This window comes from Streptomyces sp. MNU89 (assembly GCF_020982505.1).
Lineage (GTDB): Bacteria > Actinomycetota > Actinomycetes > Streptomycetales > Streptomycetaceae > Streptomyces > Streptomyces xinghaiensis.
The window spans coordinates 1-57,671 of record NZ_JAJKLL010000001.1 but is presented as its reverse complement, the minus strand read 5'-3'; the positions used below and the strand labels follow the sequence as shown (position 1 = coordinate 57,671).

General features: G+C 71.9%; 40 protein-coding genes and 3 pseudogenes (1 of these 43 running past the window's edge). 29 read left to right on the top strand and 14 right to left on the bottom strand.

Annotated elements, in window-relative coordinates:
• The 3 genes from E4N63_RS00215 to E4N63_RS00205 all read left to right on the top strand — a co-directional run.
• On the top strand, positions 1 to 1,072 hold the final stretch of the coding sequence (locus tag E4N63_RS00215; RefSeq protein WP_230239601.1) for a nitric-oxide reductase large subunit. Its footprint begins 1,445 nt before the window's first position; only the last 1,072 of its 2,517 coding nucleotides appear in the window; its start codon lies off the left edge, out of view; its stop codon occupies positions 1,070 to 1,072.
• Positions 1,069 to 1,443 (top strand): hypothetical protein, encoded by a 375-nt coding sequence (locus tag E4N63_RS00210; protein WP_125625576.1) that lies wholly within the window; start codon positions 1,069 to 1,071, stop codon positions 1,441 to 1,443. The genes E4N63_RS00215 and E4N63_RS00210 overlap by 4 nt, the downstream gene beginning before the upstream one ends.
• Before the next feature lie 146 nt (positions 1,444 to 1,589).
• Positions 1,590 to 2,297 (top strand): metalloregulator ArsR/SmtB family transcription factor, encoded by a 708-nt coding sequence (locus E4N63_RS00205; RefSeq protein ID WP_125625577.1) that lies wholly within the window; start codon positions 1,590 to 1,592, stop codon positions 2,295 to 2,297.
• A gap of 95 nt (positions 2,298 to 2,392) precedes the next feature.
• Here the strand turns inward: E4N63_RS00205 and E4N63_RS00200 are convergent, their stop codons facing one another.
• From E4N63_RS00200 to E4N63_RS00190, 3 genes are all read right to left on the bottom strand, one after another.
• Positions 2,393 to 3,853: an aldehyde dehydrogenase family protein gene (locus E4N63_RS00200; protein ID WP_230239600.1), complete on the bottom strand. Its 1,461-nt coding sequence runs from the start codon at positions 3,851 to 3,853 to the stop codon at positions 2,393 to 2,395.
• Positions 3,854 to 3,991: 138 nt separating this feature from the next.
• On the bottom strand, positions 3,992 to 4,510 hold the full coding sequence (locus E4N63_RS00195; RefSeq protein WP_230239599.1) for an IclR family transcriptional regulator C-terminal domain-containing protein: 519 nt from the start codon (positions 4,508 to 4,510) through the stop codon (positions 3,992 to 3,994).
• A gap of 133 nt (positions 4,511 to 4,643) precedes the next feature.
• On the bottom strand, positions 4,644 to 5,714 hold the full coding sequence (locus E4N63_RS00190; protein ID WP_230239598.1) for a glycosyltransferase family 2 protein: 1,071 nt from the start codon (positions 5,712 to 5,714) through the stop codon (positions 4,644 to 4,646).
• A gap of 92 nt (positions 5,715 to 5,806) precedes the next feature.
• On the opposite strand from E4N63_RS00190, the gene E4N63_RS00185 reads away from it, so the two are divergent.
• Together E4N63_RS00185 and E4N63_RS00180 are read left to right on the top strand one after the other, a co-directional pair.
• Entirely contained in the window at positions 5,807 to 6,283 is a 477-nt protein-coding gene (locus E4N63_RS00185; RefSeq protein WP_230239597.1) for a GtrA family protein, read from the top strand.
• Between the two features lie 56 nt (positions 6,284 to 6,339).
• Positions 6,340 to 7,755 (top strand): hypothetical protein, encoded by a 1,416-nt coding sequence (locus E4N63_RS00180; RefSeq protein WP_230239596.1) that lies wholly within the window; start codon positions 6,340 to 6,342, stop codon positions 7,753 to 7,755.
• A 24-nt stretch (positions 7,756 to 7,779) separates the two neighbouring features.
• Here the strand turns inward: E4N63_RS00180 and E4N63_RS00175 are convergent, their stop codons facing one another.
• The 3 genes from E4N63_RS00175 to E4N63_RS00165 all read right to left on the bottom strand — a co-directional run bounded on the left by E4N63_RS00175 (position 7,780) and on the right by E4N63_RS00165 (position 16,074).
• Positions 7,780 to 10,275, bottom strand: a complete 2,496-nt coding sequence (locus E4N63_RS00175) for a SpoIIE family protein phosphatase (protein WP_374112649.1) — start codon at positions 10,273 to 10,275, stop codon at positions 7,780 to 7,782.
• 80 nt (positions 10,276 to 10,355) lie between these two features.
• Positions 10,356 to 14,663 (bottom strand): HAMP domain-containing protein, encoded by a 4,308-nt coding sequence (locus tag E4N63_RS00170; RefSeq protein WP_125625991.1) that lies wholly within the window; start codon positions 14,661 to 14,663, stop codon positions 10,356 to 10,358.
• A 271-nt stretch (positions 14,664 to 14,934) separates the two neighbouring features.
• Entirely contained in the window at positions 14,935 to 16,074 is a 1,140-nt protein-coding gene (locus E4N63_RS00165; protein WP_125625992.1) for a helix-turn-helix domain-containing protein, read from the bottom strand.
• Positions 16,075 to 16,352: 278 nt separating this feature from the next.
• Between E4N63_RS00165 and E4N63_RS00160 the strand changes: the two genes are divergently transcribed.
• The 5 genes and pseudogenes from E4N63_RS00160 (at position 16,353) to E4N63_RS00145 (ending at position 20,480) form a co-directional block, all read left to right on the top strand.
• Positions 16,353 to 17,753, top strand: a complete 1,401-nt coding sequence (locus tag E4N63_RS00160) for an NAD(P)/FAD-dependent oxidoreductase (protein WP_230239595.1) — start codon at positions 16,353 to 16,355, stop codon at positions 17,751 to 17,753.
• Positions 17,750 to 18,022: pseudogene (locus E4N63_RS30360) on the top strand (NAD-dependent epimerase/dehydratase family protein); the annotation flags it as partial. The gene E4N63_RS00160 and the pseudogene E4N63_RS30360, both read left to right, overlap by 4 nt.
• Before the next feature lie 124 nt (positions 18,023 to 18,146).
• Complete coding sequence (locus E4N63_RS30355) at positions 18,147 to 18,647, top strand: SDR family NAD(P)-dependent oxidoreductase (RefSeq protein WP_308188767.1); 501 nt, start codon at positions 18,147 to 18,149, stop codon at positions 18,645 to 18,647.
• Positions 18,644 to 20,014 (top strand): MFS transporter, encoded by a 1,371-nt coding sequence (locus tag E4N63_RS00150; protein ID WP_230239594.1) that lies wholly within the window; start codon positions 18,644 to 18,646, stop codon positions 20,012 to 20,014. The genes E4N63_RS30355 and E4N63_RS00150 overlap by 4 nt, the downstream gene beginning before the upstream one ends.
• 238 nt (positions 20,015 to 20,252) lie before the next feature.
• Positions 20,253 to 20,480: a hypothetical protein gene (locus E4N63_RS00145; RefSeq protein WP_125626717.1), complete on the top strand. Its 228-nt coding sequence runs from the start codon at positions 20,253 to 20,255 to the stop codon at positions 20,478 to 20,480.
• A 55-nt stretch (positions 20,481 to 20,535) separates the two neighbouring features.
• Here the strand turns inward: E4N63_RS00145 and E4N63_RS00140 are convergent, their stop codons facing one another.
• A complete protein-coding gene (locus tag E4N63_RS00140; RefSeq protein ID WP_230239593.1) occupies positions 20,536 to 22,449 on the bottom strand; it encodes a propionyl-CoA synthetase in 1,914 nt (637 codons plus the stop codon).
• Between the two features lie 398 nt (positions 22,450 to 22,847).
• Here E4N63_RS00140 and E4N63_RS00135 point away from each other — a divergent pair, with 398 nt between their 5' ends.
• The 3 genes from E4N63_RS00135 to E4N63_RS00125 all read left to right on the top strand — a co-directional run bounded on the left by E4N63_RS00135 (position 22,848) and on the right by E4N63_RS00125 (position 24,680).
• Entirely contained in the window at positions 22,848 to 23,054 is a 207-nt protein-coding gene (locus tag E4N63_RS00135) for a hypothetical protein (RefSeq protein WP_125626715.1), read from the top strand.
• 359 nt (positions 23,055 to 23,413) lie between these two features.
• Positions 23,414 to 23,776 (top strand): MmcQ/YjbR family DNA-binding protein, encoded by a 363-nt coding sequence (locus tag E4N63_RS00130; RefSeq protein WP_125626718.1) that lies wholly within the window; start codon positions 23,414 to 23,416, stop codon positions 23,774 to 23,776.
• A gap of 337 nt (positions 23,777 to 24,113) precedes the next feature.
• Positions 24,114 to 24,680, top strand: coding sequence for a snapalysin family zinc-dependent metalloprotease (locus E4N63_RS00125; protein ID WP_230239592.1), 567 nt, complete (start codon positions 24,114 to 24,116; stop codon positions 24,678 to 24,680).
• Between the two features lie 700 nt (positions 24,681 to 25,380).
• Here E4N63_RS00125 and E4N63_RS00120 read toward each other — a convergent pair.
• Together E4N63_RS00120 and E4N63_RS00115 are read right to left on the bottom strand one after the other, a co-directional pair.
• On the bottom strand, positions 25,381 to 25,623 hold the full coding sequence (locus E4N63_RS00120) for a helix-turn-helix transcriptional regulator (protein WP_230239591.1): 243 nt from the start codon (positions 25,621 to 25,623) through the stop codon (positions 25,381 to 25,383).
• Positions 25,623 to 25,949, bottom strand: a complete 327-nt coding sequence (locus E4N63_RS00115; RefSeq protein WP_230239590.1) for a DUF2975 domain-containing protein — start codon at positions 25,947 to 25,949, stop codon at positions 25,623 to 25,625. Before E4N63_RS00115 ends, E4N63_RS00120 begins: the two co-directional genes overlap by 1 nt.
• Positions 25,950 to 27,436: 1,487 nt before the next feature.
• On the opposite strand from E4N63_RS00115, the gene E4N63_RS00110 reads away from it, so the two are divergent.
• The 6 genes and pseudogenes from E4N63_RS00110 to E4N63_RS00085 all read left to right on the top strand — a co-directional run bounded on the left by E4N63_RS00110 (position 27,437) and on the right by E4N63_RS00085 (position 35,019).
• On the top strand, positions 27,437 to 28,858 hold the full coding sequence (locus E4N63_RS00110) for a PHP domain-containing protein (RefSeq protein ID WP_230242278.1): 1,422 nt from the start codon (positions 27,437 to 27,439) through the stop codon (positions 28,856 to 28,858).
• Positions 28,855 to 29,390: pseudogene (locus E4N63_RS00105) on the top strand (hypothetical protein). The gene E4N63_RS00110 and the pseudogene E4N63_RS00105 overlap by 4 nt, the downstream one beginning before the upstream one ends.
• A gap of 863 nt (positions 29,391 to 30,253) precedes the next feature.
• Positions 30,254 to 31,450, top strand: a complete 1,197-nt coding sequence (locus E4N63_RS00100; protein ID WP_230239589.1) for an ATP-binding protein — start codon at positions 30,254 to 30,256, stop codon at positions 31,448 to 31,450.
• Between the two features lie 111 nt (positions 31,451 to 31,561).
• Positions 31,562 to 33,061 (top strand): annotated as a pseudogene (locus tag E4N63_RS31335) (Mu transposase C-terminal domain-containing protein); the annotation flags it as partial.
• Between the two features lie 85 nt (positions 33,062 to 33,146).
• Positions 33,147 to 33,890, top strand: a complete 744-nt coding sequence (locus E4N63_RS00090; protein WP_230239587.1) for an ATP-binding protein — start codon at positions 33,147 to 33,149, stop codon at positions 33,888 to 33,890.
• A gap of 646 nt (positions 33,891 to 34,536) precedes the next feature.
• Positions 34,537 to 35,019, top strand: coding sequence for a hypothetical protein (locus E4N63_RS00085; RefSeq protein WP_230239586.1), 483 nt, complete (start codon positions 34,537 to 34,539; stop codon positions 35,017 to 35,019).
• A 32-nt stretch (positions 35,020 to 35,051) separates the two neighbouring features.
• Here E4N63_RS00085 and E4N63_RS30350 read toward each other — a convergent pair whose 3' ends face one another.
• A complete protein-coding gene (locus tag E4N63_RS30350; protein ID WP_268270946.1) occupies positions 35,052 to 36,032 on the bottom strand; it encodes a helix-turn-helix domain-containing protein in 981 nt (326 codons plus the stop codon).
• Between the two features lie 17 nt (positions 36,033 to 36,049).
• On the opposite strand from E4N63_RS30350, the gene E4N63_RS00070 reads away from it, so the two are divergent.
• The 4 genes from E4N63_RS00070 (at position 36,050) to E4N63_RS00055 (ending at position 40,543) form a co-directional block, all read left to right on the top strand.
• Positions 36,050 to 36,727: a hypothetical protein gene (locus tag E4N63_RS00070; protein ID WP_230239585.1), complete on the top strand. Its 678-nt coding sequence runs from the start codon at positions 36,050 to 36,052 to the stop codon at positions 36,725 to 36,727.
• Between the two features lie 479 nt (positions 36,728 to 37,206).
• Entirely contained in the window at positions 37,207 to 38,226 is a 1,020-nt protein-coding gene (locus E4N63_RS00065) for an ABC-three component system protein (RefSeq protein ID WP_230239584.1), read from the top strand.
• Positions 38,223 to 38,705 carry an ABC-three component system middle component 2 gene (locus E4N63_RS00060; protein WP_230239583.1) on the top strand — a complete coding sequence of 161 codons (483 nt, stop codon included), beginning with the start codon at positions 38,223 to 38,225 and terminating at the stop codon, positions 38,703 to 38,705. Before E4N63_RS00065 ends, E4N63_RS00060 begins: the two co-directional genes overlap by 4 nt.
• Positions 38,702 to 40,543: a hypothetical protein gene (locus tag E4N63_RS00055; RefSeq protein ID WP_230239582.1), complete on the top strand. Its 1,842-nt coding sequence runs from the start codon at positions 38,702 to 38,704 to the stop codon at positions 40,541 to 40,543. The genes E4N63_RS00060 and E4N63_RS00055 overlap by 4 nt, the downstream gene beginning before the upstream one ends.
• Before the next feature lie 39 nt (positions 40,544 to 40,582).
• On the opposite strand, the gene E4N63_RS00050 is transcribed toward E4N63_RS00055, so the two are convergent.
• Positions 40,583 to 42,706: a helicase associated domain-containing protein gene (locus E4N63_RS00050; RefSeq protein WP_230239581.1), complete on the bottom strand. Its 2,124-nt coding sequence runs from the start codon at positions 42,704 to 42,706 to the stop codon at positions 40,583 to 40,585.
• A 59-nt stretch (positions 42,707 to 42,765) separates the two neighbouring features.
• A complete protein-coding gene (locus E4N63_RS00045) occupies positions 42,766 to 42,903 on the bottom strand; it encodes a hypothetical protein (RefSeq protein WP_230239580.1) in 138 nt (45 codons plus the stop codon).
• A 214-nt stretch (positions 42,904 to 43,117) separates the two neighbouring features.
• Here E4N63_RS00045 and E4N63_RS00040 point away from each other — a divergent pair, with 214 nt between their 5' ends.
• From E4N63_RS00040 to E4N63_RS00015, 6 genes are all read left to right on the top strand, one after another.
• Positions 43,118 to 44,437 carry a hypothetical protein gene (locus E4N63_RS00040; RefSeq protein ID WP_230239579.1) on the top strand — a complete coding sequence of 440 codons (1,320 nt, stop codon included), beginning with the start codon at positions 43,118 to 43,120 and terminating at the stop codon, positions 44,435 to 44,437.
• The gene (locus E4N63_RS00035) at positions 44,434 to 48,072 is read left to right on the top strand and encodes a ThiF family adenylyltransferase (RefSeq protein ID WP_230239578.1); all 3,639 of its coding nucleotides are present in this window, start codon (positions 44,434 to 44,436) and stop codon (positions 48,070 to 48,072) included. The genes E4N63_RS00040 and E4N63_RS00035 overlap by 4 nt, the downstream gene beginning before the upstream one ends.
• A gap of 336 nt (positions 48,073 to 48,408) precedes the next feature.
• Positions 48,409 to 49,104, top strand: a complete 696-nt coding sequence (locus tag E4N63_RS00030) for a DUF6308 family protein (RefSeq protein ID WP_230239576.1) — start codon at positions 48,409 to 48,411, stop codon at positions 49,102 to 49,104.
• A 181-nt stretch (positions 49,105 to 49,285) separates the two neighbouring features.
• Positions 49,286 to 50,461, top strand: coding sequence for a tyrosine-type recombinase/integrase (locus E4N63_RS00025; protein ID WP_230239574.1), 1,176 nt, complete (start codon positions 49,286 to 49,288; stop codon positions 50,459 to 50,461).
• Entirely contained in the window at positions 50,443 to 53,052 is a 2,610-nt protein-coding gene (locus E4N63_RS00020) for a site-specific integrase (RefSeq protein ID WP_230239571.1), read from the top strand. Before E4N63_RS00025 ends, E4N63_RS00020 begins: the two co-directional genes overlap by 19 nt.
• Entirely contained in the window at positions 53,049 to 53,624 is a 576-nt protein-coding gene (locus E4N63_RS00015; RefSeq protein ID WP_230239569.1) for a DUF6262 family protein, read from the top strand. Before E4N63_RS00020 ends, E4N63_RS00015 begins: the two co-directional genes overlap by 4 nt.
• Positions 53,625 to 53,671: 47 nt before the next feature.
• Here E4N63_RS00015 and E4N63_RS00010 read toward each other — a convergent pair whose 3' ends face one another.
• A complete protein-coding gene (locus E4N63_RS00010; protein ID WP_230239567.1) occupies positions 53,672 to 56,335 on the bottom strand; it encodes a DEAD/DEAH box helicase in 2,664 nt (887 codons plus the stop codon).
• Positions 56,332 to 57,264, bottom strand: coding sequence for a hypothetical protein (locus E4N63_RS00005; protein ID WP_230239564.1), 933 nt, complete (start codon positions 57,262 to 57,264; stop codon positions 56,332 to 56,334). The genes E4N63_RS00010 and E4N63_RS00005 overlap by 4 nt, the downstream gene beginning before the upstream one ends.
• Positions 57,265 to 57,671: the final 407 nt, after the last annotated feature.

The window sequence follows — 57,671 nt, the reverse complement described above, 5'->3', positions numbered from 1 at the left end:
CAGCGACTTCGTCGGCGCCGACTTCTGGCGCTTCATCGTGGTGCACCTGTGGGTCGAGGACTTCATGGAACTCTTCACCACCGCCACGGTGGCCTACCTCTTCGTCCTGCTCGGCGTGGTGCGCGAGCGGGTCGCGCTCGCCGTCATCTTCCTGGACATCGTGCTCTACGGCGCGGGCGGTGTCATCGGCACCATGCACCACCTGTACTTCTCGGGTGAGCCGGCCGAACACCTCGCGCTCGGCGCGACGTTCTCCGCCCTGGAGGTCGTCCCGCTGCTCTTCCTCACCGTCGAGGCCTGGAGCTTCCTGAAGCTCGGGGCGCAGCGGCAGAGCAAGTCCGGGACGCCGTTCCCGCACCGCTGGGCTGTCATGTTCCTGGCCGCCGTGGGCTTCTGGAACTTCCTCGGCGCCGGGGTCTTCGGCTTCCTGATCAACCTGCCGATCGTCTCCTACTACGAGATGGGCACCGGCCTGACGGCGAACCACGCGCACGCCGCCATGATGGGCGTCTACGGCATGCTGGCCGTCGGCTTCGCCGTCTTCGCGCTGCGCTACCTCATCCCGGAGAAGCACTGGTCGGATCGCTGGCCGCGGATGGCGTTCTGGTCCCTCAATCTCGGCCTGGCCTGGATGTCCTTCGCCACTCTGCTGCCCGCCGGCGCTCTGCAGCTCTACGAGGTCGTGGAGAGCGGCTACGCCGACGCGCGCAGCCTCGGCTACCTGCAGGGTGACACCAACGTGTTCCTGGAGTGGCTGCGGCTCCCGGGCGACGTGGTGTTCATGGCCGGCGGCGTCCTGCCGGTGCTCTGGATGACCTGGCTCGGTGTACGGCACCGCGCCGGCCGCACCCGGCACCCGGACGCACCGGAGACCGCGCTGCTGTTCACCGAGGTGCTGCCGGACCCGGCGGACACGGCGGGCACCACGGAGCGGCCGCACCCGGCGCGGGTCCCGGCGCAGGCGGGCGCGCCCGGACCGGAGTCGGTGGAGCGCGCGGACGCCGCGGAGGGACCGCGGGACGCGGCCGGGGAGACCGGCGGCCGTCCGGCACCGGGACCGGTGGCCTCGTGAGCGGGGAGGTGCTGCTCGCCGCCGGGTACGTCCTGGTCCTCCTGGCGGTCGCCGCGGGACTGGAGGTCTACGGACGCCAGACGACCAGCGCCTGGGCGTCCCGGGTGTTCGCCGGCTACCGCCGCGCGGTGCCGGACGCGCCCGAGCCCGCGGCCCCGGACGACTGGCCGCACTCGGAGGTGGGGCGCTTCCACCGGGTGGTGACCCTGTTCATCTCGGTGGTGGCCGTCGTCCTGGCCGCCGCGGAGCTGGTCCGCCACCACCGGCCGTCCGAGGCGGCGCTCCTCGCCGCGGTGTCGCTCCCGCACGTGCTGCTGGGGGTCTCGCTCGCGCGGAAGCTGCGGCGCGCGCCGTTCTCCCCGCCGGAGTGACACCCGGGCGACGACGCGGGAGCACCGGCCGGGGCGCCGGCCGGTGCTCCCGCCGGACTCCGCACCGCTCCACCTCGCGGCCCGGGCCCGGAAACGGTAGAAACGACAGGACTTGTTTCTACGTGCGCCACTTGTAACATCGTCGTATGCCGCGACAACAGCTCACCGATCCCGGAACCGGAACCCCGGCTCCAGCCCAGCGAGGCCGCCGGGCCGCCGTCCTCCGGTGCCTGCGCTCCTCCGGGCAGCCGCTCGGCGCGGCCGAGGTCGCCGAGCGGCTGGGCGTGCACCTCAACACCGCCCGTTTCCACCTGGACGCCCTGGTCGCCGAGGAGCTGGCCATGCGCGGCACGGCTCCCCGCACCGAGCCCGGCCGCCCGAGGATCGTCTACTCGGCGGCGGACGCCGGCGACGACGGCTCCCGCAGCTTCCGGCTCCTCGCCGACATCCTGGTCGGAGCGGTCTCCTCCGCCGCCGGCGACCCGGCCGCCGCCGCCACCGACGCCGGCCGCGCCTGGGGCGGCTACCTGACCGAGGCCCCGGCCCCCACCGAGGCGGTCGGTGCCGGGGAGGGGCAGCGGCGGCTGGTGGAGAACCTGGAGAGCATGGGCTTCGTCACGGAGGCCGCCGAGGAGGACGGGGAACCCCGGATCCGGCTCCACCACTGCCCGTTCATCGAGGTGGCCCGGCGCCGCCAGGACATCGTGTGCGGCATCCACCTCGGGCTGATGCAGGGGACGCTCGAGACCCTGCGGGCCCCGCTCGCCGTCGAGAGCCTGGAGCCGTTCGTCGCCGCGAACCTGTGCGTCGCCCGGCTGCGGCACACCGGCCCGCCCCCCGGCGCCGGCCGCTGAGGCGCGTGCCGGCGGGGCCGCACCCGGCACCTCCCGCGCCCGGTGCGGCCCCGGCCCGCCGGCCTCCCGCCCCGGCCGGGGCCCGCCCGGCCGGACTAGAACGGGTAGTGGGCGTGCCGGGTGGCGAGCGTGACCCAGCGGGTGTTGCTGAACGCCTCGATGCCCCAGCGGCCGCCGAACCGGCCGTACCCGGAGGCCTTGAAGCCGCCGAAGGGCGCCTGCGGCTCGTCGGCGACGGACTGGTCGCCGACGTGGACGATGCCGGTGCGGATCCGGCGGGCGACCGTCAGCCCGTGGGTGCCGTTCTCGGTGATGATGCCGCAGGTGAGGCCGTTGTCGGTGTCGTTGGCGAGAGCGACGGCCTCGTCGTCGTCGGCGAAGGCGGTGACCACGCAGACCGGGCCGAAGGCCTCGCCGTGGTACAGCTCGGCCTCCCGGGGCACGTCGGTGAGGACGGTCGCCGGGTACACCGAGCCCTCGGGCTCGCCGCCGCCCGTCAGGACGGTGGCGCCCTTGGCCACGGCGTCCTCCACCAGGGCCGCCACGCGCCGTGCCGCGGTGGGGGTCACCAGCGGTCCGACGACGGTGTGCGGCTCCTCGGGGCTGCCGCTGGGGAGCGCGGCGACCTTGGCGGTGAACTTCCGGGTGAACTCCTCGGCCAGCGAGGCGTGGACGAGGATCCGGTCGCCGGACATGCAGATCTGGCCGGAGTTCATGAAGACGCCGAACGCGGCCGCGTCCACCGCGTAGTCGAGGTCGGCGTCCTCCAGCACGATGATGGCGTTCTTGCCGCCCAGCTCCAGGACGGCGGGCTTGAGATGCGTGGCGGCGTGGATGCCGATGATCCGGCCGACCTCGGTGGACCCGGTGAAGTTGACCGAGCGGACCCGCGGATCGGCGATGAGCGCCTCGGCCACCTCGGCCGCGTCGGCGGGGTCGTTGGTGACGACGTTGAGGACGCCGTCGGGCAGCCCGGCCTCCCGCAGGATGTCGGCGATGAACAGGCCGCAGGAGACCGGCGCGTCCTCGCTGGGCTTGAGCACCACGGTGTTGCCCGCGGCGAGCGGGGCGGCGACGGCGCGCACGCCCAGGATGACGGGGGCGTTCCAGGGGGAGAAGGCCGCGACCACACCGACCGGTTCGCGTACGGCCAGGCCCAGCGCGCCCGGCTCCTGGGCGGTCAGCACCTCACCGCGCGGAGCGGTGACGGCGGAGGCGGCCTCGCGGAACATCTGGGCGGCCAGCGCCACGTTGAAGCCGGCCCACGGCCGGGTACCGCCGGCCTCGCCGGCCATGTGGGCGGCGGCCTGCTCGCTCCGCGACTCCAGCAGATCGGCCGCGTCCAGCAGGATCTTGCGGCGGGCGAAGGGGCTGACGGCCGCCCACTCCTCGAACGCCGCGTCCGCCGCCTCCACGGCCCGGGCGACGTCCCCGGCCCCGGCGGCGGCGACGGTGGCGTACACCTCGCCGGTGTACGGGTTGACGTCCTGGGCCGTCCGGCCCGACGCGGCCGGTACGTCCTTGCCGCCGATCAGCAGTTCACGGTGGAGGGTCATTGCGGGATGTCCTTCGGGGCTGGAAGAGAAGGGGTGGTGAGGCGTGGAGGCCGGCCCGGACGGGGGCCGGGTCCAGGGCGCAGCCTCGGGCAGCCACGGCGGATGCGGGCAGACTGCGTTCGCCATGCGAACAAAGGTTCATTCATCGCCAGGAGTCTCTCCGGGCCCGCCGGTGATGTCAATGCAACGCGGAACGACTGTTCCGATCATCGGAACCCGTTGCGGTAGCTGAACGGTGCCACCGGTCGGCCCCGCGGCTGCCGGTGGCCCGGCCGGGAGGAGATCGCCGCGGCCGTGCGCCGCAGCGGCCCCTCCAGGCGGCGCCAGGGCCTCCACCGACGTACCGGATACGGTCGGCGGGGCCGCGATGTTCACGGCGGCCACCACACCGCCGGAGCGGTCGCGCACCGGCGCGGCCGGCGAGCGCAGCCCGGCCGCGAGCTCCTCGCCGTTGACGGCGATCCCGGTGCCCCGCACCCGGGCCGGCACGCCCATCGGCTGCTCCCGCTCCGTGATGGTCTTCGGCCCGCGCCGCGCCAGGCCGGTGCGGTCGGGCAACTTCCGCAGCGCGCCCGGCTCCTGGCGGGCGAGGAGCGCCTTGCCCGTCGAGGCGCAGCAGGCCGGGAGCCGCGAGCCGACGTGCAGGCGGAGGCCCATCGCGAAGGAGCGCGCCGGATCTACGTCGAGCGGGCCGTCGCGGCGGGATTCACCGAACTCCAGCGCGGATCAGTATGCGCGACGAGCCCCGCGCCCTCCCTTCTGAGCCGCCCGTCCCCGCCCGGCCCGCCCGTCAGGCGGTGCCGGACGGGCGAGGCCGTCCGGTGACGGACCCCGGGGCCCCGGCCGCCGGGCCGGACCCCTCGCCGGCGGCGCGCGACACCGGCACCGGAACCGGGAGGGGCGGGGGTGCCGGGGCCGGCCGGCGGCGCGCGGAGGCGGCGGGCGCCGGATAGGCCAGGTGGACCAGGCGGGAGTGTTCCTGCCGCAGGTGCATCACCGACGCGAGGATGTACCCCACCAGCAGGACGAGCGTGGCGATGATCATGAGTGCGGCCGCGAGGATCGCCGTGGGGAAGCGCGGCACGGTCCCCGTCCGGAGGAACTCCACGATCACCGGCACCCCCAGGACGACCGCGGCCATCGCCAGCAGGCCGGCGACCAGGGCGTGCACCAGCGAGGGCCGCTCCCGGCGGGCGAGGTTGAGGATGACGCCGAGGATGCGCCGGCCGTCCCGGTAGGTCCGCAGCTTGCTCTCGCTCCCGGCGGGCCGGCCCCGGTAGTCGACGGAGACCTCCGTGGTGGGGAGACGCAGGTTGAGCGCGTGGACCGTCATCTCCGTCTCGATCTCGAACTCCCGGGAAAGGGCGGGGAAGGACTTGACGAAACGCCGGGACAGGACCCGGTACCCGCTCAGCATGTCGGTCACGTCGTTGCCGAAGAGGACCCGCACCGCGCCGGTGAGCAGCCGGTTGCCGAAGGAGTGCCCCGCGCGATAGGCGCTGCCCGTGGTCCCGCGGCGGGCCCCGAGGACCTGGTCGTAGGGGCCGCGGAAGAGCAGGTCGACCATCTCGCGGGCGCGCGAGGCGTCATAGGTGTCGTCACCGTCGATGATGAGCAGCGCGTCGGCGTCGACGTCGGCGAAGGCCCGGCGGATCACATTGCCCTTCCCCTTGCGGGGCTCTTCCCGGATGATCGCCCCCGCCTCCCGGGCGACCTCCGCCGTGCGGTCGGTGGAGTTGTTGTCGTAGACGTAGACGTCGGCCTCGGGGAGCGCCGCCCGCAGATCGCGGACCACCTTGCCGACGGCGGCTTCCTCGTTGTGACACGGCACGACGCAGGCGATGGTCGGGCTCGGGCTCACGGCTCCTCCTCGGCTGGACGGACCCCGGACCATGGTGCGACACGGGGGAGCCCGGCCCGGGAAGGCACACCGCGACCGATATCTTCTGGTTTGTGTCGGTTGCCTCGGTCCTCACCTCGCTGACGGTGCGTCTGCGCGATATCGTCCGGGGCGTCTGGCGCGAGGCCGCCAAGTTCGGGACCGTCGGCGCCCTGGCCTTCGTGCTCGACCACGGCGGCTACACCCTCCTCGTCTTCGGGCTCCCCGGCGGGGGCGGCGGCCCGATGCGGGACCTCCCCGTCCGCGCCTCCGTCCTCGCGACCGGCGCCGCCACCCTCTTCAGCTGGGCCGGGAACCGCTACTGGACCTACCGGAGCCGCCGCCGCGACAACATGGCCCACGAGCTGCTGCTCTTCACCGTGGTGAACGTCATCGGCATCGCCATCACCGCCGCGACCGTCCTCCTCTCCCGCCAGCTGCTCGGCCTCGACTCGGTGCTCAGTGACAACACCGCCCGTGTCTGCGGATGGGGTGTCGCCACCCTGTTCCGCTTCTTCGCCTACCGCAGCTACGTCTTCACCGCCTCCTGACGCACGGCCCCGGCCGTACCCGGGCCGCCCACGCCCCGCTGCTAGCATCCCGCCCCATGGGACAAATCCGGCTATTCCTCCGCGAACGCCGCTGGATCTGGAGCCTGGGCCTCCTCGCCGCCGCCGGCTGCGCGGCCACCGCCCTCGTCTTCGCCCCCGGGTTCATGAGCCCCGACAGCCTCTCCCAGTACCAGCAGGCCACCGGCCGGACCCCGCTGGCGGACTGGCACCCGCCGGTGCTGAGCCTGCTGTGGCGCGCGCTCATCGCCGTCACCGGGACCTTCGCCTCCCTGGCCGTTCTCCAGGCGGCCGTCCTGTGGGGGTCCCTCTGGGTGACCGCCTGCTGCGTCCGGGAACTGACCGGCAGCCGCCCCGGCTCCCTGGCCGTCCTCGCCACCGGCGCGGCCCCGCACGTCCTCACCTTCGCCGGAGTGGTGTGGAAGGACGTCCACATGGCGTACGCGCTGCTCGCCACCTGCGCGATCGCCCTCACCGGCCTCTGCCTGCGCAAGGTCCGGCCCGGCACGCCGTGGGCGGCCGGCGCCCGGTGGACGCTGCTCGCGCTCGGGGTGCTCTTCCTGAGCTACGCCGTGCTGGTCCGCAAGAACGCGGTCCTCGCCGCCGTGCCCGTCTTCGTGCTCCTCGTCCTCGCCCTGTGGCCGCGCCCCTCGCGCCGGGTCTGGCTGGTCGCCGTCGCCGCGCTCGCAGCCGGCCTCGCCGTGCCCACCGCCGCCATCTCACTGGCGGCCCGGCCCGTGGAGACGAGCCAGGTCTCCCAGGTCTTCCTCGACGATCTGCTGCACGTCCTGAGCGCGGAGGAGCTCCGGGCCGCGTCCGTCTCCCCGGACCTCCGCGAGCGGCTGGTCACCTCGGCGGAGGAATGCCGCCGGGCGGGCGCCCTCTCGGACGCCTACTGGGCCTGCTACCGGCGCTCCCCGCAGGGGCTCGCTCCCGACGCGGAGCAACTCCGTTCCCTGTGGGCCGAAGAGATGCCCCGTCACCTCCCCGGCTATCTCGCCTACCGCACCCAGGTCTTCGCCAAGCTGCTGTTCGAGCCGACGTACCAGTACCACGCCGGTATCAGCGCCAACGACCTCGGCCTGAAACCGTCCAACACCCGCCTGGCGGCCACGCTCGAGACCTACGTGAACGGCGCGGTGCGGGACCTGCCGCTGCTCTTCGCCGGCTGGTTCTGGCTCACCGTCGCCCTGGTCCTGGCCGTCCGCCCCGGCCGGGGCCTCTTCGCCCTGCCCGTCCGCGCGCTGGGCATCAGCTCGGCGGCCTACATCCTCGGCTACTTCCCCATCGTGCCGGTGTCGGACTACCGCTACGTCTACTGGCCCGCCATCGCCGGCACCCTCGCCCTCCTCCTGCGGTGGCTGGAACACGCCGCGCCCCCGGCGGCGGCCCCGGCCCGGCCCGCCCGGGCCGCGCGGAGCGAGCCCGGCGGCGCCGTCCCCGACCCGGCCTGACGCGACCGCCGGCGGGCCGCCGCCTCAGCTCAGCTGGATGCCGATGACGCAGGTGTCGTCGTCCGTGTCGGAGCGGCTGTGGGTCAGCAGCCGGTCCAGATACGTCTCCAGATCACCGGCCGGGGAACCCACCGTGGTGATGAGCTGGTCGAGCGAGTTCTCCGTCGAGCGGTCGCGCCGCTCGATCAGGCCGTCGGTGTACATCAGCAGCCGGTCGTCGGGCTCCAGCTCCGTCCGGTGCTCCTCGTAGCGCGTCTCGGCGACGGCGCCCAGCAGGATTCCCCGGGGCAGCGGCAGCGGGCCCGCCTCCGTGGAACGCACCAGGACGGGCGGCAGATGCCCGGCACGGGCCCAGCGCAGCGAACGGTCCCGCGGGTCGTACAGGGCGCAGATCGCCGTGGCCGTGACCTGGCTGGTGAGGTGGTACGTCACGCTGTTCAGCCAGGTCAGCAGCTGGCCGGGGCCGGCGCCGGTGACGGCCAGGCCGCGCAGCGCGTTGCGCAGGACGACCATGCTGGTCGCCGCCGAGATGCCGTGCCCCGCGACGTCCCCGACGCAGAGCAGGATCTGCTGGGAGGGCAGCACGGCCACGTCGTACCAGTCGCCGCCGACCAGGCTGTCGGTCTCCGCGGGCCGGTAGCGGACGACCACCCGCAGCCCCTCGACGTCCAGCGGGCCGCGCGTCGGCGGCATGATCGCGTGCTGCAACTGCAGGGCGAGACGGCTGCGTTCCGCCGACTCCTGCTCGGTGTGCGCGAGCTGGTCGCGGGTGGCGGCCAGCGCGACCTCCGTCCAGTGCTGCGCGGAGATGTCCTGGAAGGCGCCGCGGACGGAGACCAGCTGCCGGCGCTGGTCGAGGACGGGCTCGGCGACCACCCGGATGTGCCGGGTGACCCCGTCGGGCCGCTGCATCCTGAAAGCCGTGGACGCGGGACGCCGGTGGTGGAAGAGAGTCCGCAGAAACCGGCCGATCGTGATGGCGTCGTCCGGATGGGCGTAATCCGGGAGCCGCTCCAGCGGGACGGGGCGCGAGGTGGGCGGGAGCCCGAACAGGGCGTACATCTGGCTGTTCCAGCTGATGCCCTCCGCTCCCGCGTGCTCCTCGAACCCGCCGAGCCGGCCCAGCCGCTGGGCGTGCTGCAGAAGGCTCGCCAGCCGGGCCGCCTCGTCCTGCACCCGCCAGATGAGCAGCAGGTTCTCCCCGTGGCGGCTGATGCTGACACTCGCGGCCGAGCTGATCGGAACGTCGTCCACCAGCGTGGTCAGCCGCATGTGGTCGCCGCGGAAGGGCTCGCCCGTGGCGTAGACGTGCTCCAGCTTCTCGAACAGGCCGCTCGCCTCGGCGGCCAGCGGATACGCCTCCAGCACCAGGGCGCCGAGGATCGCGCTGCGCGGCCGCCCGCCGATGTCGATGAACACCGGGTTGACGTGGTGGATGCGGAAGTCGCCGAGCATGCCCTCCGGGTCCAGATGCGGACGGAGCACCAGCGCGGGGTCCCGCAGCCCGTCGGCCAGGTCCACGAGCTCCGGCCAGTGGCGGTCGGGGTCCTCGGCGGGGCCGGCGGCCACCCCCGTCGCCTGGTGCGCCTCCAGGGTGTGCGCGCACAGCTCCGCCAGGGCCTCGATCTGCCGCCGCACCTGCGGCGGTTGCGGCCCCGCCAGCGGCTGGGGCCAGCAGATCTCCAGCACCGCCTGGATCCGCCCGCCGGTACCGGCCGGCACGGCCACCCGGCCGCCGTCCGGGTTCTCATGACGCCCGATGGACGGCAGGCCGGACACCGACAGCCGGTCGAACCACACGGTGCGCAGTTCGGTGAGCGCACGCCGGGCCGGGGTGGCTACGCCGGGCGGGACGTAGCGCCAGCGCCGGGCCTCCTCACCGGTGAAACCGGCCGAGCCGGCCAGCGTCAGGGAGGCGTCCGGGCCCGCCGACCAGATGGCCACACCGGTGGCGTCGAGCGGCGTCAGCGCGTGCTCCAGGATCGACTGCGCCGCCGCCTGGGTGTCGCTAGCCGCCAGCGCCCCGCTCTCCGCGCTGCGCAGGGAGACGGCGGGCGTCGGGCGCCGGCCGGGCTCGCGCCCGGCCTCGGAGACGAACCGGACCGCCGCCTCGGCCACCCGGTCGCGGGCCGCCTGGTTGATGACCTCCGCCGCGAGTTCCAGCTGGTCCGCCCCGGCCTGCTCGGCAAGGGTGGCGAGTTCCCGCGCCGCCTGGGCCGGGCTGCACCGCAGCCGTTCCACGAAGATGCCCTTGGCCAGCTCGATCAGGGCCCGGCCGTCGGCCGCCGCGTGCGCCTCGCGCACCTCGCGGCGGAGCCGCTCGACGGTGGCCGCGAGCCGGCTGACGCCCGGATCGGCCGCCGCGCCGGCCCCGCCGGGGTCCGGACCGTACGGGGCCGGGGAAGAGGGCAGTCCGGAGGGACCGGGCTCCGCCGCGGCTTCCGGTTCCGCCGCGGGAGAACGCGGGGGCGGCGGGGCGCTCGGCCGGCCCGGCTCCCCGGGACGCTGGGAGGGGTGCACGGGTCTCGCCGCTCCTGGAGTGGGATCGTGGTCGCCCGGGCCGACGGGGCCGGGCTCCGCGGGGTGCGGGATGTGCGGCCTCACACCCGCAGCCACCGTCCGACGCAGGCGATCAGCTCATGGGCGTCCACCGGCTTGGTGATGTAGTCGCTGGCCCCCGAGGCGAGGCTCTTCTCCCGGTCGCCCTGCATCGCCTTGGCCGTCACCGCGATGACCGGCAGCCCGGCGTGGGCCGGGATCTCGCGGATGGCGGCGGTCGCGGCGTAACCGTCCATCTCCGGCATCATGACGTCCATCAGCACGACGTCGACCGAGGGGTGCGAGGCCAGCATCTCCAGGCCCCGGCGGCCGTTCTCCGCGTGCAGCACGCGCATGCCGTGGAGTTCGAGGATGCCGGTCAGCGCGTAGACGTTCCGGGCGTCGTCGTCGACCACCAGGGCGGTACGGCCCGACAGCGAGGTGTCGATCTCCGCGGCGGCCGGCGGACCGGACTCCCCGGGACGCACCAGCGGCAGCACGTCGCCCGGCTCCTCCGCGGACAGGTGCAGCGTGACGCGCTCGCGCAGCTCGTCCAGACTGGAGAGCAGTTCCAGCGGCCGGCTGCCGGCGCGCTCCTCCAGGATCCGCTCCTGCTCCGCCTCCAGCCGGCGGCTGTTGTGGGCCAGCACGGGGACGCCGCCCAGCGCCGAGTCGCCGTCCATCGCCTCCAGGATCCGCAGCGCCTCACCACCCGGCATGTCCAGTTCGAGGACGACGCAGTGGCACGGGTGCGTGGCCAGCGCGCTCGCCGCCTCCTGGGCCCCCGCGACGGTGACCACGTCGACGGGGCCGTGCGGACCGGTCAGGCCGTGGTCGCCGGAGAGGCCGGCCACGGCGTTCTCGGCGACCAGGGACAGCAGGCCGCGGGGCTGCTTCTCGATCACCAGCAGCCGCTTGCGCCGGCGGACGCCGTCCGCCGCGGGGCGGGAGGCCGGACCGGGCCTGCCCGCGACGGCCGCCGCGTCCGGGGCCCGCTCCGGGGCCGGGGAGGGAGCGCCGGAGCGGGCGAGCCCGGCGCTGAAGTCCGGGTGGGCCACCGGCAGATAGAGCGTGAAGACGCTGCCGGAGCCGGGGGAGCTCTCGGCGGTGATGCCGCCGCCGAGCAGATGGGCGATCTCCCGGCTGATGGACAGGCCCAGCCCGGTGCCGCCGTACTTGCGGCTGGTGGTGCCGTCCGCCTGCTGGAAGGCGCCGAAGATCGTCTCCAGCTGCTCCGCGGAGATGCCGATGCCGGTGTCCCTGACGCGGAAGGCGACGGCGGGGGAGCCGCGGTGGACCGATCCGGGCAGTTCGTCCTCCCGGGCCGGCTCGATCCACAGCTCCACACCGCCCTGCTCGGTGAACTTCACCGCGTTCGACAGGAGATTGCGCAGCACCTGCCGGAGCCGGGAGTCGTCGGTGACCAGGTCCACCGGCACGCCGGGCGCCGTGCCGACGTGGAAGTCCAGGCTCTTCTGCGAGGTGAGCGGGCGGAAGGTCGCCTCGACGTAGTCGAGCAGCCGGCGCAGCGGCAGCCGCTCGGGGGCGATGTCCATCTTCCCGGCCTCGACCTTCGACAGGTCCAGGATGTCGTTGATCAGCTGCAGCAGGTCGGAGCCGGCGGAGTGGATGATGCCGGCGTACTCGACCTGCTTGGGCGTGAGGTTGCGGGTCGGGTTCTGGGCCAGCAGCTGCGCCAGGATCAGCAGGCTGTTGAGCGGGGTGCGCAGCTCGTGGCTCATGTTGGCCAGGAACTCCGACTTGTAGGTGGAGGCCAGGGAGAGCTGCTGGGCGCGGTCCTCCAGCTCCTGCCGGGCCTGCTCGATCTCCAGGTTCTTGGTCTCGATGTCGCGGTTCTGCGAGACCAGCAGCGCGGCCTTCTCCTCCAGTTCCGCGTTGGAATGCTGCAACTCCTCCTGCTGCACCTGGAGTTGCTCGGAGCGGGCCTGCAGTTCACCGGCCAGCCGCTGGGACTCGCCGAGCAGCTCGTCGGTCCGGGCGTTGGCGATGATGGAGCCGATGTTGACGCCGATGGTCTCCATCAGCTGGTCCAGGAACGCCCGGTGGACCGGGGTGAAGTCGGTGACGGACGCCAGCTCGATCGCGCCGAGCACCTGGTCCTCCACGACGATGGGCAGGATCATCAGGCTCCTGGGCCGGGCGGAGCCCAGGCTGGAGGAGATGGTGACGTACCCGTCGGGCAGTTCGCCGACGGCGATCGTGCGCCGGCTGCGGGCGGCCTGGCCGATCAGGGAACGGCCCAGCGCGAACCGGGCCGGCCGCCCGGATTCCGCCGGGTAGCCGTAGGAGCCGATCAGGGACAGCTCGGTGCCGCCGGGGCCGTCCTCGGCGAGATAGAAGGTGCCGTACTGGGCGCCGACCAGCGGGGTCAGCTCGTCCATCACCAGCTCGGCGACGACGTCCAGCTCCCGGTGGCCCTGCATCAGCCCGGATATCCGGGCGAGGTTGGTCTTGAGCCAGTCCTGTTCCTGGTTGGCGCGGGTGGTCTCGCGCAGGGACTCCACCATGGAGTTGATGTTGTCCTTGAGCTCGGAGACCTCGCCCGAGGCGTCGACGTTGATCGACCGGGTCAGGTCGCCCTCGGCGACGGCGCTGGCCACCTCGGCGATGGCCCGCACCTGGCGGGTGAGGTTGCCCGCGAGCTCGTTGACGTTCTCCGTCAGCCGCTTCCAGGTGCCGGAGACCCCCTCGACCTCGGCCTGGCCGCCGAGCCGGCCCTCGCTGCCGACCTCGCGGGCGACGCGGGTCACCTCGGCGGCGAAGGACGACAGCTGGTCCACCATGGTGTTGATGGTGGTCTTGAGCTCCAGGATCTCGCCGCGGGCGTCGACGTCGATCTTCTTGGACAGGTCGCCGTTGGCGACGGCCGTGGTGACCAGGGCGATGTTCCGCACCTGACCGGTCAGGTTGTTGGCCATCGAGTTGACGTTGTCGGTGAGGTCCTTCCAGGTACCGGCCACGTTCGGGACCCGCGCCTGGCCGCCGAGGCGCCCTTCCGTGCCGACCTCGCGGGCGACGCGGGTCACCTCGTCGGCGAAGGCCGAGAGCGTGTCGACCATCGTGTTGATGACACCGGCGAGCGCGGCCACCTCGCCCTTCGCCTCGACGGTGATCTTCTGCGAGAGGTCGCCCCTGGCCACGGCGGTGGCCACCTGCGCGATGGACCGCACCTGGCCGGTCAGGTTGGACGCCATCACATTGACGTTGTCGGTCAGGTCCTTCCAGGTGCCCGAGACCCCGCGCACGGTCGCCTGGCCGCCGAGGTTCCCCTCGGTGCCGACCTCGCGGGCGACGCGGGTCACCTCGTCGGCGAAGGCCGAGAGCTGGTCGACCATCGTGTTGATGGTCTCCTTGAGCTCCAGGATCTCGCCGCGCGCGTCCACCCGGATCTTCTGCGACAGATCGCCCTGGGCGACGGCCGTCGTGACCTGGGCGATGGACCGCACCTGCGCGGTGAGATTGTCGCCCATGACGTTGACGGACTCGGTGAGGTCCTTCCAGGTGCCGGAGACGCCCTTGACGTCGGCCTGGCCGCCGAGCCGGCCCTCGGTTCCGACCTCGCGGGCGACGCGGGTCACCTCGTCGGCGAAGGCCGAGAGCTGGTCGACCATCGTGTTGATGGTGTTCTTCAGCTCCGATATCTCGCCCTTGGCCGAGACATTGATCTTCTGGGAGAGGTCGCCCTTGGCCACGGCGGTGGCCACCTGGGCGATGGACCGCACCTGCGCGGTGAGGTTGCCCGCCATGAAGTTGACGGAGTCGGTCAGGTCCCGCCAGGTGCCGGAGACGCCCTTGACGTCGGCCTGGCCGCCCAGACGTCCCTCGGTGCCCACTTCGCGGGCGACGCGGGTCACCTCGTCGGCGAAGGACGACAGTTGGTCGACCATGGTGTTGATGGTGTTCTTCAGCTCCAGGATCTCGCCGCGGGCGTCGACGGTGATCTTCTGGGAGAGGTCGCCCTTGGCGACGGCGGTCGTCACCTGGGCGACACTGCGGACCTGGTCCGTCAGATTGCCCGCCATGAAGTTGACGGAGTCGGTCAGATCCCGCCAGACACCGCCGACTCCGGGAACCCGGGCCTGGCCGCCGAGCCTGCCCTCGCTGCCGACCTCGCGGGCGACCCGGGTCACCTCCGAGGTGAACAGCGAGAGTTGGTCGACCATGCCGTTGAAGACCGTGGCGATCTCCCCGAGCAGACCGTCCGCCTCGTCCGGAAGCCGGGTGCCGAAGTCCCCGTCGCGCACGGCGGTCAGCCCGGCGAGCAACTGCCGCAGCTCGGGTTCACCCACCGGTCCCGCACCCTGTGCGGCCCTGCCCCGCGCCCCCGGACGTGGTCCGTCACCCGCCATAGCCGCCCTGCTCCCTCTCACTCGCCCGTCCGCAGCGATCGGACAGGCGCCGGTCGAGAGCCTGCCGGTGATGCGGGGATCACGGGGAAGTCCACCGCGGTGGACGGAACCCTTGTCGAAACGGCCACTCCGCGCACCGTGCACGGCAAACCACGAAAAAGGTTATCTCACCTTTTGACGCTCATCGGCACCGCGAACCCGGCCGGAAAACGCCGGGAACGGGAGACGGGAACGGGAGAGCCGCAGCCCGCCGGGTACGCCCCGGCGGCGGTCAGGACCGCGCGAGCCAGGCCCGGCACAGCCACCAGGCGTCGACGGCCCCGAAGGTCCCCGCCGGGTCGATCCCGGTGACGGCGGAGAAGCGCTGGATCCGGTTGCGCACCGTATTGGGGTGCACGAACAGCCGCTCCGCCGCCGCCGGCACATCCCGGTCGGTCTCCAGCCAGGCGCGGACGGCGAGAGCCACCGGCCCGGCGTTCGCGCCCAGCCCGGTCAGTGCCGCCTCGTGGCGGTCGAGCAGCACCGCCGCCAGATCGGCCCGGTCCACCACCGCGGCGAGGGCCGCCACCTCGGCGATGTGCACCACCCCGGAGCGCCCGGCCGCCTCGGCGGCCGCGAGGGCGGCCACCGCCAGACGCCGTACGAAGGCCAGGCCCTCCGGGTCACCGGGCCCGGCGAGCCCGGCCGCCGCCCCCGCCCGGACCGCGCGGGCGGTACGGGCCGGGGGCCGCCGGGCGTGCACGGCGACCAGCAGGCCGTCCACCAGCGCCGACAGCGCCGGGGCGCCGGGGTCGCGCGGCGCCCGCTCCGGCGCGGCCGCGGCGTCCTCGGGCCGGGCCACCAGGACCCACAGCCCGCCGGCCGCCGGCAGACCCGCCTCGGCGGCCGCCAGCGCGGCCGCCGAACCGCCGGCGAACAGCCGCCGCAGCAGCGCCGCGTCCCGCCCGCCGCTCGGAGGTTCCCGGTCGGCCCCGGTGGCGCGGTGCGCGGTGATCAGCCGGCCCCGTACGGCCTCGGCCCAGTCGTCGTACAACTCCCTGGCGTCCAGCAGCCGTTCGGGGGCCACCCCGGCACCGGCGGCCAGCTCCCGGGCCCGGGACCAGATGGCCCGCTCGGCCACGTGGACGGCCGCCAGGACGGACTCGATGGACACCCCCTGGCGGGCACGCGTCACCGCCAGCTCCTCCACGAAGGACAGCTCCGCCTCCGTCGGCCCCCGGCGGGCCGCCAGGGCCCGGGTGGCCGCGGCCAGCAGCGCGCGGGTGTGCCCGGCGATGTCGGCGGAGGGAAGGGCCGCGATCTCCTGCACCATCGTGCGGACGGTGGCCACCACGGAGGGCAGCAGGTCGTCCTCACCGACGACCCGCTCGATGAGATCGACCACCGGGGGCCAGTCGTCGCGCGCGTGCATCCGGTCATCCTGCCCGCCCTTGTGACCGGGAACAATCCAGCCCCCGAATCGGGTGACGCACGCCATGTCCCGGCCCGTGGGCCGCGCCTACGGTTGGGTCCCACCACAGACGGACCGCGGCCCGCCCTCCGCGGCCCGCCGTGCCCGTGCCCCGGCAAGGCCGCCCCGCCGGGGCCGGCGGCGGGGAAGGAGCGACCCCGTCCCCGCCCCTTGCCCCGCCGCCTTCCCTTCCCCGGTTCCCCTGGAGACGCCCCCATGCCCCCTCCCGCCGTGCCGCCGTGATCGGCGCCGGAGCGGCCGGACTCGCCGCCACCAAGGCCCTCCTCGACGCCGGAGCCGACGTCGTCACCTACGAGAAGGGCGACCGGCCCGGCGGGCTGTGGGCCCGCGGCAACAGCAGCGGTCTCTCCCCGGCCTACGCCTCGCTCCACCTCAACACCAGCAAGGGACGCACCCAGTTCGCGGACTTCCCGATGCCGGCGGAGTGGCCGGACTACCCGTCGGCCGACCTCGTGGCCGGATACCTCGCCGACTACGCCGAGACCTTCGGCCTCACCCCGCACATCCGCTACGGCACCACGGTCGCCTCCGTCGAACGCGAGAACGGGACGGAGACCGGGGCGGGGCACGCCTGGCGCGTCACCACCGAGGACGGCGACACCGGCCGGTACGACGCCGTCGTGGTCGCCAACGGCCACAACTGGGACCCCCGGCTGCCCGAACCCGGCTGCCCCGGCACCTTCACCGGCACCGTGATGCACGCCCACGACTACCGCACCGCCGACGTCTTCCGGGACCGCCGGGTGCTCGTCGTCGGCATGGGTAACTCCGCCATGGACATCGCCGTCGACGCCTCGTACACCGCCCGCGGCCCGGTGCTGCTCTCGGCCCGCCGCGGCGTGCACATCGTGCCCAAGTACCTGTTCGGCCGCCCGGCCGACGCGACCGGCGGCGCCCTGTCCGTCCTGCCCTGGCGGCTCCGCCAGCGGATCGCCGAGACCCTGCTCACGCTGGCCGTGGGCCGCCCGCAGCGCTACGGGCTCCCCGCCCCGGCCGGCGGCCTCTTCCAGAACCACCCCACCATCAGCGACACCGTCCTGCACCGCCTCACCCACGGCGAGGTGGCCGCGCGCCCCGGCATCGACCGCTTCGAGGGGGACCGCGTGGTCTTCACCGACGGCCGTTCCGACCCGGTCGACGTGCTCGTCTGGGCCACCGGCTACCGCGTCACCATCCCCTTCCTCTCCCCCCGCTGGACCGGCGGGGACCCCGAGCAACTGCCCCTCTACAAGAGGGTCTTCCATCTCGACGACCCCGGTCTGGCGTTCGTCGGGCTGATGCAGTCCACCGGCGCCGCCCTTCCCGTCGTCGAGGCCCAGGCCAAGCTGGCCGCCGCCCGGCTGGCCGGCGACTACGCCCTGCCCCCGGCGGCGGAGCAGCGGCGCTCCACCGACCGCGACCTGCGGGAGGCCACCGCGCGCTGGGGGAGCGACCGGCGGCCGCGGATGCGGATCGACTTCGACCGCTACATCGCCGGCCTGTCCCGGGAGATGAAGGCCGGGCGCGCCCGCGCGCGGCGCGGCGCCGCCCGCCCGGCCGCCCCGGCCCGCCGCGCGGAGAACACCGCGGAGAACACCGCGGAGAACACCGCGGAGAACACCCAGGAGAGCACCGTATGAGCCCCCGTACCGCCGCCATCGCCCGCACCACTCCCGGGACCGCCCTCGCCGCCCTGCTCGGCGGCGGCCGCCGCGACGCGCGCGGCCTGCGGGTCCTCGTCACGGGAGCCTCCGGCACCTTCGGCCGGGCGCTCTCCGCCCGGCTCACGGAGCTCGGCGCGCACGTCGTCGGCCTGGATCTCGCCCCCCGCCCGGACGACCCGGCCGAGGTCCTGGCCTGCGACCTCACCGACGACACGGCCGTGCCCGAGGCGGTGGCCGCCGCCCTCGCCCGGCTCGGCGGCCTGGACCTGCTGATCAACAACGCCGGCACCGGCGGCCCGCCCCGCCGAACTCCCGCCCGGCGACGAGGTCCGCCGCCAGCTCGACATCAACCTGCTCGGCGCCTGGCGCGTGACCGCCGCCTGCGTGGACGCCCTGGTGGCCTCCCGGGGCCGGGTCGTCATGGTCTCCTCCCGGATGGCCGTTCTGCAGCTGCCCCTGGCCGCGGCGTACGGCGCCTCCAAGCGTGCGCTGGTCGCGTACGCCGACGCGCTGCGCATGGAGATCGGCACCCACGTCGGCGTCAGCTGTGTCTACCCCTCGGCGGTGCGCAGCCCCATCCACGACTCGACCGCCGCGGCCGGGCTGTCCCTGGAGGGGATGAGCAGTTACGAACCGCTGGAGGGCGTGGTGGACGCGGTGCTCAAGGCCGGGCTCGGCCGCCGGGTCCGGCGCGATCTGGCCACCACCCGGCGGGGCGCCGCCGAGATCTTCCTGGCCCGCCATCTGCCGTCGCTCACCGACCGGATCGTCGCCCGCACCCTGGCCGGCCGTGTCCGGTCCGGAGCCTTCGAGGGCGCGGAGCCGGCCGCCGGAGTCGTCCGGCGCCACCGCCACGGGGACCGGCCGTGACCGCCCAGCCGGACCCGCTGACCCGGGAACCGGCCGAACGGGCCGGGCCCCCGCGGCGGGCGCGGGCCAGCGACCTCGTGGCGTACGCCACCGGCTCGGTCGGCATGGGCGTCTGGGTCACCGTCCCCGGACTCCTCCTGCTGTACTTCCTCACCCACACGCTGGGCGTCTCGCCGTTCCTGGCCGGGCTGACGCTTCTCGTACCCAAGATCGTCGACGCGCTGGTCCACCCGCTGCTGGGCTCCCTCTCCGACCGGCAGGCGCGCCGCGACGGGCACCGGCGGGGCATGCTCCGCTGGGGACTGCTGCTGGCGCTCGCCATGGCCGCTCTGTTCACCGTGCCCGCGGGCCTCACCGGGCCGGGGGCCGCGCTGTGGGTCGGCGGCTGGTACATCGCCGGCAACCTGCTCTTCGCCTGCTTCCAGGTGCCGTATCTGACGACGCCCTCCGACCTGCGCATCGGCTACCACGAGCGCACCCGGGTCTTCATGTTCCGGATGCTCTTCCTGACCCTGGGGCTCCTCGCCTCCGGGGTCGCGGCACCGGCCCTGGTCGCCTCGGGGACCCGCGGGGACTACTCCCTGATGGCGGTGGTGCTGGCGGTGGGCATGGCCGTCTCCGGGGTGGCCGGCCTCGCGGGCGTCCGGCGGCTCACCGGCCGCTGCGGCTTCCGCCCGCCCGGCGCGCACGCGCACTCCGTCCTCGGGGACCTGCGCGTCGCCGGGCGGGACCGCGACTTCCGGGCGCTGGTCCTGTCGTACTTCTTCACCGGCACCACCACGCACCTGTTCCTCGCGGCGCTGCCCTTCTACACCCGGTACGTCTTCGGGGACAGCGGCCTCACCCCGGTCTTCATGGGCGGCTTCCTCGCCCCGGCCGTGATCGCCGGCCCCGGCTGGCTGTGGCTCTCGCGGCGGATCGGCAAACAGCGCGGACTGCTGCTGGCCCAGGGGGCGTTCATCGCCGGTTCGCTGGGCCTGCTGCTGGGCGGGACGGTTGGCACGGCCTTCACGGTCCTCGTGGTGGTGGCCCTCGGCACCGCCTTCGCCGGGCTGCAACTGCTGGCCTTCTCGATGCTGCCGGACGCGGTGGCCGCCGCCGAGACCCGGGGCACGGCCCGCTCGGGCGCGTACACCGGGGTGTGGACGGCGACCGAGGCGACGGGCACCGCCGCCGGTCCGTATGCGTACTCCGCGGTGCTCGCCCTCGGCGGCTTCGTCTCCACCACGGAGGGGCACCTGGTGGCGCAGCCGGACTCCGCGCTCACGGCGCTGCTCCTCGGCTTCACCGTCCTCCCCGCCGCGCTGATGGCGGTCGCCGTCGCCTTCCAGCGCCGCTGTGGCCTGGACGGGGCGGCGGAACGCTGACCCGCGTGCCCCGTCCGCGCCCCTCCCACCCGGCCCGTACGGTCGGTACGGCGGGCCGCCCGGACGGGGCCCACACCCCGGGCCGCGGCCGTCCCGCCCGGTGCCGGCGTTCGGCTGCGCACCGGGGCGGCGGGGTTCCACGATGGAGGGGACAGCCGCCGGCTCCCCGGGACCCGGGGCAGAAGGGGAACCGGGGATCGCCGGGAGAACGCCGACCCGTTCCGGGAGGAAGCAGCCGATGCAGAATCTGCCCGAGCACGTCATGGACCGGATCCGGGCGCTGGAGCGCCAGGTCCACCGGCTCACCGAATACGTCAGCAACGAGCCCGGTGCGGCACCCGCGGCCGGTGCCGCCTCCGCGCCGCCGGAGCGGGAGACGGCGCCGGAGGACGCGGGCCCGGAGCGGGAGAACCGGCGGCACCCGCGGGCGGACGGCGGCCGCGCGGACGGCACGCGACCTCCGTGAGGCAACGCCCGCCGGCTGGCTGCCCGCCGGCCGAACCCGGACCCGGCCCCGCCGCTCAGGAACCGTCGCGCAGCACCGGGCGGAGGGCCCCGATCACCGCCGGGTCCTCGATGGTCGACGGCAGCGCGGGGTCGCCGCCGTCGGCGATGTCCCGCATGGTGCGGCGCAGGATCTTCCCCGAACGGGTCTTCGGCAGCCCCGCGACGACATCGATCCGCCGCAGCGCCGCGACCGGGCCGATCTGCTCGCGGACGGCGGCCACGAGTTCCGCCGCGATCTCCTCGGCGGGCCGGTCCACGCCCGCCTTGAGCACCACGAGCCCGCGCGGCACCTGGCCCTTGAGCTCGTCCCGCACCCCGATCACCGCGCACTCGGCGACGTCCGGGTGCCCGGCGAGAACCTCTTCCATCGCGCCGCTGGAGAGGCGGTGCCCGGCGACGTTCAGCACGTCGTCGACGCGTCCCATGATGTAGACGTAACCGTCCTCGTCCCTGCGGCCGCCGTCCCCCGACAGGTAGTAGCCCTCGTAGACGGACAGGTAGGAGTCGATGTACCGCTGGTCGTCGCCCCAGAGCGTGGGCAGGGTGCCGGGCGGCAGCGGCAGCTTGAGGGCCACGGCGCCGTCGGTGCCGTCCGGCACCTCCCGGCCGTCCTCGCCGAGGATGCGGACGTCGTAGCCGGGGACCGGCAGGGTGGGGGACCCGGGCTTGGTCGGGTGCGGCTCCAGGCCCATGGGGTCGGCGACGATCGGCCAGCCGGTCTCCGTCTGCCACCAGTTGTCGACCACCGGGACGCCGAGCAGGGTGCCCGCCCAGTGGTAGGTCTGCGGGTCGAGCCGTTCGCCGGCCAGGAAGAGGACGCGCAGTGAGCCGGTGTCGTAGCGGGCGAACAGCTCACCCTCCGGGTCCTCCTTCTTGACCACGCGGATCGCCGTGGGCGCCGTGAAGAGGGTCTTCACGCCGTGGTCGGCGACGACCCGCCAGAAGGCGCCGGCGTCCGGGGTGCCGACGGGCTTGCCCTCGTAGAGGACGGTGGTGCAGCCGGCCAGCAGCGGCCCGTAGACGATGTACGAGTGGCCGACGACCCAGCCGACGTCGGAGGCGGCCCAGAAGACCTCGCCCGGGTGGGTGTCGAAGACGTTCCGCAGGGACCAGCGCAGCGCCACCGCGTGCCCGCCGTTGTCCCGGACCACGCCCTTGGGACGGCCCGTCGTCCCGGAGGTGTAGAGGATGTACAGCGGGTCGGTGGCGGCGACCGGGGTGCAGCCCACCGGCTCGGCGCCGGCCACGGCCTCCGCCCAGTCCGCGTCCCGGCCCTCGGTGAGCGCGGCGGTGTGCTGCGGCCGCTGGAGCACCAGGCAGCGCTCCGGACGGTGGGCGGCCTGTTCGAGGGCGGAGTCGAGAAGCGGCTTGTACGGAACGGTGCGGGACGGCTCGATCCCGCAGGAGGCGGTCAGCACCACTTTCGGCCGGGCGTCGTCGATCCGCACCGCCAGCTCGTGCGCGGCGAAACCGCCGAAGACCACCGAGTGGACCGCGCCGATCCGGGCGCAGGCCAGCATCGCGACGGCCGCCTGCGGGACCATCGGCATGTAGATGACGACGCGGTCCCCCTTGGCCACTCCCCAGGAGGACAGCAGACCGGCCAGCCGGGCGGTCTCGTCGCGCAGTTCCCGGTAGGTGAGCCGGGTGACGGTGCCGGTGACCGGACTGTCGTGGATGATCGCGAGCCGGTCCCCGTGACCGGCCTCCACATGGCGGTCCACGGCGTTGTGGCAGGTGTTCAGCTCCCCGTCCGGGAACCAGCGGTACAGCGGTGCGCGGGAGGCGTCGAGCGCCTTCGACGGCGGAACCGTCCAGTCGACCTCGCGGGCGACGTCCAGCCAGAAGCCCTCGGGGTCCTCGATGCTCCTGCGGTGGGCGGCCGCGTAGGCGCCCGGCCGGGAGGCTTCCGAAGAGGTCACTGCCATACCACTGTCCTTTCTCACGGGGACCGCGGGAGGGGCGGTTCCCCTCGCGTCCGGCGCGGCAGCGGCCGCCGTGCCGGAGACGGGCTCGGGGTGTGGGAGGAGGCGCGCGAAGAGGCGGGGAGGGCCGTCGCCGTGCCGCCCGGCGTGCCGGCCTGCGGCGCGGCGCGACCCGGACCGGCTGATCGGACAAGGTAGCACCCCCCTGTGCGGGCGGAACCTCCGAGGCGCCGGGGCGTTCCCGGACGGTGCGGGCGGCCGCGGGGGAGAGGCCGAAGAGGGCCCCGGACGGACCCGGCCCGGGCCGGAGAACGCTTCCGTGCGGTGCCAAGGGCGGGGCTCCGCCGCCCCGGAACCGGATCGTCCGGCTGCGGCGGCCGGGGGCTGGGTAGGTTCCGGTCATGAGTGAAGCCGTGGACGCAGACGAACTCCTCCGCCGGATCAGGGTCGCCCGGGACTGGGCGGTGGAGCAGGAAGCCGGAGCCAGGGAGCAGGCCGGCGGAGGAGGTGACACGGACTCGCTGGCCGCGAGCATCAACTACGCCGCCTTCTCGGCCGTCCGCGAGGTCCTGGACGTGATCATCAGTCCGGGCGGCCACTCTCGGTAGATGGCACCGGCCCCCGCCGCCCCGGCCACGGCGGTGCGGGGCTCCTCCCGCCCGGTCTGCGGGCCCGGGCGGCGGCCGCACCGGGCGGCCCTCCGGTCCCGTGGCCTCCCGGCGTTCGCCGCTCCCCAGCCGCTCCGGCACGGGGCCGGGCCCGGCTGCTCACCGCGCCGTCATGGGACCGGGACCCGGAATCCGGATCCGGGGCCCTCGGAAGGCCGGCCGGGCCGGTCGACGGTGGGGGTCGTACCGGTGCCGCGCTGTGGCCGGCCGGCACACGCCGGTCCTGAAAGGGAATCGCGAACCGGCCGAGCCGGAAGGGGGTCTTGGCTACGGTGGTGACCGTGACCGTGACCGTGACCGTGATCGATGCCGAGGACGTCCGCCGTATCGCGCTGTCCCTCCCGGAGACCGTGGAGAAGGAAGCGTGGAGCATGCCCACCTTCCGTGTCGCGGGGAAGATGTTCGTCACCGTCCCCGACGACGAGACCTCCTTCGCGGTGCGCTGTCCCCGGCACGAGCGGACGGAGCTGATCGCCGCCGAGCCGGAGAAGTTCTGGGTACCGCCGCACGAGGCCGGTTCGGCCTGGGTGCGTGTCCGGCTGGCCGCGCTGGAGGACCTCGGCGAACTGCGCGACATCCTCGTGGACTCCTGGCAGCAGGCGGCGCCGGAACGCCTCGTGGAAGCCTTCCCCACCCGGCGCCCCGGCGCGGGCGGAGGCTGAGAGCGGACACCGGGCCCGGCGCGTCCGGTCCACCCTGAAGGAGTCACCTCTCCGGCTGGCGCGAGCGACGGATGACCTCGGGCGATGCCGGAGGCCCTGTGGGGAACGGAGGTTGCGGTGCACCCGGGCCGGCCGGCACGTCGTGCCCCGGGGGCTCCGGGCCTTCACCGAGCGCCGGCCCCCCGGCCGTGCAGTCCCGTGTCCGGCGGTGGGGTGGGGGTGTCGGCCGCGTGATGCCGGGGTCGGTCGATTGATGGATTGGGGCTGGTTCAGGGTGGGCAGGGAGCGGGGTGTGTCATGTACACGCGCCTGCCTTTCCCCCACAAGGAGGACGTCCATGCCTGTCCGTAGGTCCGCCCGCGGCTTCGCCGCCGCTTTCACACTGGCTTTCGCCCTGGTCGGGGGGCAGGCCGCGGCCGCCCCTTCCGATGTGTCCGGGGGCAGCGCCGCTGCTGCCCGTGTGGTCACCTATGACGCGAGCGCGTCGGCGGAGTTCAAGAGCGCGGTCGACCGGGGTGCGGCGATCTGGAACGAGAGCGTCGACGGGGTGGAGCTGCGTCCCGTCGAGGCCGGTCGGCGCGCCAATATCCGGATCCTGGCCGATAACGGCTGGCCCCGCGCCCAGACCACGTCGCTGGGTAATGGGACGGTCTACATGGGCCGGCAGGCGGTTGACCAGGGGTATGACACGGTGCGGATCTCGTCGCACGAACTCGGTCACATCCTGGGCCTGCCGGACCGCAAGCCGGGTCCGTGTTCGAGTCTGATGTCGGGTTCCAGCGCGGGGACGGCCTGTACCAACCCCTACCCGAACGCGGCGGAGAAGGCGGAGGTCGAGGGCAACTTCGGCGGCGTGCTCCAGCGGCCCGCGGGAGCACCGGCTCCGGCCGTGTTCATGGACTGATCCTGCCGCGCGCGCTTCCGCTTTCCCGGCGGGCCTCACCGGAGGGACGGGTGGGGTGCCGTCGGGCGCGGGAGCGCGCGCCTGGGCCTGTGGCCGGTCCGGGTCGGCGGTGACTCCGGGTGCATGTGCTTTGAGGAGGGTGTTCGTGCGTTCGGCTGGAGTCGCGCCGATCTCCGCGTGCCCCTTCCGGTACCGGGGACAGGGCGGGCGTCGGTCCAGCCGGACTCAGCCGCCCCGGTGACCGGTTGCCGGTTGACGGTCGGGGGTCGGCCGCGGGTGGTGGCGGGGTTTGTGCGGGTGTCGGGTTTTCTGGACGCGAGGGCTTTTCAGGGTGCTGTCGTCCTGTTCTCCGGCGTGTCCATGTCCGTGGCGTGACCGGCCGGCTCCGCGGTGACTGTCGGGGGCCGGAGTGCCGCTGCGCGGTGCGGTGGTCGGCCTCCGCTCTATTTCTCCGGGTGGGTGCCTTTGTCGGGACGCCGGTGAATGTCGTTGGCATTCGTCTGGTTCCGGCCCGTGCCGGCCCGGCTGTGATTCTGTGCTGTCACCGGTCGGCCTCTGGTGTGTCGCGTGTTGTCGTGGCTGTGCGCCGGCACAGGGGTCCGGCACCGGACCGGCCGGCGTGGTCGAACTGGGTGGTGTCCGGCCGGGGCTGGTTGGGGTGGGGGCGTCGCCGTGGTGTTGGTGGGCTTGTGTGTGTCGGTCACTGGTGTGTTTTCTGTACTGCGGTGCGGGCGGCCGGCTCGGGTTCCCAGCGCAGCAGGTCTCCCGGCTGGCACTGGAGTGCTTCGCAGAGGGCGGCGAGGGTGGTGAAGCGTACCGCTTTGGCGCGGCCGTTTTTGAGGACCGCGAGGTTGGCGGGGGTGATCCCGACGCGGTCTGCGAGTTCGCCCACGGACATCTTCCGCTTGGCCAGCATTACGTCGATGTCGACGGTGATCGGCATCAGATCACCTCTTCCAGTTCGGCGTGCATCCGTCTCGCCTCGGCGTCGCGTGCGACGGCCTGGGCGAGCAGCATCCGCAGCACGAGCACGATCAGTGCGACGCCGAAGACCGCCAGGGAGCCCCCGCACAGCAGGAGCACGATGCCCGGGGCCACGGCCTCGCCCGGTGCGAGGAGGACCGCGAGTGTGGATGCGGGGTGTGCGGTTGCTGGGAGTGTGCCGGTCGCGGTGTGTGCGTATCGGAAGGCGGTGTGGGAGAACATGGTGTTGCGCCGTGCCTTGGTCACCAGCTGCCACGTGCAGGCGACCGTGACCTGGGCCGTCACGGCGGCAGGGGAGACGATCACGAGGAGGGGTGCGCAGGTGGGGGCTCGGGGCCGAGCTCCTCCAGGTCGGCGGCGGCGGCGGCACTATCACCGTCTGGATGAACAGCGAACTGGCCGGCAGCGCCGCGAGTACGGCGCGCGGCGTAAGCACTGTCGGGTTTCCCATGGCCGCTCCTTCGATCGAATCACGATGGTAATCTATCGAATATCGATAGGCCTGGGGGGTGTACCTGAGGCGCGGGGGAGCCGCTGCGGACGGTGACCCGGGGGCCGGTTGTGTTGCGTGTGGTGAGCGATCCCCCGGGTGGTTCCGTGCTCCCTTCTTCCGGGCGGGCCGGGCGCCGCCGGCGTGACGCCGCCCCACGACGGGGCGCGCCCCGAGCTGACCGTTCCGCCGGGCCGCTCGCGCGGCCGGTGCCCCAGCGCCACTGCAGGCCCCGCCCGCCTCCGCTCCCGGAGACCTGTACGTCGCGCGGGGTGCCGAAGCCACCGGGCGCTCCTCCGGGGCACCGGCCGTGGACGGTGCTGCGCACCGGGCGTAGGGCGTCGGCGAGGCCGGGTCCGGTGCGGCCGCGGGCGGGCAGCGCCCGCGGGTGATCCCGGCGGTGCGGCGCAGGGCGGGTGGGCCGGCCACGGGGGCGGCCGGCGGGGCCCGGGTCGCGGCGTAACGGCCGGGGCGGCGCAGGGCGCACGCCCGGCAGGCACCCCGCGAAAGGCGGCCGGTACCTCCCTCCCTCCCTCCCTTCCCGGCCCGGCCCGGCCGCCCGCCGCCGCCGTCGCCGCGGCCTTCTCCCTCCATCGGCTTGCCGCCGGCCGGCAGCGTGACCCGGACGCGCAGGTCCTGGAGGCTCCCGGCGCGTGGGAGGCCCGCCGCGCTCACCCCGGCATGCCGGGGTGAGCGCGGAGACGGGTGGCCTGCCCCGCCGGGTGGCCTGCCCCGCCGGGGTGGAGGGCGCGGCCGGGGTGGAGGGCGCGGCCGGTGTGGAGGGCGCGGCCGGCCGCGCGGCCCGCTCCGGACACGAGCCGCCTCCCCCCAGGGCCTTCGGGGCCCTCGGGGCCCTGAGGTTTCATGCCGGGGCAGGCAGGACGGCAGGCAGGACTCACCCCCGAGTCGTTAAACATTCATCTTCTGCCTGGATGCTCCTCGGAGCCGCGCACGGCGGCGGTACCCAGGAGGACCTTCATGGGACACGGTCACGGACACGGTCACCACCACCCACCCGCACACCCACACACCCACAACCACACCCACACCCACGGCCACGAGGCCCCGCAGGCCCTGCCCGCCGCCTTCGACACCAGCGTCCCCGACCAGGCCCTGACCCCCGAACAGCACTCCTGCCGCGGCCTGCTGCGCCGCGCGGGCCTGCTCGGCGCCGGACTGGCCGCCGCACCGTCCTCACCCCCACCGCGACCGCCGCCCCGCACAGGCCGCGGGCAACGGCCGCCGCACCAAGGGCTTCCTCTGGCTCGCCGGCGACCACCACATCCACACCCAGTACAGCAGCGACGGCAAGTACCGGGTCCTCGACCAGGTCCGCCAGGGCGCCCGGCACGGCATGGACTGGATGGTCATCACCGACCACGGCAGCGTCACCCACGCCAAGATCGGCGTGGAGAAGGTCAACCCGGACATCCGCGAGGCCCGCAACGCCCACCAGGACACCCTCGTCTTCCAGGGCCTGGAGTGGAACATCCCGGCCGCCGAGCACGGCACGGTCTTCGTCCACCCCGGCCGCAACGAGGTGTCCGTCCTCAAACAATTCGAGACCGACTACGACGGCAGCGTCAAGGACGCCGGCGCCTCCACCCCCGCCAACGAGGCCCTCGCCGTCGCCGGCCTGTCCTTCCTCGCCGACCAGGTGCAGCGGCGCACGGTCAAGGACGCCCTGATGCTCGCCAACCACCCGGCGCGCAAAGGCATCGACTCCCCGCACGAGATCCGCGCCTGGCGCGACGCCACCCCCAACCGCCACCGGATCGCCGTCGGCTTCGAGGGCGCCCCCGGCCACCAGGCGGCCGGCCTGCCCAAGCCGCTCGGCATGGGCCGCGCCCGCGGCATCTACGACGGCAGCCCGGGCGCCAACTCCTTCCCCGGCTACCCGCTGGAGAGCTACCGCACCTGGGGCGGCTTCGACTGGATGACCGCCACCGTCGGCGGCCTGTGGGACAGCCTCCTCGCCGAGGGCCGCCCGTGGTGGATCACCGCCAACTCCGACTCCCACCAGGTGTACGCCGACACCGCCGCCCGCGGCGGCGGCGACTTCGGCACCAACGGCCACTACGACGACCCCCTCTACGCCGGGCGGATCGACGTCACCCAGGGCGACTTCTGGCCCGGCCAGTACAGCCGCACCCACGTCGGTTCCCACGGCTTCACCTACGCCGCCGTCATGGACGGCATCCGCGCCGGCCGTATCTGGGTCGACCACGGCCGGCTCATCAGCGGCCTCGACGTCCGCGTCTCCGGCGGCGGCCGCTGGGCCACGCTCGGCGGCGCCCTGCACGTCCGCAAGGGCACGCGGGTCACCCTGTCGATGGACGTGGCCCTGGCCGGCGGCCCCAACTGGGCCGGATTCACCCCGAAACTGGCCCGCGTGGACGTCATCAGGGGCGAGGTGACCGGCCCCGCCACCGACAAGGACACCTTCACCGCGCCGACGGCCCGGGTGGTCACCTCCTACGAGGTGAACAAGGACACCGGCACCGTCCGCCTCACCTACGACCTCGGCCGCGTCGACCACCCCCTCTACCTCCGCACACGCGGCACCGACGGCAACCGGTCCGCCGTCGGCGCCCTGGGCGCGAAAGCCGACCCGGCCGGCCCCGCCATCGACGTCGTCGGCGACGCCGACCCGTGGCGCGACCTGTGGTTCTACTCCAACCCGGTATGGATCCTGCCGTCGTGACACCACCCTCCGCGCCCTACGCCATCGCCATCGACACCGACGCGGCGACGCTGCGCCAGGCCGATCACCTGCTCCAGGCGCTGGCAGCCGAACTCTCCCTCCCCGAAAGCGTCTTCGGCTGCACACACCTGGTGCGCGACAGCCGCCCGCGCGTCGCCCTGTCCCTCACGGCCGGCGCCGCCGGAGCGGAGCCGGTCCTGCGCACCGCCCGGGACCGGCTCACCGCCCAGGGGCACGCAGTCCGCGACGGCACCCCGGACGAGGCCGGCCGCGCCGTCCTCTACCCCGGCGCGGGCGCCCTCACCGGCACGCTGACGCTCGCGGAAGTCCTCGCACGCTCCGCGATCGAGCAGGTGACGGTGGTGGGCACGCCGGAGGAACCGCCCCCGCGCACACCCGGCTCGTGACCCGGGAACACGTCCGCCCGCACTGGCACAACGGCCGCCTCGTCCTGGCCGCCATGCCCGCCGCGGGCGGCACCCTGGTGCCGTTCGAGGACCCCGACCCCACGCCGTGCTGCGCGGACCACTGACCAAGGCCCGACCCGGGGGAAAACGCCCCCGCAGCCGGGCGGGACGGGCCAGAAGGCCGGGGCGACGTGCGGCTCGTACGACCGTCACGAGAACCGCACGAGCAGAGTGACGGCAGCCGCAGCGGCAGCCGCGGCCCCCACGGCGGGCGGACCGCCCCGCCCAGGATCCGGGAAGCGGCCCGCCGAGCCCGCCCGACCCGCTGCACCAACTGCTCGCCGACACGAGCACTCCAGCACCGCCCCGGGCACGCTTCCGGGACAAGCGGTCCACCCACCACGGCATCCCGCCGACCGCATCGCCTCCGACAAACACCACCTCTTCCCGCCCCACCAGAACACCGGGCGCCCCTGACCATCGAGCCCCACGATCCCCACCACCCTGCTCACCACCCGCATGAGGCGGCCCGGGGAAACGCCGCACAAGACCACACGGCGCAAGGGCACACCCACGGAGCCCCCGGACCGCGGCGGGCCGTGAGCGGCACAGCACCCGCTACCCCCAGCCCGTACCGGAGCGCTCCCGCCGACGATGAGCAACCCGACACCGGAAGGGCGAGGCCCGAGAACACGTCCCGGGCCTCGCACGATCCGGCTCCACGGTGCGATCTCTCGGGTTGGTGTCGGTAGTGGTGAGAGTCGGTCGTGCTGGTCCGGGGATGGGTGTTACGAGGCTGGTCAGTGGGTGTTTGTGGGCGGGTGGGTCGCTGTCATGGGGTGAGAGATTGAGGGGTGGGATCGCTGTCGTGGGGCTTTATCGCATGGCAGCTGATGTTGTCTCAGATTCGAGAGTTCTTATGCGGTGAGGTGGGCTCGGCCGGTGTGATCGGGGCGTGGATCAAGAGGTAAGGGCCGGTCGTGGGCCTGTGCTGCCCAGGGGGCTGGTGGTGCGTCGTCTGCTGGAGCGGCAGCAGGCGGGGGAGCTGGCCACGCGGCATGTGCGTGCGGTCGCTGAGACGGTGGGTGTCTCGGAGCGTACGGTGTGGCGCTGGCTGGAGCAGGCGAAGGCGACCGGGCTGGTGGAGGCGCCGGTCCGGCAGGGGTATGCGGTGTCGGACGAAGTGTGGGCGCTGCTGGGCGAGGTCGGAGGGAACGTCGCTGAGCTGAGACGCCGGCTGGCCGCGGCTGGCGGGGCCTCGGTGCCGTCGGCGTCGACGCTGCACCGGGTGATCCGCAGAGACCGACGGGCGGGGCGCGCTTTGCTGGTCGAGCGGGAGCCCGTGGTGGCCGGGCCGAGCAGGCCGGATCCGCTCAGCGAGCTGGGCTTGAACGTCGTGGCCGGCCAAGGCACCGGCGGGCAGGTCTTCCTGCGGGAGCAGAAGCATTTGGCGCAGGTCCCGGTCCTGGTCCCGGGCGCACAGGTGGTGCACACGCTCGCTGTGCGGTCGGTGCTGCGGACGGTCGCCCACGCGGCCGCGGTGGGGGCGGTGGTGTGCTTGTACGGCGACGCCGGTCAGGGCAAGACCGTCGCGCTGCAGTACGCCCTTTCCCAGCTGCCGCACCCGGCCCGGGTCCGCCGGGTCCATGTCGGTGTGCATCCGACGGTCCCCGAACTGCGTCGGGTACTCGCGGACGCCCTGGAGCTGGGCAGGCGTCTGCCGCGCGGGGCGGGGGAGGCCGACCTTACGCTGGTGAACGCGCTGCGGCAGCCCCGCGTGCTGGTCCTGGACGAGGCACAGCGCCTTCCGGGACCGGCGCTGGAGTTTCTGCGCGGGCTGTGGGACCACCCGGACACGGATACGGCACTCGTGCTCGCGGGTGCGGGCAGCGAACGGGCGCTGCGCCGGGTACCTGCGCTGGCCTCTCGGGTGCTGACTTGGGAGCTGGTGCCGCGCCTCAGCCAGCGGGAGCTGGCCACCGTGATGGCTGCCTTCCACCCGCTGTGGCAGGACGTGACCGCGGACGATGTCGCGTGGGTGGACGAGCACGTGGGGCACGGCAACTTCCGGACCTGGGCGAAGCTGACCTCGCACCTGACCGCCGAAATCTATGGCAAGAGCCGGGCGGTGGTGGACCGCCGGATGCTGGAGCGGGCCTGCGCACGGCTCATGGGACCGCTGTGACCGGCGCGGCCGAGCCGGGAGAGGACGCTTCCCGCTCCGGCGCGCACGGGTCGGGCCCGGGCATGGGGAGGCCTGCCTTCCTCCTCCCTGTCGGCGCTGCGAGGCCCTGCCGTGCGCCGGCTGCTCGCCCTGCGGCAGGACCAGCAACTGACTACGCGGCATGTGCGGCTGATGGCTCAGTCGTTGGAAGTGACCGAGCGCACGGTGTGGCGGTGGCTTGCCGCTGCCGAGCGTGACGAGTCAGCGGCTGCGGAGCCCGGGGCACGGGCCCAGAGTAAAAACCGCTTCTCCGTCACCCCCGAAGTGCGCCGTCTGCTGGCCTTGTGGAAGGGAAACGTCGCAGCGGTGCATCGTGAGCTGACCGCTCGCGCGGCCAGGGGCGAGGGGGATCCGCCTCCCTCGATCCCGACGCTGCACCGGGCGGTCCAGCGGGATCTGACGCCGGGGGAGCGGGCCGGGCTCGCGGGTGGTGAGCGGGCCGCGCGGAAACACGATGTGTTCCTGGCCCGGCCGCGGGGCTGGCGCAACCACGTGTGGGAGACCGACCACATGCAGGCCCCCGTCCTGGTCGATGTCGAGGGCAGGGCCCGAAGGCCGTGGATCACGTGGTTCACCGACTGCGCCACCAACGCGATCACCGGTGTCGCGGTGACGCCGGTGCATCCGTCGCGGGAGTCGGTGCTGGCCGCGCTGCTCCGCGGTCCTGCGCGAGGACCCCTACGGCCCGTTCGGCGGCCTGCCCGAGAAGGTACGTGTCGACCGCGGCAAGGACTTCCTGTCGAGGACGGTGACCGCCGCGTTCGATCTCCTGGACGTCACCATGGAGGACCTGCCCGCCTACACCCCGCACCTCAAGGGCACCGTGGAGGGTCTGAACCGGGCGGTGGAGAGCATGTTCCTGGCCGCGCTGCCCGGATACGCCCGCCAGCCGCGCCCCGGCAAACGCTCTTCCCGCCCGAAGGGCGAGGTGCTGCTCGGCTTCGAGGACTTCACCACCCGGCTGCTCGCCTGGACGTCGTGGTGGAACACCGAACACCAGCCCGCGCCGTTGCGGGGCAGGACCCCGCTTGAGGCGTGGCAGGACGATCCCACCCTGCTGCGGGACGTGGCCGCGGCGGATCTGTGGACGTTCACCCTGGAGGACGCCGGCACCCGCACACTGACCACCCGCGGTATCCGCTTCAGGAAACGCGACTATGTGGGGCCGTGGATGACCGGTCAGTCCGGGCTCCAGGTCCGGATCCGCTTCATGCCCCACCACGACCACCGCATCGAGGTCTACCACGCGTTCACCGGCCGCTACCTCGGTCCCGCGGACCTGGCCGACCAGGCCACCGAGGAACAGGTCAGCGCTGTACGGCGGGCACGGGCCGCCCGAGCCCGCCGCCTGAAGAAGGACCTGGAGGGTTCACAGCGCGAGCGCTACGCCGCCGTGAACCAGCCCGAGGCCCCCCAGCGGCTCGGCACCCTGACCACCGCGCAGGCCGAGGCCGAGCTCGCCCAGGCCGCCGGCACCGACCTGTCCGATCTGGCGATGCCGGACCTCATCCCGCCCGCCGCGCCCCCAGCCGACTGGCGCACCCCGCCATCTCGTCACCCGGACCGCGCCCGGCCGGCCTGCTCCTGTCCCATCCGAACCTGCCCCCGGGCCTGTACCCGGATCGACCGCTCAGACCACTGAAGACGGAGACGCCTCGTGACCGCGGCCACCTACCAGTACGTCGACCTGCCCGACGCCTCCGTGGTCACCACCCGCGCCCTGCTCACCGCACGGGAGAACATCGGCGATACGGTCGCCGCCCGCGCGATGATGTGTATCCACGGCGGCGCCGGCTTCGGCAAGACGCTCGCCGTCAACACCTGCCTGCGTGAACTCGAACCCGGCGAGGACGTCCGCAAGATCACCTTCCGGGCCCGTCCCACCGCCCGAGCGGTGCGCTACGAGCTGTTCACCGCGCTCGACCTGGCCGGCGAGCCGCCGCGCCACCCCAGCGAATTCGACCGTCTGCTGAAGACCGCCCTGGCCGAGCGCCCCCGCACCTTCCTCGTCGACGAAGCACAGTGGCTCAACGGCGAGGCATTCGAGTACTTCCGCTACCTGTGGGACGAGCCCTCCACCCAGCTTGCGATCATCTTCGTCGGCGGCGAGGGCTGCCACACCGTGCTGCGCCGCGAACCGATGCTCTCCTCCCGCATCTTCATCTGGCAGCACTTCACCCGCCTCACCCCCGACGAGGTCCTCGACGTCATCCCGCTGTTCCACCCGATCTGGGCCGACGCCGACCCCGACGACATCACGTTCGCCGACAGCCACGCCGCACACGGCAACTTCCGCGCCTGGGCCCAGCTGACCGCCCACACCCGCACCGCCCTGGCCCGCACCGGCCGCCCCCGCGTGGACCAGGAACTGCTGCGCTGGGCCTTCAGCCGCCTCGCCTGACCACCAACACAGCCCATGCCTCCGGCCCCGCCGCTGCCGCCCGTCACCGTGGTCATCGACCGCCATGACGACGTGCTCCACACCCGCACTGCCCTGGCCGCCCACCACCCGTCGTCCGGCCGGATCACCCTGCACCCCGGCCCGGGCACCACCAGCGAGACCGGCCTCGCCCACGACCTTCTCGCCGCCCTGGGCAAACCGCCCCTGCTCACCGGGCGCTTCCCCGCCGGGCGCCAGCCCGCCTGGGAAGCCGCCAACGCCTGGATGACCGCCCTGCCCGTCACCCGGCTGACCGTCCTGCGCGCCCACCGCCTCACCACCCGCCGCACAATGCGCCTCCTGGAGCTGCGTGCCCTCACCGGTGTCCACCTGAGCCTGGTCTGCCACCGCCCCCGCCTTCCCGCCGCCCTGCACCAGGCCCTGCAGACGGCCGACTACTCCCTCACCGCCGACTTCGAGGCCGCCCCGCCGCCACTACTACGGCACGCCTATCACCGAACCCCTGCCGGTAGACGAGCCCGCCGGGCCGACAGGTCGGTGGCTCACTCTGCCTGCACTGGAACGCCTCGTCTCCTACGACAGCCCCCGCCCCTGCGCCGACCTGTGCACGCCGCCCCCGATCATCTGGCGGCACCGTCCACCGCCCGTGCCTCTGACCGCGTCCACCGCCCAGCGAATCGCCCACCGGCTGCACGCGGCGACCGCGCATCCCCGCCTGGCCGCGGCCCTTGCCGCCGCGCTGTTCACCGGTGCCTCCCTCCAGCAACTCGCTACCGCCCGCCCTCGCGACTACGACACTGCCGCGGCCACGCTCGCCCTGCACGACCGCGCCCGCTACACCGACGGCTGCGCCGCACACCCCGTACCACCCTGGGCCGGCGTCTTCCTGCGGGCCGCGGTCTGCTTCACCCGTCTCGTCTCCGGCGAGGACCAGGAACTGCTCGCCGCGCCAGGTGACCGTGGGCACCTGCTGCGTGTGGCGGAGACGGCCAGGCTGCGCCCGCCCCAGCCGCCCACAGCCCGCCGGAAAGGCCCGGTCGGCCGTGTGGAGTGGGATTGGCGCGAGCGGCGGGAAGCCGAGCGATACGAAGCCATGCCGGCCAGTCGCGTCAGGCCCTCGCGACGCTGAACACCCTGTCGCGGTCGCTCGAAGGGGCAGGCTCAGCCGATCGAGAAGTCGACGAACTCGACGTCGCTGAAAGCGATGTGCAGACCGTGGGCCCGGCGGCCCCATTCGCGGAAGTAGGCGTGTCCCAGCGCGCGGGCGAGGATCACCGTCTGCTGCTGCTCGCCCGCGCCGGCGTCCCGGGCGGCGAACAGCTCCCGGGCTACCTCTCCCGGCAGATCCTGGGTGATCCACCGCACCCGCGGGTCGTCCGAGGAGCCTGCAGGAGCCGCAAATCCGAATCGCGCCCTGGTATGGAAGACGAAGCCCTCCGCCTCTGCCTGGGCGCGTCGACGGGCCCGTATTCGGGGCTGCCACCGGGCCAGGACCGTTTCCTCGATCGCCTGCACCTGCAGCGGACCCGGCGGACGACGCGCTCCTGGCTTCTTCGTCATCCACCGCTGCACGGTGCGCTGCGACACCCCCAGCACGGTGGCGACCCGCCGAGTGGAACCACCGTGTGATGCCAGCAGAAACCGCAGGCGGGCCTCGGTGCTTGCAGGAACGGGCCGGGTGCGTAATGCGCGCTCCAACCCCTGCTCGATCTGTCCCACATCCGCCTCTCGAAGCGGCCAGCCGCCAGGGCCGGCATCTGCAGTCCGTCGTGTCAGTTTTTCCACGTCGCCTGCCTCTGCCTGCCCGTTCTTGCATTCTCGGGACAGCACTGGCTGCCGCAAGATATGAGCCCTTGGACGAGCACCGGCGACAAGCCGACGGCACGGGTCACGACGGAGTCGCCAGCGTCCCGGTGCTGTCCTTCGGTATGCACATGAGCCATCGATCCGTACGCGGACAGCGCCACCGCCCTGGTCGCCCGCATCTCCGGCGAGGGCGAAGAGCCGGCGGCCGAGCCGGTATCCTGCCCGCGGGGCTGACGCCCTGGGCTTCGCCGACGCCCACACCGCACCCGGACACCCACACTGCCCGGACCACTGGTGAAAGGTCTTCCGGGATCGACGGACACCTTGACGATCCATCGAGCCGGGGTTGCCGTGTGGGGGCGAGAACCCGGTGCCGAGAGGACCCGTCCATGACCAAGCGCACCACCGAGCAGCAGCGCGCCCGCGAACTCCAGCGCACCGCACGCGAGCAGGGCAGAGACCTCGGCTACCACGAAGCCCTCAACTGGGTACGTGATGCCGCCGAGTCGCAGGCCAAGTTTCCGGGCAAAATCGCCGTCCCTGTGCCGCACGATCACTGCGTCATGCTCTTCGAAGCGGACACGGACCCCGAGTACATCCGCAACGCGGTCACGCCGCTTTCCCCAGCCGAAGTCGAGCTCCGTAACAAACTCGTCCAGCGGAGGAACGCTCTGATGGACGACCACTCCAAGGCGGAGATCATTGCCATGATCCTCAGGAGGTGGCGCTATCCGGGCGAGAATCTCGCACGCTGGACCAAGCAGGAGCTCGCCAACGAGCTGGTGGACGGCGAGGACGGCCGCGAGCGCTACGAGGCGTACGGGCGGGTGGCACTGCACAACGGAAAGCCAATGCCCGGCTCACGCCCTTTGCGGAGGCGCCGGCTGCTCCGGCCACGACAGTGCGACGCCCTGGCCGGAAACCCGCGCGCGCTTCCGCGCCCAAGGGCCATGCGTCGACGCACAGAGCGCCCCTCGGTGACCGGCGTCGTCTTGGCGGAGGCCAGGATGACCATCCCGCGCCGCCGGTAGCCGCCCTTGGGTATCCGCTGCAACATCCGAAGCGTGTTGCACCCCTGACTTGCGAAACGCCGACCAACGGTCGGGCTGGGCGCGTGCGACGTCCTCGACACCACCCTCGTCCAGCCAGCCTCGTCGGGGAGATCAGCGCTCACATGTCCGTCGACACCGCGGCGGGGTCTACCTGTATCCGGCCCTGCGCCTGGACGTGGCTGCCAGGTTCGGCGCGGCCCGGCCGCGGCCGCAGGGTGATCGGCCACCCAACTCCAAGGGGTGAGGCTGCTCAGGTGCCTTCCTGACGGACCATGGGTGATATCACTACCGTGAGTGATCGTGCATGGCAGTAGGGGCCGGGGTGGGCTGTGGCAGGGAGGCTTGAGCCGGGGAGGGATGGAGTCCGGCCGGTATTCGACGGCTTTCCGGAGCTCAAATCGCCAGAGGTCGTCGTGCTTGCGCCGCCGACCCAGAGCGCGCCCTTGCCCACGCCTCAGGTGTACCTGCAATACATCTACGACGCTGACGACTGGGAGGACTTCACCGTCGAGTGGGTCCACCAGTTCGGTACGTGGTCTGGCCGTCCCTACGTCCGAGTTCAGCGGATGGGTGGGGCCGGCGACCGCGGAGCGGACGTCGCAGCCTGTCTCTCCGAGCAAGGCACCGCAGGTGAGTGGCACTGCTACCAGTGCAAGCACTACCTCAAGCCGCTCGGGCAATCAGACGCCTTCCCAGAGATGGTGAAGATCTTCGTCGCGAAGATCCTCGGCACGTACGAGCTGCCCACACGCTATGTCTTCGTCGCACCAAAGATCGGCACGGGACTCGAACGACTCCTGCTCAACCCGCCCCAGCTGAAGGACGAGTTCTTCGCGGCGTGGGACGACAAGGACTCCAAGCTCGGGACCAAGCCCAAGCTCACCCCGGAGATGCGTACAGCCGTGGGCGCGCTGGCGCAGGCGACGGACTTCTCGATGTTCGAAGCCAGGAACCTCGAAGAGATTCTCGAACTGCACGCTGCTACCCCCCACCATGTGAGGCGCTTCCCGCAACCGCTCAAGCCGCGCCCTGCCGCCGACCCGGCCCCACCCGACCAGGCACCCCACGAAGCCGTCTACGTCCGCAAGCTGCTGGACGCCTACAACGCGAAGCACGGCCTCGCCCTGGAGACGCTGCAAGAGGCCCGCGACCATGCGAAGGTGAGTGGCCACCTTTTCCGCCAGCGTGCCGCCTTCTTCCACGCGGAGTCGCTGTGGCGTTTCGCGCAGGAGAGCGTCCCGGAAGCGACCTACACCGCGATCGAGACCGACCTGTACGACGCCGTGATCGAGATCGAAGACCGCGACTATGCCAGCGGCTACGCACGCCTGGAAGCCGTGCTCGACGCGGCCGTCGCTCACACACCGAACCCGGCGAACATCCTCGCCCCCGTGGTGAAAGTCATCGACCTCAAGGGCATGTGCCATCGCCTGGCCAACGACGACCGGCTGACCTGGTGCAAAGAGGAGACCCAGTGACCGCTCTCAACAGCCCCGTGGAGGCCGGGATGCGCGCTCTGATCCTCCTGTCAGAGACCTTCCCCCGCCGCCTGGACGTCGCCCAGCTCGTCTACCTGGACCACGCCATGCTCCACAGCGGCGACCTCGACCAGGGCCCAGCGAGTCTCCACCCCGACCTCCCCGCCAGCCCTGGCGAGCTCGGCCTGCGCCGGCGCCTCATCGAGCAGGGCCTCATGGTCCTGCTGCGCGCTGGCCTCGCCGACATGACGACCACCGACCACGGCTTCATGTACGGGGCCACGGACGAGGCGGCAAGCTTCCTCAGCGCCCTGGAGGCCCCCTACGTAGGGCAGCTCATCGAACGAGCCGACTGGCTCACCAGCACCTACATGCATGAAGGAACGGACGTCCGCGAGGGCATGAAGCAGATCACCCAGCGCTGGTCTGATCGCATCCACGTGAGCCTCGCCGACCTGGGAGAAGAGGACGTCCTGTGAACAGGCTGACGCTCGTACACCTGACCTTCCTCGGCATGGACAGGCCCCCGGCGGCAGTGGACTTCAGCCCAGGCCTGACAGTCATCTACGGAGCCTCCGACACGGGTAAGTCCTACGTCGAAGAGGCCGTGGACTACATGCTGGGCGCCAGCGAACTCAAGTCCATCCCCGAGGACGACGGCTACACCCGTATCCTTCTGGGCCTGCGTATGAGCGACGGCCGCAGCTTGACCCTGTCCCGCGCCGTCGGCGGTGACACCATCGAGGTGTTCAAGCGCGACCTCCGGGACGTGCCGTCCGAGCCGGCCGACGAGACCCTGGGGTACAAGCACAGCTCCAAGTCGAAGAAGAACATCTCCCGCTACCTGTTGGGCGTGCTGGGGATCGACGGCCGAAGGGTTCTCCAGAACTCGGGCGGCAAGGCGTTGCCGCTCAACTTCCGGGACCTGGCCCGCCTGGCCGTCGTCAACGACACACGCATGGCTGACCAGAGGTCCCCTGTGCTTGGCACCCGTATGCCTCAGAACGAGACGAGGGAGAAATCGGTCTTCAAACTCCTCCTCAGCGGAGAGGAGGAGCCGGAGCGCCCTGCGGCGCCCAGCAATCTGGAGAAGCAGTTCGGCAAGGGGAAGATCGCGGTCATCGACCACCTGATCGATGAGAGCCGCGGGAAGCTCACGATGGAGGCGAACCAGTCGCAACTGCGGGAGCGGCTCGGCCGCCTGCAGGCGGCCCTCGGCGAGGTGACCGCCGCCGCCGTCGAACTTGCTGAAGTCCGCACAAGCCTTCTGCGTGACCGCCGGGGCTTGGAAGAGATTGACCTTGCGGCCCAGCAGCGGGGCGACGAGGTCCAGCAGCTGCTTGCGCGATTCGCGTTGCTGAAGGAGCAGTACGAGTCGGACTTGGCCCGGCTTCAGATGGTCGGTGAGGCCGGAAATCTCCTGGGCTATTTCCAGACCGGGACCTGCGTCTTCTGCGGCGCCGAGCCTCAGCACCAGCACCTGGAGCACCACGCCGCCGAGAGCACCCAGCTGGCAGCGTCTGTATCTGTGGAGACCCGAAAAACAACCGACCTGCTCAGCGACCTGCTCCTCATGATCGAAGATCTGGAAGAGCAGGCAGCGGACATAGAGTCGGCCCGCGCCGCCCGAGATGAAGAGCTCGCGCACAACGCTGCGGAGCTCCGCGCACTCGATCAACGGATGCAGCCGGTCGACATGGATGCCACCGAATTGCTGAATGCCCGTTCACGGGTCGAAAGCGAGCTTGCCCTGCACGCTCAGATCGAGCAGCTCGAAGACCTCAAGGCATCGCTGTCAACCGTGGCTCCTGCTCTGCCGGCTGCCCGTCCCGACGGCATTCCCGCCGCCGACGTCGCCGACTTCGAGCGCATGATTCATGAGACTTTGGAAGCTTGGCATGTTCCAGGGAACAATCGCGTCCGCTATGACCCGACGACTGCCGAGCTCTCCGTTGACGGACAGCCGCGAAAGAGCCGCGGCAGGGGTATGCGTTCCATCCTCCACGCCGCCTTCGCAGTATCACTCGCGCGCCGGAACACAGCCCGCGACCTGATCCACCCGGGCTTCGTCGTGCTGGACACGCCGGTCCTCACCTACCGCCGGCCCGAAGACCCGCACGAGGACCGTCCCGAGCTGATGACCGCCGACGTCGCCGAGAACTTCTACCGCGACCTCCTGGAGAACCCGCCGGGCCAGGTCATCGTGATCGAGAACCCGACACCGCCAGCGGACATCAGGGGGCGTGCCACCGTCCACGCATTCAGCGTGGACGGTTCGGAACGCCAGGGATTCTTCCCGCCCCGAGACACGCAGTGAGCACCGGCCGCCCACTACGGACAGCCGTGCGTGCCTTGGTCAGGCCCAGTCCATGCCGAGTTTTGCGAGGGCGGCGAGTTGGTCGGTGTCCAGCCGGTCCCTCCTGGATTTGGTGTTGGAGATCCATACGCCCAGCTTCACGGTCACCGGCTCCGCCTCGCCGTCGACCGCGAGCCGCTCGCTGTGCCCCCTCGGCACCGGCCGGTCACCTTCCCGCTCGACCCACTGCGTGAGGGCCGCCAGGCCGCGTTGGAACGCCTGCTGCGCCTTACTCGGGCCCTTCCCCGCACGCGCCGCCGGGGCGGGAGAGGGGGCTTGGTCGGGCTGTACGCCCAGCTTCGCCAGCCGTTCCTGCTGTTCGGTGGAGAGCTGCGCCCAGGTGCCGACGTTCTTCTGCCGCTGGAGCCACTTGCCGATGTCGTCGCCGTCGAAGACGACACCCGGTGCGATGTGGGGCAGCACGCCGTCGGCGTCGACCAGGTCCGCGAGCACCTTGTAGTGCCGCTGCCAGTCCAGCGGCCAGGGGCAGTCCCAGTCCGGGTCGATCGCCGCCAACTGCGCCGCGCGCTCTGCGGCCCGTTCCGGGTCCTTGCCCAGACCGTTCTTCTGCCCCTTCCGCCGGAGGTTGGCCAGGTGCTGCCCTACCGGCACCATCGCCTCGCCCTCGCCCCAGACCGCGTCCTGACGCGGCGCAAGGTGCCCGGTGGCCCGGTGGTAGGCGCGCAGTGCGGCGAGTTTGTTCTCCCAGGCTTCGTCGCCGGGTTCCCAGACCATCCCGGCCTCGTCGAGGAGTTCCTTGCGGTGGGGGTCGAGTTCACCGGCCCGCAGTGATTTCCGCTGTTGGTGCACCCATCGGCCAAGCGGAAACGCCTTCGTCGTCCCGACCGCGGTTTCGGTGTCATAGGGGACGGCGTACAAGCCCGTGATCTCGTTCTCGGCGCGCCAGCGGACCAGAGCCTGGTAGCCCTCCAGCCAGACCAGTGACTCGGGCCGGATGACGCGGCAGCGGGTGAGGGCGGCGATATCTGCGGCGTCGCGTGGGGAGGCGAAGTTGACCACGACCGAGGTGAGCCGGTCGACCTCCTGCTGCGCCTCGCTGGTCTCCTCGGTCTCGTCCCCGTTCTCCGGGCCGACCGCAGGGGCGGACCGGATGTGCATGCGCCGCCGTTCGGTACCGCGGGTCAGGGCGCGGGAGGCGAGTTGGTCGACCATGCGTTCGGAGTGCGAGCGCAGGGCTTGGAGGATGTCGACGAGGGGTTGGTAGCTGGCGGAGGCGATCATGTCCTTCGGGTCCTCCCCGGGCTGGAGGAAGACGGGGATGATGATCCGGGCGGTCTTGGTCGTGCCGTCGGGGTTGGGGCGCAGGGCGCGTCCGATGTTCTGGACGATGTCGACCTGGGAGCTGCGTGAGCCGACGATGCACACGGCCTCGACCCCGCGCAGTCCGGCGATATCGACGCCGACTCCGAGGGCTCGTACGGAGGAGAGGAACGCCCGGTGTACGCGTCGGTTCTGGGCGTTGATGCCGTTGGCGAACCGCTGGATCACCGCACGCCGGTGGGCGATGGGATGGTCCCCGCACAGCCAGTCCGCCCATACCCGGTCCGGAGGCACGTGCCGGCCTTCCTCCAGCTCGTACAGCTCAGCATCGATCGACGACGCGGGCAGCTCCTCCGCCCCGGCCTGCGCCGCCGCGGAGGTCTCAGCGGTGTACAGCTCGGCGGCCGTGCGCGGCATCTGCTCGGCGAACGCTGCGGCTTCTTCGACCCGCTGATGGAAGACCATGCTGGTGTGCAGATTCTGCTGCGCCGCGTGCTCCAGCAGTGCGGCCTGGAGCAGGGCCATGCGCCGGCCGCGCAGCGCGTCCTCGGACAGGCCGAGGATCGGGTCGGGGTCGCGGATCTCGAGCACGTCGATCTCGAAACCGGCGAGGATCGAGCGTTCTACCGCCTCCGCCAGCCCAAGATCAAAAATCCGGGTGCCGTAGGTGCTGGAGTCGTCCTCCATCGACGCGATGACCAGCTCCCGCCCGCCCCGCCCGCGCTGCGGCCGGGGCGCGGCGAGGATGCGCGGGGTGGCGGTCAGGTAGAGCCGGAAGTCGACAGGGATCCGGCTGTTGTCGTGGATCGCCGCCCACGGCCGCCCCATGTCTCCGGCCGTCATGTGCCCCTCGTCCGTTTTACCGACTGAAGTCGTGTTGGGAATGCCGCTGAGCTGGCGTTTCAGGTGTCGTGCATGTTCGCGATGTCGGGGTTCTTCGGGGAGGTCGTCATGGCGACGGCGGACACCCAGCACCAGGAGACCAGCACAAGACGGTGACCGTCGCCGTGGACGGCGAGCCGGTGGAAGTGTCGAAGCATACGACGCCGATACCAACGCGACGGGGCACCCCCTGGTTCGGACTGCCGGGCGGCATGGGTACTTGTTCGCCGGCGCAAGGGGGCGCCGTGCGCGATGGGGAGGCGTTCGTGTCGGTCTCCGTCGGCCCGATGGCGGCGGCGCTGTCAGTGGCGCGTGGTAGATCTGTTCATTGGGTTAACTTGTCCCGTTTTCCCGCTAGTTGATCAAGATCGAGTGAAGAGGTACGACATGGTGGAGACGGAACTTCCCGGGCAGGGGGTGGTGTTCTGGCCGGTGGGCACGGGGGACTCCACCACGATCGTGGTCGGCGACAACCTGGTCATGCAGGTGGACCTGCGGGACATGAAGGCCGCCGACGAGGACGATGCGGTGGTCGCCGCCGTCATCGACCGCCTGGAGGAGACCCTCCCGCGACCCGACGGCACGACGCCCTACCTGGCGGTCTTCGCCCTGACCCACGCCGACTCGGACCACTGCTGCGGCTTCGGCGACCTTCTGGAGAGCTCCATCCTGATCGGGGAGATCTGGGCGACGCCCCGGCTGTGGCGCGAACTGTCCGAGGACAAGCCGATGTGCGAGGACGCACAGCGCTTCCAGGACGAGGTCGAGCGACGTGTGGACGCCACCCTCAAGGCCGTCAAGGACGGCAAGGAGCCGGCCAGCGGAGACCGGGTGCGCATCATCGGCTACGACGAGGACCGCGAACTGCACTCCTACGCCGAACTGCCCGACGAGTACTTCACCTTCCCCGGCGACGTGATCACCAAGATCGACGGCCAGGACGTCGAGGACCGGTTCGAGGCGTTCGTCCACGCACCGTTCAAGGACCACTGCGCCGGCGACCGCAACGACACGTCCTTGGCCCTGCAGGTACAGATGAAGGCCAGTGACGGCACAGTCGGCCGACTGCTGTTCCTGGGCGACCTCGCCTACCCCATCATCAAGATGATCTTCGAGAACAGTGAGGCCGCAGGCAACTCGGACCGGGTGGAATGGGACGTGCTGCTCTCCCCGCACCACTGCTCGAAGAAGGCCATGTACGCCGAGGGCGAGGACGGCAAGGAGGAGCTCAAGCAGGACCTTCTCGACCTGCTCCAGGCGCATGCCAGTCCGGACGCCCGGGTGATCGCCAGCTCGTTGCCCTTCCGCGAGAAGGACGAGAAGGGCAACAACCCGCCGCACCTGCTGGCCCGGGACGCCTACGCGTCGATCACCGACTACGAGGTGCTGTGCACGGGGGAGTACCCCTCCAAGGAGGAACCCCGTCCGGTGGTCTTCGCCCTGGAGCCGGGCCTGGGCCTCGAACTGGTGGACGTCGCCGATCTGGAGAACAAGGTCCGGATGCTGGAGGCCGCGGGCGGGGGACGCCAGCTGCTGGCCGCACTGGGTGTCTCCCGCTACCCGGCCGCAGCCTTCGCTGCCGGTGCCGGCCTGCCGCACCCGCGGGGTACGGAGGCCGCGCGCGCCGGTGTGCAGCAGGCCAGGGGCGACAAGGCCGAGCCCGCGGTACAGATCGGATTCGGTGCCGCGTGAAGGACAGCACCACCCTGGAACTCACCGAGGGCCAGCAGATCGCCCTCGACCAGCTGCACCGGATCGTCCAGGCATCTCGAGGATCGGTGGCGGCCACCCACGTGGCCGCCACAGCCGACGGGTACGTCGAGGCCCGCGTCAGCGTCGGCTGCGCCAACCTGCCGCCCACCCAGGACGGCCTGCGGCTGCGCAGCGTCGAGGCGGTCACCCTGCGGATCCCTCCCAACTTCCCCTTCATCGCCCCCAGCGTGCAAACCCGGCACACCCGCTTCGCTGGCGCCCCGCACGTCAACTGGGGCCGCCACCTGTGCCTGTACCGCTCGACGGCGACCGAGTGGGATCCGGCCGACGGCATGTACGGGTTCATCACCCGCCTCCTGGACTGGTTCGAGGCGGCCGCCGCGGGACAACTGGACCGGCCTGGCGAACCCCTGCACCCCCCGAACGCCCTGACCGACCACACCGCGGGACTCCTCGTGATCCGCCACGACGCGCCCGTCGCACGACCGGACGGGCCGTGGCTGGGCGCCGCCGTACTGCACCAGGTCAACGACATCAGATGCGACGTCGTGGGCTGGCTCGCCGTCGAGGACCCCTGGCCCGACAGCCTGGAACAGTTGCGGGAGAGCGCCGCGCTGCCGGCCAGCGCCCGCGCCTTCCTCGCCCCCGTCGTCGTCACCACGAAGCACCTGACGTTCGAGTACCCGCTCACCGCGCGCGAGCTGGTGGAGTCCCTGGCCCGCGACCACGTCACGCCGCGCCTGCTGCTGGGGCTGACGGGATTCGTCGCAGGCCACAACCGCACCCTGCTGTGCCCCGACGCCGACGCCACCGCGTCGACCGGGCACGACGAGGACACCCCAGCCGCGCCGGTGCACCTGCTGCTGGGCACCCCCTCGCGGGGTATCGCCGGCGACGGGCCGCGCCGGACGCACCTGGTGGCCTGGCACCTGCCCGACTTCGCCGATCAGGTCGGGCGCCTGGCCGCCGACACTGCCTTCAGCGGGCATGCGTACCTGGCCGAACTCGGCGACGAGGTCGTCCGGTTCGGCACCGACTGGCTCGACCGCCAGAGCACCCGGTGGATGCGCGTCTACGAAGCCCGGCCCGAGGTCACGGTCCGACGCGACCACGCCAGCCCCGCGGCCCGGCTGCGCGGCAAACGCATCCTCGTCCTGGGCGCGGGCGCCCTGGGAGCACCCGTCGCCGACATGTGCGCCCGCGCCGGAGCCGCGCACCTCACCGTCGCCGACTACGGACTCGTCCACCCCGGAATCCTGGCCCGCCAGCCCTATACGGACGCCGACATCGGCTTTTCCAAGGCGAGGGTCCTGGCCGACCGCCTCAACCGGATCGACCCCCACGCCACCCGCGTCGAAGCCCTCGTCGGCAACGTCACCACCCGGCTGTCCGCCCTCGACCTGCACACCTTCGACCTGATCTGGGACTGCACCGCCAACCGCATCGTCCGCGCCCACCTCGAACGCGCCCGCCGCACCGACACCGCCCCCTGGCCCCACCTGGCCACACTGATGATCGGCCACCACGCCACCCGCGGCATCGCCGCCATCTCACCCCGCGGTGCCACCGGCGGTGGCACGGACGTCCTGCGGCGCACCGCGCTGGCCGCGCACGCCGATGCCACGCACGCATTCGACGACCTGATCGACGACTTCTTCCCCACCACACCCCCGACCGAGCTCTTCCAGCCCGAACCCGGCTGCTCGGACGCCACCTTCACCGGATCGGCCACCGACGTCACCGCACTGGCCGGACAACTGGCGACCGGCGTCCTCCACGCCCTGGCCGAACCCGCCGACCGGCACACCATGGCCGTCCTCATCGTCCGCATGCCCACCGGTCCCACCAGCACCCAGCCGTCCGGGCCGCGCTGGCTGACCTGGCCCAACGACACCCTCGCCACGGACGAGGCCACCGGTTACGACGTGCGCATCACCCCCGCCGCACTGGCCGAGATGCGCGCGGAAGCCCGCCGCGGCGCCCGAGTGCGGGGCCCGCGCGTGGAAACCGGCGGCACCCTGCTCGGCGCCGTTGACGACGCCACCGGTGTGATCTTCATCGACGAGGCCACCGGCCCGCCCCCCGACTCCCTGCTGACCGAGGCCTACTTCCAGCACGGCCTGGACGGCGTCAGCGGCCACCTCACCGCCCGCCGGAAGGCTACCGGCAACATCAGCCGCTTCCTGGGCATGTGGCACACCCACCCGCACACCGCTGCCCAGCCCAGCGCCACCGACCGCGCCGCCATGACCAGCCTCACCCTCCCGCTGGACGACGCCCCCGCCCGCGCCCTCGTCCTCATCGCCGGAGGACCACCCCCGTCTGGTACCAGTGGCTCGCCACCGGGGACAGCCCCGACCCTACGCCCACCTCGCCGCCCGCACCGCCTCGGTCACGGCCGAGCCGCCCCCGCCGCAACCACCCGCTCACCTCGGCCCCGTGCAGTGGTGGCCTGGTGGCTACTCCACCCGCTCCCACAGTCCCGTCCCCGTCCCACGCAAGGGCTCCCGCTCATGACCCGCACCATCGGCCTCGCCCTGTCCGGCGGCGGCTCCCGCGCCGCCGCCTTCCACCTCGGCTGCCTGCGCGCCCTGCACGACCGCGATCTCCTCGACTACATCCGCGTAGTCTCCGGCATCTCCGGCGGCTCCCTCCTTGCCGCCCTGTGGGCCTACGGCCCGAAAGAGTTCACCGACTTCGACGCCCGCACCACCGACCTGCTGCGCTCCGGCCTGCAACTGGACATCGCACGCCAGGCATTCAAGCCCTCCGCGGCCGCCCGCAACCTCACCGCGGCCGCCCGTGCAGGCACCCGCCAGCTGTTCACCCGCACCACCCAGGTCACCGTCGCCCGCCCCGCCAACCGTACCGACGCCCTGGCCGCCGTCCTCGCCCACAAGGCGTTCGGCACCACCACCCTGGCCGACGTCACCCACCCCGGTCTCGACGTCGTTCTGACCGCCACCGACCTGGTCACCACCAACGCGGTTCGCTTCGGCAGCGCCCGCAGCGGCTGCTCCCGCTACGGCACCATCACCGAGCCCGTCCACGTCGCCACCGCCGTGGCCGCCTCCGCCGCCTACCCCGCGCTCCTGCCGGCCCTGGAAAGCACCTTCACTTTCCAGCACCGCGACGGACACCACCAGCAGCACACCGTGCTGCTCACCGACGGCGGGGTCTACGACAACCTCGGCCTGTCTGTCCTCGAACCGGGACGCTCACCGCACCACACCCAGCACGTCTACGACGTGCCCTTCATCATCTCCTGCGATGCTGGCCTGGGGGAACTCGCACTGAAGGCACCGCACTTCATGCTCGGGCGCCTCAGCCGCTCCTTCGCCACCGTCCACCGCAAGGCCCAGGACTCCGCCCGCGCCCGCCTGCACGAGTGGGCCGCGAGTGGACGCATCGACGGTTTCGCCCTTGCCTATCTCGGAATGAAGGACGACCGCCTGCCCGCGCCGCCAGCCGACCTCGTTCCGCGCAGCACGGTCGCCTCCTACCCGACCAACTTCGCCGCCATGGCCCGCAGGGACTTCGAGGCCATCACCACCCGCGGCGAACAGCTCATGCGCACCGTCCTGCCGATGTATCTGCGGTCTGTGCACCGCTGAGGCAGCAGCGAAGCGGTAGGGGATGCCCTTCTCGTGCAGATTGCGGTCGGTTGCCGGCCACGGCACCCCCATAGCCTGAGCTGCGCACGCCCCGGCCGCACCCCCGCTCTTCGCCGGTCGTGTCCCGCCGACGGCTTCATACCTTGGGCATGCGGCTCTGCTGGAGAGAGCCCGAACGGGCCGCAAGCCGGTTGTGCCACTCCGCGAGCACAAGCTGTCGTCCGCGGCGGTGCCCGCCGCGGCAGGACGGCTGTGGCACAGGACAGCTGCTTCGGTGTGGACACGCCCACCTGGCCGCCCTGCTGGTTTGCTCACGATCTCGATGAAGGAGTCCTCATGACCTCTCCCACCACAGCGTCGGATGTTCCTGACGGAGCGTTTTCGCCGTTGGGGCAGCGGTTGCGCATGGTGCTGGGTGCCGAGCGTGTTGTCGGTGACCTGCGGCGATACTTCGGTCTCGGTCTGCCGCCCGGCACGGTGCCGTTCACCGGGAGTAGGTTCGAGCATCTGGCCGGTGGGGGTGACCGGCCGGAGGTCGCTGACCGGATCACGGCGGAGGACCTGATCGCGGTGCAGACATTGTCGGTGACCGTTCCGGCACCTGTTGCGCTGGACATCCTGGAGGGCCGCCTCGGTGTGCGGCTGTCCGGTCTGCTGCAGGCCATTCCCAGGGACATCGACATGGCTGATGCCGAAGCGGTTGTCGTGGCCGACGGCTCGCCGGCGGACCAGGCCTGGCAGTTGCTCGAAGATCAGCCCGATGTCGGGTGGGTGATCGCGGGGAAGATCCTGGCGCGTAAGCGTCCGCGGTTGCTCCCGGTCTACGACCGCGTCGTCCGCTGCGCCGTCGGCCGGCCGTCGTCCTTCTGGCTCGCCCTCCACACCGCGCTGCGCGAGGACGACGCTGCGTTGCACCGCCAGCTGCTGGAGCTGAGGCAGGCCGCAGGGCTGCCCGAAACGGTGAGTGCGTTGCGGGTGTGCGATGTGGCGGTGTGGATGAACCACCGTGCTCTGGGCCACCCCTGCCCCTGAGGATGCCAACCCCCAGCGCGGCCCGAGGGGGCGTTCTGGCGTGTGAGGGTGACGGACTTTACCAACCGTTGCTGGGGTGTGTGGGACGTTCGGGTGGAGTGGTCCGCGGGTGTGGGGAGGGTGTGGACTCGGGGCCGGGGTGCCGCCACCGGGTGGTTTCCGGTTCGGAGGGTGGTGCTGGGTGGGTGGTCGGCTTGTGGTGGGCCAGTTACGGGTGCAGGAGATCGTCCGTGCCGGCGGGCGGGTCTGTTACACGGTCGTGGACGCGGACTGCTCGGTGGTGGGGGAGGCGGACGGGTTCCTGCGCACCTGCGCCGCGGGTACGGACCGGACGTATGCGTATGTGCTGGTGGATCATCTGCGGTGGCTGCGGTTTGCAGGCCTGGACACAGGGTCGGTGTCGCTTGAGGACCTGCGGCACTACATGGCGGCTCTCGGGGCGGACTATCCGGGGCCGTTCGGGTTGCCGTGGCGACAGAACAAACGCCCGTACGGGCACAGCGCGCTGAAGACCGCGGCAGCCTGCTTGAAGGGCTTCTACCTCCACCTGGGCACCCACGGCGTGAACCCGTCACTGGCAGAGGCGCTGCGTGTGACACGGCTGCCGACGCGGGCGGACAGGCGGAGGGCGATGCTCGGGCACGTCCTGCACAGCATGCCTGCCAACCCGCTCGCGCCGGCCGAACAAGTGCGCAGGCATCCGAAGATGCTGCCCGAAGGCGCCCGGGAGGTGTTGCTGGGGGCGGCCTCCTGCGCGCGGGACCGGATGGTGGTCACGTGGCTGGCCGACGGCGGATTCCGGATCGGTGAGCTGTGCGGGCTGCGCCTGGTCGACCTGCACCTGCGCGAGCAGGCCGCGTGCGGTCAGTGCCGGGGGCCGCATGTGCACATCTGCCACCGCGAGGACAACGCCAACCGGGCCCGGGTCAAAACCAAGACGCCCTGGACCGGGCAGGACAGCACCGTGTGCGGCGGGACGGTGCGCCGGGCAAGCCCGGCGATGATCCACACCTACTTCGAGTACATCACCACCCAGTACCCCGCCCAGTCCGTTCACGGCATGCTCCTGGTCAGCCTGCACGGCCCCTCCCGAGGCCAACCGTGGACCACCGCAGCCGCCCGCGGCATGCTGCGCCGGGCCGCGGCCCGTGCTCAGATCGGCCGGGTGGTGCCGCACGCCTTCCGGCACAGCTTCGCCACCGCGGTGCTGGACGCCGCACGCGGCAACGCGGTGATCGCACGGGAGGCCGGCGGCTGGGCCTCGGCCGCGACCGTCGAGCAGGTCTACGGCCACGTGGACGTCCACGACCCGGTCTTCGCCGCGGCACTGGAGCAGGTGTGGGGGACACAGCCGTGATCCCGCTGACGCTGCTGCCCGGCCGCACCGACACCACCCGCATCGGTCGTGACCGGCTCGAACTGCTCACAGCCCTCATCGAGGCCCCCGCATTCGACCCGCTCTTCCGCGACACGCTGATCTTCATCCCGCCTCAGCACCCGGTCTACGCCTGGCAGTGCGCCGTTGACGGCTGCCTGCGCATCCGCCGGGTCAGCCACAACCTGTGCAACACGCACAACCTGGAGTGGGAGCAGGCCGAGCGAACGGGGCAGACCAAGCGCGCCTTCATGGACGCGGCCACCGCTCTGCCCGCCGCGCGGGGAGTGGACTACGGCCGGTGCCTGATCTGCCCCGACCGCCCGGCGATCAGCCCCACCACCCGGCTGTGCCAGCAGCACCAGACCAGGTGGCAGTACGGCGAGGCAGCCGGCATGGACCAAGACCAGTTCGAGCACTGGACCCGCACCCAGCACCCGCTTCCCGGCTACGGCCTGTGCACGGCACGGTGCCCGTTCCTGGCCTGCACCTCGCTGGGGCTGTGCCTCCAGCACCTGAACCGGTATAAAATAGACAACCGCCCGGGAGGAGCCCGGTCGCAAAACTCACGCGGCCCCCTCAAAGACGGCCGACCGCTCCCAGTGACCTACGGCGACGAGAAGGCATTCCGCGCATGGTGCGCCACTGCGGAGCCGGTCACGCAGCCAGGACTGGTCAACCTCCACTGCCTGCCCCCGCTGGTGCGGGCCGAGATCCAGTGGGGCCTGCACGCCCATGCCCAGTCCGCGCAGCACTCCGAGTGGACCACCAACGGCATCAGGAACCTCGTCAGATACTGCTGGCAAGGCAGCATCACGTCCCTGATGGACCTGCACGATGAGGGCTACGCAGGCCTGATGCGCAAGCAGATGGATTCCGAGGTCCGCAAGATCATCTGGGAAGTCGTCAACGGTCTGCGCTGCGTCTACTACAGCCCCTCAGACACCAAGGACGCCGGCTTCTTGGAGACAGATCACTTCGGACGGCGCTTCAAGAACGCCCAGAGCCATTTCGACATCACCGCCGTTTCCCAGCGGTGGCTGCGCGACCTGCTCTGGGACCATCTCGCCGAGTTGCTCCGGTCCCCGCAGTGCCCCCGCACCCGAGGCCCCTTCGACCAGATGCGCCGCGCCGCCGTCGAACTGGGCGTCTTCCTCCAAGCCGACGCCCCCGCCGCCGGCCACGACCCCACCGCGCTGCGCCGAGAGCACGCCGAGCGGTTCGTCGCCGACCAGCGCCACCGCGCCCGCCACGGCCTGCCGTCCTTAGGGATGGTCCTGGTTGACGGACGATCCCCCACCGTCACCGATCTGAGCTGCCAGTTCGTCTTCAACCAGGCCCGCAAGCTGCTCTACAGCGCCATCACCGCCGGCCACGCCGAACGCCTCGGCATCGACACCGGCTTCCTGACCGCCATCCCCTTCGGCGGCACCGGCATCAAACAGCGCTCCCGCAACCCCTTCAGCGACGACGTCGCCCGCGCCCTGACCGACGAGACCAACCTGCGCCGCCTGGAGGAACTCGACCTCAACGACCGAGGCCTGCGGGACATCTGGGAGACCATCGTCGCCACCGGGCGCCGATGCAGCGAGGTCGTCGGACTGCGCCTGGACTGCATCGGCCGCTACCGCGGCCTGGCAATGCTGTGGCACGACCAGACCAAGGTCGGCAACTACAACGAGGGCATCCGCATCCCCGAGCCCGTCTACCAGTGCCTCGATGCCCGCCGCACCAAGACACTCCACCGCTTCGAAAAGCGCTACGGCCGCACCCCAACAGCCGCTGAACGCCCCGGCTTGGCCCTGTTCCCCTCCCGCGTCCGCAACCCCAACGGCCGACAGCCGATCTCCTACGGACACTTCAACCAGCGCTTCAAGACCTGGATCGCCGACCTCGACCTCGGCGGCGCCTACGTCGCCCACCAGGCCCGCCACACTCTGGCCACCAACCTGCTGCGCGCCGGCGCCACGCTCACCCACATCCGCCGCTACCTCGGCCAGCTCTCCGAGCGCATGGCCGAGCACTACGTGAAGATCACCAACAGCGACCTCGAAGACGTCCTGAACACCGTCTGGGTAGCTGGGCCCGGCGCACCCCACCCAGGCGAACTCCTCTCCGGCGACACCATCCCCATCGACCGCGAGACAGCTCTCGCCCTGGCCCTGGACCTCTCCCGCCGCAGCACCCCCGCCGACGGGGGATTCTGCACCTACCAACCCGTCGTCGACGGCGGAGCCTGCCCCTGGAAGCTTGACTGCGAGAACTGCGACAACTTCGTCCTCTCCGGCGCAGACCTCCTCTACTGGCGACGCAAAGCCGAACAGTGGCGCTCCATCGCCGAGAACGCCCCCGACGACGCCACCGCCGACTACCTCCACACCGTCTTCGAACCCACCGCCAAAGCCATCAAAGGACTCGAACAGGCCCTGGCCGCCCTCGGCATCCTCGACGAAGCCCTCACTCTCGACCTGCGGCGCCCCCAGGACTACTTCCACCGCACCTGGAGCACCGCCTTCCGCGCCCGGGACCTCGCAGCACTGCAGGCCCCCGACGACACCACAGGACAGCCATGAGCCCCCGCACCGACGCGGCCGTCCAAGCCCGCCGCCAAGCCACCCAGGAGATGCTCGAACGCCTCCAGACCGCCCTGACGGCCGCAGCACGCGACCACACGCCTGTCACCGTCGCAGCCCTCGCCCGTACCGCCCGCGTCTCACGCACCTTCCTCTATCAAAACCAGCAGGCCAGAGCCCTGATCGAACAGGCCAACCGCGTAAGCAGACCCCATCCCGGAGTCTCCAGCAGCGGCAGCCGCGCACAGCCCGCCTGGAAGGAACGTGCACTCAACGCCGAAGACGCACTCACCCAAGCCCAGCGCGAAATCCGCACCCAGCGCACCCGCATCGCAGAACTCCTCGGCAAGATCCGCGACCTCGAACACGATCTCCCCGAAGGCTCACTTCAGCGCATCGTCACCGAGAACACCACGCTGAAGCAGCGCGTACGACAACTCACCCAGGACAACCAGCAGATTCAAGAACGACTGACCAGCGCCCGCCAGAACAACCGCTTCATGGACAAACGCATCGCCGACCTCGAAGCCCAACTCGCCCCGTACCTCACCACACCGCCCCCGCGCCCCTGACCCAGCCTCGGATCATTGCCGAACGGGACGGATCTTGCCGACGACCGTCAGATCCAGTCGATGCCCAGCTTCCGCAGTGCGTCGAGCTGGTCCTGGGTGAGCTTGTCCCGCCTCGATTTGGTGTTGGAGACCCACACACCCAGCTTCACGGCCACCGGCTCCGCCTCGCCGTCGACCGCAATCTCTTCGCTGTGGCCGCGAGGAACCGACCGCTGGCCCTCCCTCTCGACCCACTGCGCGAGGGCCGCAAGTCCGCGCTGGAACGCCTGCTGCGCCTTGCTCGGACCCTTCGCCGAGCGCTTCGCCGTCGGAGCCGGAGCCTCAACAGGCTTCAAGCCCAGCTTGGTCAGCCGCTCCTGCTGCTCGCTCGACAGCTGCGCCCAGGCGGTCGGCTGGGTCTGCCGCTGGAGCCACCGTCCGATGTCGTCGCCGTCCATGAGTACGCCGGGTGCGATGTCAGGCAGGACACCGCCGGGTTCGTCCTCGGTGAGGTGGGCGAGGATGCGGTAGTGGCGTTGCCAGTCCAGTGGCCAGGGGCAGTTCCAGTCCGGGTCGATCGCGGTCAGCTGGTTGGCGCGCTCTGCCGCCCGCTCCGGGTTCTTCCCGAGGCCGCCTTTCCGGCGGAGGTTGGCCATGTGCTGCCCGATGGGCACTAGGCCCTCGGCTTCGCTCTCGCCCCATAGTGCGTCCTGGCGGGGTGCGAGGTGGCCGGTGGCCCGCCGGTATGAGCGCAGCGCGGCGAGCTTGGTCTCCCAGGCTTCTTCGCCGGGCTCCCAGACCATCCCGGCCTCGGGGGCGTCCAGCAGGGTCTTGCGCCGTTCCTCCAGTTCCCCTGCCCGTAGCGCCTTCCGCTGCTGGTGGACCCAGCGCCCAAGCGGAAACGCCTTCGTGACCCCGACCTCGACCTCAACGTCATACGGGACGGCGTAGAGGCCGGTGATCTCGTTCTCCGCCCTCCAGCGGATGAGGGCTTGGTAGCCCTCGAGCCACACCAGGGATTCGGGCCGGTACACCCGCGTGCGCAGGAACGCCGCGATCGTCGCCGAGTCCCGAGGAGAGGAGAAGTGCAGCAGTGCCGACTCGACCGCACCACCGGTGTCGTCCTGCTCCTGGTCCTCGCCCACCTCGCCGCCGGCCCCGACGATCCGCCCGTCTTCGTCGCGCCGGAGGTGCACCTTGCGCTGCCCGTGGGTGAGGGCACGGGAGGCGAGCTGTTCGACGAGTCGTTCATCGTGGGAGCGCAGGCCCTGCAAAACAGCTACAAGAGGGCGAAAACTGGCGCTGGCGACCATGTCGGTGGGGTCCTCGCCGGGCTCCAGGAAGACCGGCACGATGATCCTGGCGACCTTGGTGGAGCCGTCGCGGTTCAGCCTCAGCGCGCGGCCGATGTTCTGAACGATCTCCACCTGGGAACCGCGGGTGTCGGCGAAGCAGATCGCCTCCACTCCGCGCTCGCCCGTGATGTCGACGCCTTCCCCGAGCACGCGAACGCTGGCGAGGAACGCCCGGTGCACGCGCCGGTTGTTGGCGTCGACGCCGTTGGCGAACTGCCGCAACACCTCGCGTCGTTCGGCCACCAGGTGGTCGCCGCACAGCCACGCCGACCACACGCGGTCCGGGGGTACGTGGCGGCCGGCCTCCAGCTCGTAGAACTCCGCGTCGATGGACGATTTCGGCAGCCGGTCCGCGGCCGCCAGGTCGTCGTCGGAGGCGTCGTTGACGTACAGCTCGGCTGCCGTCTTTGGCATCTTCTCCGCGAACGTCGCGGCCTCCTCCACCTTCTGGTGGAAGGTCATGATGGTGCGCAGGTTGTACGCCGCGGCGTGTTCCAGGAGTGCGGTCTGCAGCAGGGCGAGGCGCCGGCCTCGCTGCGCCTCCTCTGACTCCCCGAGGATGGGGGAGGGGTCGCGGATCTCCAGGACATCGATCTCGAATCCGGCGAGGATGCCCCGCTCGATCGCCTCCGAGAGCCCGAGCTCGGCCAGCCACGGCCCGTAGGTTTCCGAGTCCTGGCCCATGGTCGCGATCTCCACCTCCTGGCCGTCCGCGCCCTTCTGCGGCCGGGGCGCGGCGAGGATGCGTGGGGTGGCGGTGAGGTAGAGCCGGAAGTCGGCGGGGATGCGGGCGTTGTCGTGGATCGCCGCCCATGGCTTGCCAAGATCGCCTGCGGTTGAGTGGGCTTCGTCGATGATGGCGAGCGAAAAACCGTCCATGCGCTGTCCGTACAGGCGCTCTCCGCCCGCCAGGGCGGCCTCCAGCGGCCCGCGAACGCGTCCCTGGCCCATCGGGTGCTCGAAGTCCTCGCGGTCCACGAGGGAGGCGTACGTGGCGAACACGATGACGGGCCCGTGGGCGGCCCACAGGGCGAGTTGGATCGGGTTGGTGGTGGTGCGAACCCCCAGCTCGTTCAGTACCGGGTCGTTCTCCAGTGAGCACACCGCGACCATGCGGGAGCGGTGGCCCACCGCGCGCCATGCCTGGGCGGTCTGCACGAGCAGGTCCAGGGTCGGCACGGTCACGAGGATCCGGCCGTCCGGGAAGCACTCCAGCGCACTGGCAGCGGCCATGATTGTTTTGCCAGACCCGGTCGCTGACACGATCGTGCCACGGGCACCCTGAGGGGGCGCAGATGACCTTGCAGAGAATCCGACCCACTTACGGAAACTCGACTTTTGGTCGATCTGGTGTTTCCTGAGCGGAATCCTGCTCATCGCCCATACTCCTCTCCCGTGTCGTACAGCCAGCTGTCCTGAAGCCTTTCCAACGCGGTTTCCTCCTGGCCCTTCTGCGTCCAGACCCCTTCGAGCCAGAGCGGGCTGTTGTCGATCCTCTCGCACAGCACGAAGCAGCCGGGCAGGTCGACCAGCACGAGCTCGCCCGCCAACATGCCGCCGGGTCCGTAGCGGTGCCACAGCAGCTTCAGCCGCGCCTGGTGCTCGTGCAGGTACGCGTCGAGTGCCTGCGGGTAGCGCTCCGGCTCCGCCAGGTGCACGGTCCGCAGGGCGATGTCCACGAGTTCCCGTGACGAATCCCTGTCCCACTGCTCGGAGTTGGTGCCGGTCACGGCCGAGTAGTGCTGCCCGCAGACGTCCAGGACACACTCGACACGTTCCGCCGACGCCTCGTCCCCCTCTGCGGCACGGGCCGAAGGCCGGCCCCCGCCCACGCCGTGGTGGTCCAGATAGGCCAGGAGGAACAGGGCAAGGGCCCGGCCGGGGTCGCTGCCGTGCTGAATCCCGGGCTCTTCGCTGGTCCAGCCGAAGGTGGCCCGGTGGGGCCCGGGGTGTACGCCGCTGGTGTGTGGGTCGGGGAAGGTGACGGCGCGGGTGAAGAAGTCGTCCAGGCGGCTGAGGAGTTCCGCATCAGGGTTGTCCGGCTCACAGCCTCGCACGGCGGCGGTGGCGTTCTCCACGATGGTGGTCAGATACCGCCGCCGAGCATCCTCCTGCTGCCGGAGCTCACTGGACCAGCTCTCCTCGACCACCTCCACCACGCGGTACATGCCCTGGTCCCCGTACAACCCGTGCGACTTCTCCAGCGCCTTGCGGGCCTTGGTGACTGCTTCCTCGAGCGACCACCCGTAGGCGTAGTTCGTCACCACCGACGCGCCCGGGTGCTCCGGATCGGTGCGCTGCGCCACGATCCGATAGCGGATCAGCTCCGGGTCCGTCCCTGAAGTAACTTCACGATGGATTTCCTTCCGCGCTTCAAAGCGCTTTTCGAAGCCCGACGGATTCAAAGAGTCCTCGCTTCTCGCGCCCCGCCCGGGCGGTTGGTCGGGTGTCCCGTGTTTTCGCCAACGGTACATGCTGCATCAATTTGATGCACGCGCTACACTGGAACCCACACGAACGAGCGCCCCCCCTCCCTCGTAGCCAGCCCGGCCCGCGCCAGCGGGCCCCAAGGTTCTGGAGGCGCAGCCGGAAGGACCGTCAGGCGGGGGAGCGCAGCGGACCCGCCCAGGAGTGCGAAACACTCCCCAACTTCCGTACCGGGAAGCCCGCTAGCCGGACTTCCCGCCCTCCATCGGTCCGGCCGCGCATCGCC

Bases quoted from the DNA above. Each gene is read 5' to 3' on its own strand.
- E4N63_RS00145 (WP_125626717.1), top strand. From the start codon at position 20,253: ATGCAGAATCTGCCCGAGCACGTCATGGACCGGATCCGGGCGCTGGAG.
- E4N63_RS00010 (WP_230239567.1), bottom strand. From the start codon at position 56,335: ATGAGCAGGATTCCGCTCAGGAAACACCAGATCGACCAAAAGTCGAGT.
- E4N63_RS00180 (WP_230239596.1), top strand. From the start codon at position 6,340: ATGGGACAAATCCGGCTATTCCTCCGCGAACGCCGCTGGATCTGGAGC.
- E4N63_RS00050 (WP_230239581.1), bottom strand. From the start codon at position 42,706: ATGACGGCCGGAGACATGGGGCGGCCGTGGGCGGCGATCCACGACAAC.
- E4N63_RS00015 (WP_230239569.1), top strand. From the start codon at position 53,049: ATGAGCCCCCGCACCGACGCGGCCGTCCAAGCCCGCCGCCAAGCCACC.
- E4N63_RS00195 (WP_230239599.1), bottom strand. From the start codon at position 4,510: ATGGGCCTCCGCCTGCACGTCGGCTCGCGGCTCCCGGCCTGCTGCGCC.
- E4N63_RS00045 (WP_230239580.1), bottom strand. From the start codon at position 42,903: ATGCTTCGACACTTCCACCGGCTCGCCGTCCACGGCGACGGTCACCGT.
- E4N63_RS00125 (WP_230239592.1), top strand. From the start codon at position 24,114: ATGCCTGTCCGTAGGTCCGCCCGCGGCTTCGCCGCCGCTTTCACACTG.
- E4N63_RS30350 (WP_268270946.1), bottom strand. From the start codon at position 36,032: ATGGATCGTCAAGGTGTCCGTCGATCCCGGAAGACCTTTCACCAGTGG.
- E4N63_RS00140 (WP_230239593.1), bottom strand. From the start codon at position 22,449: ATGGCAGTGACCTCTTCGGAAGCCTCCCGGCCGGGCGCCTACGCGGCC.
- E4N63_RS00165 (WP_125625992.1), bottom strand. From the start codon at position 16,074: ATGCACGCGCGCGACGACTGGCCCCCGGTGGTCGATCTCATCGAGCGG.
- E4N63_RS00120 (WP_230239591.1), bottom strand. From the start codon at position 25,623: ATGCCGATCACCGTCGACATCGACGTAATGCTGGCCAAGCGGAAGATG.
- E4N63_RS00200 (WP_230239600.1), bottom strand. From the start codon at position 3,853: ATGACCCTCCACCGTGAACTGCTGATCGGCGGCAAGGACGTACCGGCC.
- E4N63_RS00205 (WP_125625577.1), top strand. From the start codon at position 1,590: ATGCCGCGACAACAGCTCACCGATCCCGGAACCGGAACCCCGGCTCCA.
- E4N63_RS00135 (WP_125626715.1), top strand. From the start codon at position 22,848: ATGAGTGAAGCCGTGGACGCAGACGAACTCCTCCGCCGGATCAGGGTC.
- E4N63_RS00170 (WP_125625991.1), bottom strand. From the start codon at position 14,663: ATGGCGGGTGACGGACCACGTCCGGGGGCGCGGGGCAGGGCCGCACAG.
- E4N63_RS00030 (WP_230239576.1), top strand. From the start codon at position 48,409: ATGACCTCTCCCACCACAGCGTCGGATGTTCCTGACGGAGCGTTTTCG.